Below are 55,059 nucleotides of genomic sequence, written 5' to 3'. Positions count from 1 at the left end.
ACGATCTCGGCCGCCTGGGACGTGGAGTAGCCCAGCATTTCAAGCGCAGCCGGGACCGACTGGTTGATGATCTTGAAGTAGCCGCCGCCCGCCAGTTTCTTGAACTTCACCAAGGCGAAGTCAGGCTCGATCCCGGTCGTGTCGCAGTCCATCACCAGGCCGATGGTGCCGGTGGGGGCGATCACGGTGGTCTGGGCGTTGCGGTAGCCGTGCTGCTCGCCAAGAGCCAGCGCCTCGTCCCAAGCGGATTTCGCAAGGGCGACAAGGCTTTGGTCAGGGCAGTTCGCGTGGTCAAGGGCAACGGCGGGGACGTTCAGGCCTTCGTAGCTGCCGGTCGCATGGGCGGCGGCGCGGTGGTTGCGGATCACGCGCAGCATATGGTCACGGTTGCGGGCATAGCCTGCGAAGGGGCCAAGCTCCTTGGCGATTTCCGCCGAGGTGGCGTAGCTGACGCCGGTCATGATCGCGGTCAGGGCACCGCAGAGGGCGCGGCCCTCTTTGGAGTCGTAGCCAAGACCCATGTTCATCAGGAGGCCGCCGATATTGGCATAGCCAAGGCCAAGGGTGCGGAAGTCGTAGGACAGCTGGGCGATTTCCTTGGACGGGAATTGCGCCATCATGACCGAGATTTCCAGCGTGACCGTCCAGAGGCGCGAGGCGTGGACATAGGCATCGGCGTCAAACTGGCCGTTGTGGAAGAAGGTCAGCAGGTTCATCGACGCCAGGTTGCAGGCGGTGTCGTCGAGGAACATGTATTCGGAACACGGGTTGGAGCCGCGGATCGCGCCGTCTTCGGGGCAGGTGTGCCAGGCGTTGACGGTGTCGTGGAACTGGATGCCGGGGTCGGCGCAGGCCCAGGCGGCGTGGCCGATCTGGTCCCACAGATCCCGCGCCGAGACGGTCTTGGCGACCTTGCCGTCGGTGCGGCGGATGAGTTCCCACGGCTGGTCGTTCTTGACGGCCTTGAGGAAGGCATCAGTCACGCGGACCGAGTTGTTGGAGTTCTGGCCGGAGACGGAGATATAGGCCTCCGAGTCCCAGTCGGTGTCGTAGGTCGGGAATTCGATCGAGGTGAAGCCCTGACGCGCATATTGCAGGATGCGGTTGGTGTAGGTGTCGGGGATCATCGCCTTCTTGGCGGCCTTGATCGCGGCTTTGAGGGCCGGGTTGGCGGCCGGGTCGGTGGCGCCGTCCATCGAGCCGTCGAAGGATCTGATCGCGGCGAAGATGTCGTTGAGGCGGGCGGAGTGGACCTTGGAGCCTGCGACGAGGCTGGCGACCTTCTGTTCCTCGATCACCTTCCAGTTGATGAAGTCTTCGACATCGGGGTGGTCCATGTCGATGATGACCATCTTGGCGGCGCGGCGGGTGGTGCCGCCGGACTTGATGGCGCCAGCGGCGCGGTCACCGATCTTGAGGAAACCCATCAGGCCCGAGGATTTGCCGCCGCCGGACAGTTTCTCGCCTTCGCCGCGCAGCGAGGAGAAGTTGGTGCCGGTGCCGGAGCCGTATTTGAACAGTCGCGCCTCGCGGACCCAGAGGTCCATGATGCCGCCGTCACCCACCAAGTCATCCTTGACCGACTGGATGAAGCAGGCGTGGGGCTGGGGGTGTTCATAGGCGCTGGTCGATTTGGTCAGCTTGCCCGTGGCGTGATCGACGTAGAAGTGCCCCTGCGAGGGGCCGTCGATGCCGTAGGCCCAGTGCAGGCCGGTGTTGAACCATTGCGGGCTGTTCGGGGCGGCCATCTGGCGGGCCAGCATGAAGCGCATCTCGTCGAAATAGGCGCGGGCGTCGGCTTCGGTGGTGAAATAGCCGCCCTTCCAGCCCCAATAGGCCCAAGCGCCTGCCAGACGGTCGAAGACCTGCTTGGAGGAGGTCTCGCCCACCTTCCGCTCGCCTTCCGGGAGTTGTGCCAGAGCCTCTTCATCCGGGACCGAGCGCCACAGGAATTCGGGCACGCCCTTTTCCTTGACGCGCTTCAGGCGGGCCGGGATTCCGGCTTTGCGGAAATACTTCTGGGCGAGCACGTCGGAGGCAACCTGGCTCCAGCCCTCGGGCACTTCGACCGCGTCATTGCGGAAAACGACCGTGCCGTCCGGATTGCGAATCTCGGACACCGTGGTTGCAAAGGCCAAGGCTCCGTAAGCGCCGGTGGCCTCGGTGGTGAACTTCCGCTCGATCTTCATGCCCCTGAACTCCTGTTTTTTGCGGCCGTGCTGGCCGTTCAAATTGTTAAAATGGAGGGGGGTCGCTCGGTCCGTGCGCGGCTTAGGAAAAAACTCCACTTGTCCTGCCGGTGAGCCGGCGGGAGGGTCGCACCCGATTTGGATGCACTTTGCTGTGGTGCGTCTTGCCTGTTTGCCGCGGCACTAGATTTAGTGGTGTCCCCTGCCGCTTTGTCAAACTGTCGTAATCCGCCCCCCCAATCAACGGGAAAATTTAGCACAGATGCAAATTTTGCGGCTTGACGGTTTCAAGATCACAGAGGGCGTGTTTCCGGCCCCCGCATGCAACCTTGTGGACATATCTGGGGACAGACTTCGCGCAGTCTGTGAGGAGGGGCGGATTTGCAAGTCTTCCGGCCCCTTTGCCGGACAGGGCTGTGAAATCGGCTGAGGTGGCTGCAGTCAGGCCAAGCGATTCCCTCGGGTCAACCTTGGCCGCGCGGCCCGGTTGGCCGGTTGATCAGCACGATCCCCGCAGCGACGAGTGCTGCCGCCCCGAGAATCGCCCAAGTGACGGTTTCGCCGAAAATAAGGGCACCAAGGCAGATCGCGAAGATCGGCGTCAGGAAGGAAAAGGAGGCGACCGTTGAAGAGGGGTAGACCGACATCAACCAAAGCCAGGCAATGAAGCCGCCCGCCACCACGACCGAAGCCTGAAAGACCAGACCGACCAGATGGATCGGCTGGAGGTCGCGGATCAGCGGCCCGAACAGCGGCGCTGCAAGCAACAGCAGCGGGGCCGACACCAGCACCATCCAGAACAGCTGCATCTCGGGCCCCTCGGCGCGCATCACCGGGCGGCGGGCGACAAAGGCCGTCCCCGCCCAGCCAAGGGCTGCACCAAGGGCAAGCAAATCACCCGCAAGACTGGCCTCACCGGTATCCGGGCGGCTGAAGATCGCCCAGGCGCAGCCGGCAAAGGCCAACGACAGGCCCGCGGCCTTCTGGCGACTGATCGGTTCGCCCAGACCGAAATGTGCCATGATCGCGAACCAGACCGGCATCGAATACATGATGACCGAGGCACGCCCGACGGTGGTCAAGTCCAGCGCGAGGAACAGGCACAGAAACTCGGCCGCAAAGACCGCGCCCATCAGGAGGCCGGGGCCAAGGGCCGCGCGGTGCAGGCGTGGCGGGCGGCCCTTGTAGGCCAGCCAGGCCCAGACAAAGAAGATTGCAAGCGCCGACCGCAGACCGGCGAAGAACACCGGCTGCAGACCGTCGTTCACCAGTTTCACGATGATCTGGTTGAAGGACAGAAGGAGTGTCACACCCAGAAGGACAGAGCCCCCGAAAACATCAAGCCGGTCCTTGCGGTGCATCTTGTCCCCCTCGTGCCCGTGCTTTGTGCATGGGCGGGCTGCGAAGGGCAAGCCACGGCGGTGAAACTGGCTTCCCCTGCGGACGGGGCCGGGGTAAACGGGCGGCTGAGAGCATCCTTCGGCCAAAGGGAACCACCCATGAGCACGATCATCGACATTCACGCCCGCGAAATCCTCGACAGCCGGGGCAATCCCACCGTCGAGGTGGACGTCACGCTGGAAGACGGCAGCATGGGCCGGGCGGCCGTGCCTTCGGGCGCATCGACCGGCGCGCATGAGGCGAATGAGCGGCGCGACGGTGACAAGGCCCGCTACAAGGGCAAGGGCGTTCTGGAGGCCGTCGCGGCAGTGAACGGCGAGTTGGCCGAAGAGCTCGTGGGGTTTGATGCGACCGAGCAGGTCGGCATCGACCGCACGATGATCGAGATGGACGGCACGCCCAACAAATCGCGGCTTGGGGCCAATGCGATCCTTGGGGTCAGCCTTGCGGTGGCGAAGGCAGCGGCAGAGTTCACGGCGCAGCCGCTTTATCGCTATGTCGGCGGGACCAGCGCCCGCATCCTGCCCGTGCTGATGATGAACATCATCAACGGCGGCGAACATGCCGACAACCCGATCGACATTCAGGAATTCATGATCATGCCGGTCGGCGCCCAGGACATCCGCGAGGCGGTGCGGATGGGGTCGGAGGTGTTCCACACGCTGAAGAAAGAGCTGTCAGAGGCCGGTCACAACACCAATGTCGGCGATGAGGGCGGGTTTGCGCCCAACTTGAACTCGGCCCGAGACGCGCTTGATTTCATTTTGAAATCCATCGAGAAGGCTGGCTACAAGCCGGGCGAGGATATCTATCTGGCGCTGGATTGCGCCGCGACGGAATACTTCAAGGGCGGCCGCTATGAGATGAAGGGCGAAGGCAAATCGCTGTCGATCGAGGAGAATGTCGATTTCCTGGCGGGTCTTGCGGCGGATTACCCGATCATCAGCATCGAAGACGGCTGTTCCGAGGATGACTGGGCGGGCTGGAAGCTGCTGACCGACCGGTTGGGCGCAAAGATCCAGTTGGTCGGAGATGACCTGTTCGTCACCAACCCCAAGCGGTTGGCCGAGGGGATCAAGACCGGTTGCGCGAATTCGATGCTGGTCAAGGTCAACCAGATCGGCACGCTGACCGAGACTTTGCAGGCCGTCGATATGGCGCATCGCGCGCGGTATACGAACGTGATGAGCCACCGGTCGGGCGAGACCGAGGATGCCACCATCGCCGATCTGGCGGTGGCGACGAACTGCGGGCAGATCAAGACTGGGTCGCTGTCGCGGTCGGACCGGCTGGCGAAGTACAACCAGTTGATCCGGATCGAAGAAATGCTGGGCGAGACGGCGGAGTATGCTGGTCGGTCGGTGCTGAAGGGGTAAGATCGGGCGCGCAAGGATTTTCGAAAATCCTTGCAAATCTTTTCGAAAAGATTTGCGGGCACCGGTGGTGCCCGTTTTCATTTTCCTGTCGCCGTGGCACCTATGGGCCATGCTGATCCTGCTGAACAAGCCTTACGATGTGCTTTGCCAGTTCACCGATGGTGAGGGGCGGCAGACCCTCGCGGATCTTGTGCCGGTGAAGGGCGTCTATCCGGCCGGGCGGCTGGACCGGGACAGCGAGGGGCTGGTGGTTTTGACCGATGACGGGGGGCTGCAGGCGCGGATCGCGGACCCGCGGCACAAGCTGGCGAAGGTCTATCTGGCGCAGGTGGAGGGGGTAGTGACGGACGCAGCACTGGACCGGTTGCGGGCGGGGGTGGCGTTGAAGGATGGCCCTACCCTGCCGGCGGGGGCGCAGGCGGTGGCGGAGCCAGATTGGCTTTGGCCGCGTATCCCGCCGATCCGGGTGCGGAAGACCGTGCCGGACGGGTGGATCGAGCTGACCCTGCGCGAGGGCCGGAACCGGCAGGTTCGGCGGATGTGTGCGGCGGTGGGGCTGCCTTGCCTGCGGCTGATCCGCTGGCGGGTGGGAGGCTGGACCTTGGACGGTCTGGCGCCGGGGGAATGGAGGCAGGCATGAGCGCAGAGGACATCATCCGCAAGCTGGAGCTGCAGCCCCACCCGGAGGGCGGGTGGTACCGGCAGACCTGGGTCGGGCCGGAGGTGGGCGGCCGGGCCAGCGGGACGGCGATCCTGTTCCTGCTGCGGGCCGGCGAGCGCAGCCATTGGCACCGGGTGGATGCGGACGAGATCTGGCTTTGGCATGCGGGCGCGCCGCTGGTGCTGGCGATGGGCGTGGCCGCCTCGCGGGAACAGCGGCTGGGGCCGGATGTGCTGGGCGGTGATCGGGTGCAGGCGGTGGTGCCGGCGGGCTGGTGGCAGGCGGCGCGGTCCACGGGCGCGTGGTCGCTGGTCAGTTGCACGGTCAGCCCGGGTTTCCGCTTCGAGGGCTTCGAACTGGCCCCCCCGGGCTGGACCCTGCCGGTGGAGGGCTGATGGATCACCGTGCCTTTGTCAGCGCGCTGCCCCCCGACCTGCGCGAGCGGGTGACGGCCCGGTCAGACGGGCCGGGGTTGCGGCATCTGGCGCTGCATCTGGGGGCCATTCTGGCGGTCGGCGGCCTGATTGCGTCCGGCGTGCCGGGGTGGTGGGCGCTTTTGCCCGTGCAGGGGGTGTTGATCGTGTTCCTGTTCACGCTGGAACATGAAGCCACGCATCGCACACCCTTTGCCAACGAGCGCCTGAACGACTGGGTGGGGCGGGCGGCGGGGTTTCTTCTGCTGCTTCCGTTCGAGTGGTTTCGCTACTTTCACCTTGCGCATCACCGCTGGACCAACATCGAGGGCAAGGACCCTGAACTGCTGGGAGAGAAACCAGGGACGCTGGGGGCCTGGGTCTGGCATGTCTCTGGCCTGCCCTATTGGGGGTCCCAGCTTCGGCTTCTGGCGGCACTGGTGCTTGGCCGGGCAGAGGGCGACTATCTGCCTGACGGCGCGAAGCGCCGGATCGTGGTGGAAGCGCGGGTGATGGCGCTGGGATATCTGGCGGTGGGCCTGACCGTGGTGTGGTCGCCCCTGCTGCTTTGGGTGTGGATCGTGCCGGTTCTGCTGGGACAGCCCTTCCTGCGGGTCTACCTTCTGGCTGAACATGGCGACTGCCCGCGCGTGGCGAACATGTTCCAGAACACGCGGACGACCTTCACGAACCGGCTGGTCCGGTTTCTGGCCTGGAACATGCCCTTTCATGTCGAACACCACGTCTGGCCCGCCGTGCCGTTTCACCGCCTGCCCGAGGTGCACCGCCTGATGCGTCAGGAGTTGCAGGTCACGGCTTCGGGCTATGCGGCTTTCACCAAGGCCTATCTGGAGCGGCGGCTTTAAGCCCGGACTTCGGGCGGAACGGCCCCTTGGCGGGCCGCGACCGGGGGCCAGCCCCCGGACCCCCGGAGTATTTCGACAAGAGCAAGCTGAAGCAGGCTGGTATTCCAAACGGTGATTGTGTGGGACACAAGATTGCCGTGGTCGCGGCGCGGCAGTTTGGGTACGGGGTGGGCATGAGCGATCCAGCCCCTGTTCCCGTCACCCGCAACGAAGACAGTCTTTCGGGCTTTTTGTTCGCGCTGACCGCCTATCTGCTCTGGGGTTTCCTGCCTCTTTACATGAAGGCTTTGGCGCATATTCCCCCGGTGGAGGTGATTGCGCATCGGGTGGTCTGGTCGGTGCCCGTGGCGCTGGCCGTGTTGTGGGTTCTGGGGCGGACCGGGGATTTGCGCAGCGCGGTGCGCAACCCGCGCATGCTGGCCATGGGGGCGGTGACGGCGGCGCTGATTTCGGTGAATTGGGGGATCTATGTCTGGGCCATCGGGTCCGGGCATGCGCTTGATGCCGCTTTGGGGTATTACATCAACCCGCTGTTCTCGATCTTTCTGGGCGCGGTGCTGCTGCGCGAAAGGATCGGGCGTTGGCAAGGGGCGGCGATTGCGCTGGCGGTGATTGCCGTCGCGGTCCTGACCTGGGATGCGGGGCGGCTGCCGGTGGTGGCACTGGCCCTGACGCTGACTTGGGGGTTCTATGCCTTTCTGAAGAAATGGCTGCCGATTGGCCCGAACCAGGGCTTTGCGCTGGAGGTGCTGATCCTGTTGCCGCTGGCGCTGGGGTACATGCTCTGGCTTTGGGGTGCGGGGGGCGGGCATTTCCTGCAAGGGGTGGCCTGGGACAATGCGCTGCTGATCGGCTGCGGGATTGTCACGGCCGGGCCCTTGATGATCTATGCCAACGGGGCCAAGCGGCTGCGGCTGTCAACCATCGCGATCATGCAATACATCGCGCCGACGATGATCTTTCTGACCGCGGTCTTCGTCTTTGACGAGCCGTTCAGTGGCGTCAAGCTGGCGGCCTTCGGGCTGATCTGGGGGGCGCTGGTGGTCTATTCCCTTCCGCTGGTGTCGGCGCGGTTCAGGGATCAGGTCTAGGGGCCAAGTCTAGGGATCGGGCCGGCTGATCTGTCCGCCGCCAACCAGCGCCGGAGTGCCGGTTGTGCCGGGGCTGGAGGTGGCCATCTTGCGCAGCACGCGGACGGCGAGGAAGGCGAAGGCCTGCGCCTCCAACATGTCGCCATCAAGGCCGGCGGCTTCCACCGGATCGATGGTGCTGGGGATGCGGCGGCGCAATTCAGCCATCAGGCGGGGGTTGTGACGCCCTCCCCCTGTCACTAGGATCCGGCTGACCGGGGCGGGGAAGTGGATCTGCGCGGCAGCCACCCCGGCGGCGGCAACGGCGGTCAGCGTGGCGGCGGCATCGGCATCCGACAACATCTCAAGATGATCGAGAAGCCCGTGAAAATCGTTGCGATCCAGTGACTTCGGCGGGGGGTGATCGAACCAAGGGTCCGTCATGACCATGGCAACGAAGGCTTCATCCACCTCACCCTGTGCGGCGAGGGCACCATCGGCGTCGAAGGGCAGACCAAGCCGGTCGCGCATCAGGTCGTTCAGCGGAGCGTTCGCGGGGCCGGTGTCGAAGGCCAGAAGCGCGCCCGGAGCCTCGGCCTTGTCGGCGGTTGGGTCGATCCATGTCAGGTTGCCGACACCACCGAGGTTCAGGACGGCCAGAGGTTCGGTCGCGCCGATGTGGCGGGCGCAGGCGAAGTGAAAGAACGGGGCAAGCGGCGCGCCCTGCCCGCCCATGGTCACGTCGCAGGACCGGAAATCCCAGACGGTGGGCAAGTTCAGGACCTGGGCCAGAACCGCGCCGTTGCCGCATTGGTGCGTGCCGCGACCGGCGGGGTCATGCGCCAGGGTCTGGCCGTGAAACCCAAGGAGTTCTGCACCGGTGAAGCGCGACAAAACCTCGGCATGGGCGTTTTCCACCGTCTCGGCGGCGGCGGCGACGTTGGGGTCACCCGGCCATTGGCCGAGGGCTGCGCGCAGCAGGTCCTGCTCATCGGGCGTATAGGGGCGGTAGGCGGAGGGGCCGAAGCCTTCGATCGTCACGCCATCGGTCAGGACCATCGCGGCATCGACCCCGTCAAGCGAGGTGCCGGACATCGCGCCAAGCGCCCAGAGTGCACCGTCCTTCCGCATCTTCCCTTGTGCCCCATGCGAAGCTATACCCCGGCCATCCTAGACCGAGGCGGCCATGAACTACCATCCAAAATCAGATTTCATGCGCGTGATGTTCGAGCGTGGCTTTGTCGCCGACTGCACCGACTATCAGGCGCTGGATGAAGCGCTGCGCAAGAGCGCTGTGCCGGCCTATATCGGCTATGATGCCACGGCACCGTCGCTGCATGTGGGCCATCTGATGAACATCATGGTGCTGCGCTGGTTGCAAAAGACCGGGGGCAAGCCGATCACCCTGATGGGGGGCGGTACGACCAAGGTGGGCGATCCCAGTTTCCGCAGCGAGGAGCGGCCGCTGCTGACGCCGGAGGCGATTGACGTCAATATTGCCGGGCTGAAGCAGGTGTTTGCGAAATACCTGAGCTATGGCGACGGGCCGACCGACGCCATCATGCTGAACAATGCCGAGTGGCTGGACGGGCTGAACTACCTTGATTTCCTGCGCGACATCGGGCGGCATTTCAGCGTCAACCGGATGCTGAGCTTTGAATCCGTGAAGTCCCGGCTGGACCGCGAGCAGTCGCTGTCGTTCCTTGAATTCAACTACATGATCCTGCAGGCCTATGATTTCCTTGAAATCTACCGCCGCTATGGCTGCATCCTGCAGATGGGCGGCAGTGACCAGTGGGGCAACATCATCAACGGGATCGACCTGACCCGCCGGGTGATCGACCAGGAAATCTATGGGCTGACCACGCCGCTGCTCACCACCAGCGATGGGCGGAAGATGGGCAAGTCGGCCAGCGGTGCGGTCTGGCTGAATGGCGACATGCTTTCGCCCTATGAGTTCTGGCAGTTCTGGCGGAACACGACCGATGCCGATGTGGGGCGGTTCCTGAAGATCTTCACCGAACTGCCGGTCGAGGAATGTGACCGGCTGGGCGCGCTTGGCGGGTCCGAGATCAACAGCGCGAAGATCCAGTTGGCCAATCTGGCGACGGCTCTGCTGCACGGCGAGGAAGCAGCGGCGGCGGCGGAAGCCACCGCGCGCGAGGTGTTTGAGAAGGGCGGGATCGGGGACGATCTGCCGACCGTGACCCTTGCGCCGGAGGAACTGGCCGAGGGTGTGGGGATCGTGCAATTGTTCGTGCGCGCGGGGCTGGCGGCCAGCGGCAAGGATGCCAAGCGGCTGATCGCGGAAGGTGGGGCGAAGGTGAACGACGACATCGTGACCGACGTCAGCCTGCGCTATGGCGCGAGCCACCTGAACGAGCCGCTAAAGCTGACCGCAGGCAAGAAACGGCACGCTTTGGTCGTGCTGGGCTGATTATGCGCAGGGCGGGGGAACTTCTTCCCCTGCCCCGGTGTTTCCCTGTCCTAACCGATAGGGAGACACGGCAATGCCGACACCGGAAGAGCTGGAAGCGAAACTTTGGGCGGGCTTGCGCTCGGACATGACGGTCATGCTGGAGCGTGACGGCCATGGAACCGGCGGGCGGGGTCAGATCACGGCGGACGCCGTGGGCCAGACGGGCGACGATGGCGAAGGGGCCGCGCGCCCGATGACGGCGATGATCGACGGGGACGAGGATGCCGGTCCGCTGTGGTTCTTCACCAGTCAGGACAGCCATCTGCTGCTTGCCGGAGCAGGGCCCGCGACGGCGACCTTCGTGGCCAAAGGGCATGACCTTTTTGCCCGGATCGAAGGCCAGCTGACCGAAGCGACAGATCCGGCGATGATCGAAAAGCTGTGGAACCCCTTTGTCGCCGCCTGGTATGACGGGAAGGACGATCCCGATATCGCGCTGCTTCGGATGGATCTGGAAAGCGCGCGGATCTGGGAAAACGCCTCGTCCCTTGCGGCTGGGATCAAGGCGCTGTTCGGCGTGAAGCCGCAAGAGGACTTCCGCGACAAGGTGGCGGACGTCGCACTGGACTGACGAAAAAGGGGGCCTTGCGGCCCCCTTTTGCTACGATCTGCGTGCCGTCACGGCTGGACGGTGACCTTGGTCATCACGTCCGGCGTGGCTGGCGGTTCGCCGCGCTGGATGGTATCAACCACCTCCATCCCCGAGACGACATTGCCGACGATGGTATATTGGCCATCAAGGAATTCGCCCGGCGCAAACATGATGAAGAACTGGCTGTTGGCGCTGTTGGGGTCTTGCGCCCGCGCCATGCCGACAACGCCGCGCTGGAAGCTGAGGTCGTTGGTAAACTCAGCCGGGATGTCGGGCAGGTTTGAGCCGCCCATGCCCGCCATCGACAGATCACCCCCGGCCTTGCCGTTCGACACATCGCCGGTCTGGGCCATGAAGCCGTCAATGACGCGGTGGAAGACCACGTTGTCATAAGCGCCTTCGGTGGCCAGCGCGGTGATCTGCGCGACATGCAGCGGGGCGACGTCGGGCAGAAGGTCAATGACGACGGTGCCGTTGGCAGCACCGGCGACTTCGATCACAAGGTTCGGGCCGGGGCCATCGGTCGCCTCTTGCGCCTGGGCGGACTGGCTGAGGCCATAGGCGCCGACGACGGCAAGGCCAGCGGCGAAAAGACCAGCGGCGAGGTAGGTATCAAGCCTGGACATCGGCAGCCACCCTGACAGTGATCATACGGTCCGGGTTGGCCGGAGGCTCGCCCTTCATGATCTTGTCCACATGCTCCATCCCCGAGATGACACGGCCGTAGACGGTATACTGGCCGTTCAGGAAATGGTTGTTGCTGAAGTTGATGAAGAACTGGCTGTTCGCGCTGTTGGGATTCTGCGAACGGGCAGCACCCAGCGTGCCGCGGTCATGCGGCAGCTTGGAAAACTCTGCCGGAAGGTCGGGATACTTGGACCCGCCCGTACCCGCGCGGCGCGGGTTGTAGTTCGCGCTTTCCATGTTGGCGTTTTCCACATCGCCGGTCTGGGCCATGAAGCCGTCGATCACGCGGTGGAAGGCGACGTTGTCGTATGCCTTGTCGCGGGCAAGCTGCTTCATCCGCTCGGCGTGCTTGGGGGCCACGTCGGCCAAAAGTTCGATCACCACTTCGCCGTCCTTCAGCGTCACGATGATGGTGTTTTCGGGGTCCTTGATGTCGGGCATCGGTGCCTCTCCCTTCGTTTCGGTCGGGCAGGACCGTAATGGCGGCATCCGCCCAAGGGAAGGGCAAAGCGTCCAAAGCGGTTGACGGGCGCGTGATATGGGGGCCAAAAGCGGGCAGTCTTTCATCAAGGAGAATCCGATGCCCTGGAAAACGCTGGATGACGTGGCGCTGGCCGGCAAGGTTGTGCTGGTGCGGGTGGATATCAACGTGCCGATGGAGGACGGTCGGGTGACCGACATGACCCGGATCGACAAGATCCGCCCCACGGTTGAGGACATCATCGCCAAGGGCGGCAAAGTCGTGCTGCTGGCGCATTTCGACCGGCCGAAAGGCAAGGTGGTGCCCGCGATGAGCCTGTCGCATGTCGAAAAGGCGGTGGCTTCGTCGCTGGGCCGGACGGTGGTTTTCGGGGCTGACTGTATCGGGCCGGTTGCGGCAGCGGCCATTGCGAAGGCCGGGCCGGCGGATGTGGTTTTGCTGGAAAACACCCGTTTTCAGCCGGGAGAGGAAAAGAACGATCCCGCATTGGCCGCCGAGATGGCAAAGCTGGGCGATGTGTTCGTGAATGATGCGTTTTCTGCGGCACACCGGGCCCATGCCTCGACCGAGGGGCTGGCGCGGCTCTTGCCCGCGGCGGCGGGCCGTCTGATGGAGGCGGAACTGCGCGCGCTGGAGGCGGCCTTGGGCGCACCGCAGCGGCCGGTGGTGGCGGTTGTGGGCGGGGCCAAGGTATCGACCAAGATCGAGCTACTGGCGAACCTTGTGACCAAGGTCGATCATCTGGTGATCGGCGGCGGAATGGCGAACACCTTCCTTGTGGCCGAGGGGATCGAAGTTGGCCAGTCGCTGGCCGAACGCGATTTTGCCGAAACCGCGCGGGAAATCCGGCACCGGGCGCAGAAGGCGGGCTGCCAGATCCATCTGCCGGTGGATATCGTCGTGGCGCGTGAATTCAAGGCGGGTGCGGAAAGCCAGACGCTGGGTGTGCGCGACTGCCCGCCGGATGCGATGATCCTGGACGCGGGGCCGAAGACGGTTGCCGCGCTGGAGGCGGTGTTCGCCTCGGCCAAGACGCTGATCTGGAACGGTCCGCTCGGGGCCTTCGAGATTGAGCCCTTCAACAAGGCGACCTATGCCGCAGCACAGGCGGCGGCGCGGCTGACGAAGGCGGGAAGCCTGATCTCGGTCGCGGGCGGGGGTGATACGGTGGCGGCCCTGAATGCGGCGGGGGCGGCGGCGGACTTCACCTTCATCTCGACCGCTGGCGGGGCGTTTCTGGAGTGGATGGAAGGCAAGGAATTGCCCGGTGTGCAAGCCTTGATGACTTGAGAGGCGACCCGGCCCGCGCTATGCCGGGAGGGACCAGTGGGAGATGGACATGACCAACGCGAAGATGACCGAACAGGTGAAGAACGGCCGGGGGTTCATTGCCGCCCTTGACCAGTCGGGTGGGTCCACCCCCAAGGCGCTGAAGCAATATGGCGTGGCCGAGACGGAGTATTCGGGCGAAGAGCAGATGTTCGACCTGATCCACGCGATGCGCGCGCGAATCATCAAGTCGCCCGCCTTTAGCGGTGACAAGGTGGTGGGCGCGATCCTGTTCGAGCAGACCATGGACCGCACCATCGACGGCATCCCCACCGCCACTTTCCTGTGGGAAAAGCGCGGCGTAGTGCCGTTCCTGAAGATCGACAAGGGGCTGGAGGCGGAAGCCGACGGCGTGCAGCTGATGAAGCCGATCCCGGGCTTGGGTGACCTTCTGGACCGCGCGGCGAAGGCCGGGATCTACGGCACGAAGGAGCGGTCGGTCATCAATGCCGCCAATGCCAAGGGGATCGCGGCGATCGTGGCCCAGCAGTTTGCGCTGGGGCGCGACGTGGCGGCCCATGGGCTGATGCCGATCCTTGAGCCCGAAGTCACCATCTCGATCAGCGACAAGGCTGAGGCGGAGGTGATGCTGCAGAACGAAATTCTCAAGGCGCTGGAAGGGCTTGAGGGTCAGGTCATGCTGAAGTTGAGCCTGCCGACCGTGCCCGATTTCTACCAGCCGTTGGTCAACCATCCGAAGGTGCTGAAGGTCGTGGCGCTTTCGGGCGGGCATAGCCGCGAAAAGGCGAATGAAATTCTGGCGCAGAACCATGGGGTCATCGCCAGCTTCAGCCGCGCCCTGAGCGAAGGCCTGTCGGCGCAGCAAAGCGATGCCGAATTTGATGCGGTGCTGAAGGGTGCCATCGACAGCATCCACGCCGCGTCGATCACCTGACGCAGGCAGCAGCCTGCGTCTGAAAGCCTGCCCAAGTCTTTGAGAGCTGTGCATTTTCGGGATTCACAAGTGAATTCCGATATGCAATGATTCAGCCAAGGCCCCCAGAAAAGAGGGGCATTCGGGGCAAGCATGAGCACTGCGCATTCACGATCAGGAACACGTCAGAGTCTGGGCGGATTGATCTATCTGGCGCTGGCCTTGGCGTTGGGGATCTATTTCACCTTTGCGGCTGTGCAGGGCGACTATGGCATGTTCCGCCGTGTGGCGATCAATGCCGAAGCCGCAGGCCTTGCGGTGGAGCGTGACAGGCTGGAAAGCGAACTGGCCGAGATGCAGAACCTGACGCGGCGCTTGTCGGACGGGTTCCTTGATCTTGATCTTCTGGACCAGCAGACCCGCGACGTGCTGGGCTATATGCGCGCCGACGAAATCGCCATCCGCTGACCGGTTCCTTTCCTTCTGACATTCGTTCAACGCATGCGTGCCATTCCGCACGCATGACGCTGCGGCAGGATTTTGCTTTGACCCAATAATCCCCGATGGTGTAAGGATGGTTTAACGTTGAACCATTCCAAGCCCCTGGGAGGAGCCGATGGCCAAGAAGCCGGATGCGAGACCGAATGTCTCGAAGGAAGACCTTCTGAAATATTACCGCGAGATGCTGTTGATCCGCCGGTTCGAGGAAAAGGCCGGTCAGCTTTACGGCATGGGCCTGATCGGGGGGTTCTGCCACCTGTACATCGGGCAGGAAGCCGTCGTCGTCGGTCTGGAGGCCGCGACGAAAGAGGGCGACAAGCGTGTCACCAGTTACCGCGACCATGGGCATATGCTGGCCTGCGGGATGGACCCCAAGGGCGTGATGGCCGAACTGACCGGGCGCATCGGGGGCTTTTCCAAGGGCAAGGGCGGGTCGATGCACATGTTCTCGAAAGAGAAACATTTCTACGGCGGGCACGGGATTGTTGGCGCTCAGGTACCACTGGGGGCCGGACTGGCCTTTGCCGACAAGTATCTGGGCAACGACAACGTGACCTTCACTTACTTCGGCGATGGCGCGGCGAACCAGGGCCAGGTCTACGAGACCTACAACATGGCGGAACTTTGGGCTCTGCCGGTGATTTTCGTCATTGAAAACAACGGCTATGCGATGGGGACCAGCGTGAAGCGGTCCACCAAGTCCACCACGCTTTACGGTCGCGGTCTGGCCTATGGCATCCCCGGTGAGCAGGTTGACGGCATGGACGTGCTGGCGGTCAAGGCGGCTGGCGAGAAGGCGATTGCGCACTGCCGGGCCGGGAACGGTCCGTATATCCTTGAGATGATGACCTACCGCTATCGCGGGCATTCCATGTCGGACCCGGCGAAGTACCGGACCCGCGAGGAAGTGGAGAAGATCCGCACCGAGAAGGACTGCATCGAACATGTGCGGGACCTTCTGACGCAAGGCGGCCTTGCCTCGGACGAAGAGCTGAAGGCGATCGACAAGGAGATCAAGGCCACGGTGAACGAAGCGGCCGAGTTCTCGAAAGACAGCCCGGAGCCTCCGCTGGAGGAACTCTGGACCGACATCTACGCCTGAGGGAGGGGAAACCATGGCAACCGAAATACTCATGCCCGCGCTGTCCCCCACCATGGAGGAAGGCACACTGGCCAAATGGCTGGTGAAAGAGGGTGATACGGTCAAGTCCGGCCAGATCCTGGCCGAGATCGAGACCGACAAGGCCACGATGGAATTCGAGGCAGTCGATGAAGGGGTGGTCGGCAAACTGCTGGTCGCCGAAGGCACCGCGGGCGTGAAGGTGAACACGCCGATTGCCGTCATGGTCGAGGATGGCGAGACAGTGGCCGATGCGCCGAAGCCGGCAGCCGTTGCGGCCGCTGCGGTGGCGGCCGAGGCACCCGCCACGGTGGCGGCGGCTCCGGTTGCGGCGGCCCCTGCCCCGGTGGCGGCCAAGGGTTGGCCGCACAGTGACCTGCCCGAAGGCCCGACCAAGACGATGACGGTGCGCGAGGCGTTGCGCGAGGCGATGGCCGAAGAGATGCGAGCCGATCCGACAGTGTTCCTGATGGGCGAGGAAGTTGGCGAGTATCAGGGGGCCTACAAGATTTCGCAGGGCCTGCTGGACGAGTTCGGGCCGCGCCGCGTGGTTGATACTCCGATCACCGAGATGGGCTTTGCCGGGATCGGGGTTGGCGCGTCATGGGGCGGGCTGAAGCCGATCGTGGAGTTCATGACGTTCAACTTCTCGATGCAAGCCATTGACCATATTCTGAATTCTGCGGCCAAAACCCTGTACATGTCGGGGGGCCAGATGGGCAGCCCGATGGTGTTCCGTGGCCCGAACGGGGCTGCGGCGCGAGTGGGTGCCCAGCATTCGCAGGACTATTCGGCCTGGTATGCGGCGATCCCGGGGCTGCGGGTTTGCATCCCCTATTCGGCGGCGGATGCGAAGGGGTTGCTGAAGTCGGCGATCCGCGATCCGAACCCGGTGGTCTTCCTGGAAAACGAGATCATGTATGGCCGCAGTTTCGAGGTGCCGACCGATCCGGACTTTACGGTGCCGTTTGGCAAGGCATCGATCCTGCGCGAGGGCAAGGATGTGACGATTGTCAGCTTCGGCATCGGCTGCGCGCATGCGCTGGCGGCGGCGGAGGAACTGGCCAAAGACGGGATCAGCGCCGAAGTCATCAACCTGCGCACCTTGCGTCCGATTGACTACGATACGGTGCTTGCCTCTGTGATGAAGACCAACCGCTGTGTCACGGTGGAAGAGGGCTTCCCGGTGGGGTCGATTGGCGACCATATCGCCTCGACGATCATGCAGAAGGCCTTCGATTATCTGGACGCTCCGGTCATCACCTGCACGGGCAAGGACGTGCCGATGCCTTACGCAGCAAACTTGGAGAAGTTCGCCCTGATCACGCCTGCGGAAGTCGTGACCGCCGTCAAATCCGTCTGCTACCGGTAAGGAGGGGAAAATGGCTGTTCAAATTCTGATGCCCGCGCTGTCCCCGACGATGGAGGAAGGGACGCTGGCCAAATGGCTGGTCAAGGAGGGGGATGCGGTCAAGTCAGGCCAGATCCTGGCCGAGATCGAGACCGACAAGGCCACGATGGAGTTCGAGGCGGTTGACGAGGGCGTGGTCGGGAAACTGCTGATCGCCGAAGGCACGGCTGGGGTGAAGGTCAACACGCCGATCGCGGTCCTGCTGGAAGATGGCGAGGACGCCTCATCGGCCGCTTCGCAGCCCTCTTCGGCGGCGCCACCTCCAACGCCAGCGAAGAGCGAAGCCAAAGCGAGCGATGAGCGGCCGGTTGCGGCCCCTGCCCCCGCGGCAGCCCCGGTATCAGGCGGGGTGCGGGTGTTCGCTTCGCCCTTGGCGCGGCGGATCGCGGCGGAGAAGGGGTTGGACCTGACCTCGGTCAAGGGATCGGGTCCGCATGGCCGGATCGTGCGCGCCGATGTAGAGGGGGCAAAACCGGTGGCGGCGGCCCCGGTGGCAGCGGTTGCTGCGGCGGCCCCTGCCCCGGCGGCTGCGGCTGCGGCCAAGCCAGCGGCGTCGATGCCGACCGGGATGGCGGCAGAAACCGTGCTGAAGATGTATGCCGACCGGCAGTTTGAGGAAATTCCGCTGGACGGAATGCGCCGGACCATTGCGGCGCGGCTGACCGAGGCAAAGCAGACCATCCCGCATTTCTATCTGCGGCGCGAGGTGCGGCTTGATGCGCTGATGGCATTCCGCGAAACGCTCAACAAGCAGCTCGAGGGGCGTGGGGTGAAGCTGTCGGTCAACGACTTCATCATCAAGGCCTGCGCGATGGCCTTGCAGGCGGTGCCTAATGCCAATGCCGTCTGGGCAGGCGACCGGATGCTGCGGCTGAAACCGTCGGATGTGGCGGTGGCGGTTGCCGTGGAGGGGGGCCTCTTTACCCCCGTCCTGCGCGATGCCGACAAGAAGTCGCTAAGTGCGCTGTCGGCCGAGATGAAGGATCTGGCCGTTCGGGCGAAGACAAAGAAACTGGCCCCGCAGGAGTATCAAGGCGGGAGTTTTGCGATCTCCAACCTTGGGATGATGGGAATCGAGAATTTCGATGCCGTGATCAACCCGCCGCATGGGTCGATCCTTGCGGTAGGCGCGGGGATCAAGAAGCCGGTGGTGCTGGCAGATGGGACCATTGGCGTGGCGACGGTGATGTCGATGACGCTGTCGGTCGATCACCGGGTGATCGATGGGGCGCTGGGGGCAGAGTTCCTGAAAGCGATCATCGAGGGACTGGAAAACCCGGTGGCCATGCTGGCCTGAGAGGTAGAAGCGGGGGGCTTCGCGCCCCCCGCACCCCCCGCGGGATATTTGGAGAAGAGAAAGTTGAGGGCCCTTAGCGGGGCCCTTTTCTATCGTCCCTTCAAGGCTGAGATCAGGCGAAGCGAACGGCGAAGGATTGTGGCGGCTGTCCCGACGGCGATGATCCAGAGTGTCAGCGAAAGCACCGATTCCGTTGCAGTGAAGGCGCCGATGGCGGTACCGAGGGTCAGGGCAGCCATGCGATGCGGCTTGGCCATGGGACCGGAGAAGTCGGGCGCAAAGCCCTCGGCCCGGCCAAGTTCGCGGATATAGGCGGTGGCGATGGCAAGAGCGGCGGCGAACGCGCCGAGAGCGGGATCACCTGCGGCAATGCCGGCTCCGAGGAGCAGGAGGAGGTCGGAAGCGCGGTCCGGGGCTTCGTTCCAGAAAGGGCCGTCCTTCGTGCCCTGCCCGCCTTCGACTGCGACCATGCCGTCGATCAGGTTACAGACGAGCCGCGCCTGGATCGTTGCGGCGGCGATGATCAGGAGGAGCCACTGGATCAGTCCGGGACTTAAGGGGACCAGCGCATAGGCGGCAAATCCAATCGCGGCAAAGCCGGTCGAGGCTTGCGAGATCTGGTTCGGCGTGATGCCGCGCTGCACGGCGCGGGTAGCAAGTTTGCCAGCCCAGGCCGACTGGCGCGAGGCAAGGGGGCGGCGGTTGGCAGCGTCCGTCATGTGAGCGACCAGAAGTAGCGGGTGACGTGGAAGAAGATCGGGGCAGCGAAGATCACCGAGTCGAGCCGGTCGATAAACCCACCGTGGCCCGCGATGAGGTGGCCCCAGTCCTTGACCCCCCGGTCGCGCTTGATCGCCGACATGACGAGGCCGCCGAAAAAGCCCATCAGCGTCAGGATCAGACACATGGCCGCGGCTTGCGCCATGGTGAAGGGCGTCATCCACCACAGCGAGGTGCCGATCAGGGTTGCCGTCAGGGCGCCGCCGATGAACCCCTCCCACGTCTTGGAGGGCGAGAGGGTGGGCGCGATCCTGGTGCGGCCCAGAAGCTTGCCCCAGACGTACTGCATCACGTCGGAAAGCTGGACGACGAAGATGAGGTAGGCGATCAGGATGACATTCCGCCCCTCAAACCCCGGGATCTGCAGATAGAGAAGCGCTGGCACATGGCTGACGCAATAGACGCAGATCATCAGTGCCCATTGGGTTTCCGAGACGCGGACGAGGAAATCCTGCGTACTGCCGCGCAGGGCGGAAAGGACAGGCAGCAGGAGGAAAACATACACCGGCACGAAAACCGCATACATCCCGTACCAGTCGATCAGGACAAAGTAGTATTGCAGCGGCAGGACGACGAAGAAGCAGGCCACCAGCGACCAGTGGTCCGCGCGGTTGTGGGTGGTAAGGGTCAGAAACTCCCGCAGCGCGGCAAAGGAGCAGAGCGCGAAGAGAAGGACCACCCCGGTCTTGCCGGCAAGGAACGCGATGGCGAGGAGGATCACCATCACCCACCACGCCGTAATCCGGGCGTTCAGGTTTTCAATAACCGGGTTGCCACCGCCCGGCGACAGGCGCTGGCGAAGGATCTCACCCACAATAGAGGCGAGGATCAGGATCCCCGCCACCCCCGCAAGGAGCCATAGAAGGTGCGGGCTGGTCATCGCTGCAGCTGTCCAAGCGCCAGAAGGGCTGAGGACGCGCGGGCGAGGAAGGCGTCTTTCGCCTCTTCGGGGGATAGGTGCAAGGCGGCTCCGAAGGTCAATGTGCAGATCAGGGGGACGGGGATGATCTCGCCCTTGGGCATGACCTTGTTGAGGTTGGCGATCCAGACAGGAACAAGGTCAACCTCGGGGCGGGCCTTGGCAAGGTGGTAAAGCCCGGACTTGAAAGGAAGCAGGACGGCGTCAGAGCTGTTGCGCTGGCCTTCGGGGAAAAGGATCAGGGAGGAGCCTTGGTCCAGCGCCTCGACCATTTGGGCGACCGGGTCGGTCGTCCGGGCCTCGGGGCGGCGGTCGATCAGGACGGCGTTGAACACGTCGCGGCCGATGAAGGCGCGGAGGGGCGATTTCAGCCAGTAGTCCAGCGCCGCCACCGGCCGGGTCTGGCGGCGGAGGGGCGGGGGCAGGACGGTCCACAAAAGCACGAAGTCGCCGTTCGAGCTGTGGTTGGCAAAGTAGACCCGCTGGCGCGCGACCGGTTCGATGCCTTGCCAAATTGCCCTTGGCGCAGTCATGAAGCGGGCAAACAAGGAAATTGCCTGCCCCACAGCCCGGGCCGCGAAGGATCGTAGGACCGGGGTCATGCTAATGGGGTCACTCGGTCTTGAGGATCTGGTCCATCGTCAGCGCCGGCTGCGCACAGCCAGCCTTGCCGACGACCCGCGCCGGCACCCCTGCAACGGTTGTGTTGCGCGGAACGTCCTCAAGGACAACCGAACCGGCAGCAATCCGGGAGCATTGGCCAACGCTGATGTTGCCCAGCACCTTAGCCCCCGCTCCGATCAGCACACCGTCGCCAATCTTGGGATGGCGGTCACCGTCTTCCTTGCCCGTGCCACCAAGCGTGACGGAATGCAGCATCGAAACGTTGTCACCAACGACTGCAGTTTCGCCAATGACGATCGAATGGGCGTGGTCGATCATGATGCCCTTGCCGATCTTCGCGGCAGGGTGGATATCGACGCCAAAGACTTCCGACACCCGCATCTGAACGAAATAGGCAAGATCAATCCGACCAGCCTGCCAAAGCCAATGACCGACGCGATAGGCCTGAACTGCCTGATACCCCTTGAAGAACAGGATCGGCTGCAGGAAGCGATGGCATGCCGGATCACGTTCAAACACGGCCATAAGGTCTGACCGTGCCGCAGCACCAAGTTCGCTGTCGGAATCGAACGCCTCGTCGGCGATCTCTCGCAGAATCTGCTCGCTCATCTCGCCTGACGCAAGCTTGAGGGAGAAGCGATATGCCAGCGCCCGTTCCATTGTGGCGTGGTGCAGAAGTCCAGAGTGAATCAGGCCGCCCAGCAACGGTTCAAGCCGGATTGCATCGACGGCCTCCTCGCAGACGCGGCGCCACACGGGATCGACGGCAGTCACTTTCGCTTTTGTTTCTAGCATGGCGAAGCCTCCAGTTCAGACAATTCATACCATATGAAATCGGTCAGGCCACCGGCAAAGTTGTGGGGTGATCCATCAAGATCTGGAATGGTCGAGCAGCGCGTTGCACGCGACGACCATGGCGGACAGAAATTCTTCATCATGGGCAAGGGGTTCGGGTCGCAGCGGGAACAGGGCGCAGCGCGACATCAGACTTCCGTCGCCAAAGACCGGATGGCATCTGCCGGACACATGGAGAAGACGATGACCAGCCTCAACCTCTGCAAGGACCAAAGATGCCACCGCAACGCGTTCTTCACGGGGAAACAAGGTCAATGCACGCGCAAAGAGAACAAGCTCCGCTCCGACAGGGTCCCGCATATCAAACGGGCGCGACAATGGCCCTGAAAGGTCCAGGCCCATATTGCGCCGAAAGCTGCGCCACCTCGATCTGATATTGACCTGTGACCCCGTCTGCGGACTGCTTGGCCAAAGTGTAAACGAACTGGGGCTGCGCCAAGGTGTAGTTTGCCTTGACTTCTCCAGCCTGAACCACCCGCAGCGAATAGGACTCCCCTTCCTCGCCAAGCGGGACTTCGATGGTTTGCCAGCTGTCGCCATCAATCCGCGTTCGGCGTTTCCAAGTCACAAGGACGTCGCCTGACGGGGTGGCCACAGTGCGAAGATGGGCAACGGGATAGGGCCGCAACCCGGCACCATCAAAGGACTCGACCCGAAGAACGACGTTCGGATCATCAAGGCCCCGTCCGGCAAGGCCAACCCTGTAGTGGCGCGCAAGCCCACGGGCGGACAGGGGCAGATCAATCTGGGTAAGTGCAAGATCCATAAGCACGACCGTGCTACCAACCGGCCAGATGTCGGGCATCAGTCCATCCGTGCCCAGCTGCCCCCGCAGACGTAGAGACAGTTCATAGGTGTCTGGGGCCACGATCATGGCTTGCACGAACTGAAACACCTCCCAATTGGCGCTGCTGCCGTCGCCGATCGCCATGGCGTTTGCACCGTTCAGCACAGCCAGCATGTCAGCTGAGGCCAAATCGCCGGAAGTCAGCTTGATCCGCAGCGGTGCCCCCCGGTCCCACACGCCAGGACTTGCCTTGACCAAGGGCGTTTCAGTGACGCCGATGATCGCCGCCGCAGCGACCAACCGATTGATCTCGTATCCCGAGTCCTGGCTTGCGGACCAAAGTGCGACGGATCCGGGCCAAGGCTCTCCTGCGACAGCCAGATAGGGAGCATGCGGAACCTCGTCACCGGTCAGCAGCGGAAGATCAAGGAAGATGGGAAGAACTGGTACAGGCGCCTGGAAATAACGCGTGGCGACCGCCTCGCCGTCGTTGTCCGCGCCGACATAAACGCCAGACTCCACCCGAACCGCGTCCAGCACCTGCGCTTCGGCCTGCTCAACCCGGTCGATGCGGTAGCGCCGACCGGACAGATTGACAACGTCCCCGGCCCCAATCCGAAGCTTCGATTTCGGCAGGGCAAACCGCGCTCCATCCCGGGCGATGCGTGCCTCTGCAAGCCAGCGTTGGGCCGTTGCCTGCCCTTCCGACAGGGTCAAAGCCAAGGGCAGATCGGTTTGTGAAACCCCCCGCGCCTCCTCATCCGGAAAGCGGGCTTCGACCGAACGCACTTCATAGTTTGACTGGGCATCGACAAAGCCAAGCCGGATTTGGCCTGCAGACTCCGCCTCTGGCGCGCGGCTGGTTTCAATCCTGCCTTCAAGATCGCTGAGCACGGCCAGATCTTCAGCATCAATCGCAGCCGTTACCCGCCCATCACGACTGCGGAAGACCAATCGCGCTTCGCGTTCAGTCGAATCAAATCCGAAAGCCAGTGCCAGCGGCTGCAACACGCCCCGCGCAGAAGAAATGTCCGACTGTTGAAACCCTCGCACCAAGCCGAACAATCCTTTAGTATCAGTTGCCTGCTCGCCGGACTTCGCGCAAATCTCGGCGACCACGGCCGCAAGCGCCTGATTGGTCGCACGTCCGTTCAGCCAATGACCTCGGACATAGCTTTCGCCATCGTTCCAGACCGCACTCTGGCCCGGAAACTCGGGAAACGGGCGCGCGTCCCATGCCCATGCGTGGGCGTGGTCCAGATCGACCATAAAGCCACCGTATGCCGGTGAAACCGGGTTCACAGCAGGATCAGACCAATAGGACGTCACAGCCAGCAGGTATTGCATCTGCATCAAGTCATCGCGTCTCCCGTTTGACCAGGCCGGCAGTCCGGATTCCGAGGATTTGGGATCGGTGAACTTGTTTGGCTGATTGCTGCCCTTGTCCACGGCCGGGCACCCATACTCGGTGAACCAGATTGGCTTGGAACCAGGAACCCAAGCAGTTGGACTGGCGGAACGCACTCCTCCAATCCGGTCATGGTGCGGCTCTGACCACCACGACTTCAGGTCCTTGTAGCGAAACACCCAAGGTTCATCGAAGGCACCGTCGCTGATCGGCAACCGCTTTTGCGCAAGGGCACCTTCGGGGCTGTCATAGTACCAATCAAACCCTTCGCCGCCGGACACATTGGACCTGAGGTAGTCCAGATCATACACCGATCCCCAAGCGGCATCGGCGTGATCCTCACCATCGCGCCAATCGGAAATCGGCATGTAATTGTCGATCCCGACGAAGTCGACGTTTTCATCCGACCACAGAGGATCAAGGTTGAAGTACAGGTTCCCGTCGGCCTGCAGGCCAAAGTATTCAGACCAGTCCGCTGCGTAGCCTATCTTGGTTGTCGGCCCAAGGATCGACCGGACATCCGCCGCAAGGGCGCGCATCGCTTCAACGGCAGGAAAGCTGTCCCCCGCCCCGCGAACTTGCGTCAACGACCGCATTTCTGATCCGATGCAGAACGCATCGACCCCACCCGCAGCGGCGCAAAGGCTGGCGTAGTGCAGGATGAACCGCCGATAGCCCCATGCTGCGGGTCCAGAGTAGGTAACGGTCTCTCCAGAGACACCAAAGTGGAACGGCTGGGCCGCACCAAAGAAGGCGGCGACCTCTGCCGCCGCAGCCGCCGTCCTGTCGGGCGACCCGTCCCGTCCAGGCGCGACCGAAAGGGTTATGCGGCCACGCCATGGCAGCTTTGGCTGGCCTTCCATCCCGGTCCAGGGATCAGTCAGGCTGTTTCCGTCAAGCTGATCCATCAGGATGAATGGGTAGAACACCACGTCCTTTCCCGCAGCGCGGATCGCACGGATCGCTTCGACCACCGATGCATCGGATGGCGTGCCACCATAGATCGGCGCCCCGTCAACTTTCGGCACCTCCTGCGCGGCAGAGCGGGTGATCCCCCCTGCCCGCCACGGCATCCCGACACCATCGAACTGTTTCTGCTCGACCTTGGGCTGCACGTCGCAGCTGCCGCAGCGCAGATCGTTCCCGAACCACGACACGACCATCGACACCGAACGCACCGCGGGCAGTTCTTCGTTCAGTTGCTCCAGGCTGGTGGAAAGATCAGTCAGCCCAGAGGGCGAATGCATATTCGCCGTGCGGTTTCGGCCCCGGCCTTCTGTGTAGTGCACCGGCGTTGTCGCAAGCCCGTATTCCCCGGTTCCCGGGATCAGCGCCACCCCACGGATCGCTCCGCTCAGCTTCTTGGTCTGGTCAACCGCCGGTCCCTGCGCTGCGCGGGCAACTTCGAAACTGAACTGCGGCACCCTGTTGCCAAACTGGCCCAGGTCCAGATCCTCGATCACGACATAGGCCAGACCGCGATAGGCGGGTACTCTGCCAGCCCCCTCGACCGCCTCCATCTTCGGATCGGGCAGTTGGTCTTCGCTGCCGCTATAGACGCGCATGTCCAGATCCCGGGGCGAGATCTCGTTGCCATCGGCCCAGACACGCCCGACACGCAGGATTTCGCCTTCGCAAAGCCCGATCGCCAGACTGACGGAATAGCTGTAGTCGTTCACCTTTGGCGGGGGTGCCCCTTTGCCAGCTCTGCGGCGTCGAACGGTTTCCTTGAAGTCGGTCGCCCAGATAACCTGCCCTCCAACCCGCATCCGACCCCAGACCTGACCGATCGCAGCGCCCTCGCCCGCGCCCGTCAGGCGCAATCGGTCGATCCGACCGACGTCAACCGGGTCAGTCCCCGCGCCAAGCAGCCGCTGGTCGATCACGCGCCCCAGCGTCGCACCAATGGCCCGGCCGATCACCGCACCCGACAGCCCAAGTACCGTACCGCCAAAACCGGCACCGACTGCGGCCCCGGCGGCAGAAAGAAGAAGCGTCGCCATCTATTTGAAACCTTCCGGAAAAGCAAAACGCGCCGCGATCCGGCGCTGCCAGGGTTGCGACAGGGGGCTTTCGATCACACCATGCCCGGTGTAGGCATGGACAAAGCGTGGTGCAGCACCGGCGTCGGACTGGATGCCCAGATGCTTGGCGATGTTGCCGTCTCGCATCCGGAACAGCAGCACGTCGCCCGCCTCCGCCGCACCAATTGCCTTTGGAACTAGCCAGCGTTCGGCGGCCTCCATCAACACCTCGCGGCGGGATGGTTCGGCCCAATCCTCCGTGTAGGCTGGAACCGCCTCGGGCTCGGCTCCCAAAACGGTGCGCCAGATGCCGCGCAACAGCCCCAGACAATCGGTCCCCGCCCCCATTGCCGAAGCCTGATGCAGATAGGGCGTCCCGATCCAGCGCCGCGCCTCGGCAACAATCAGCACCGAACGGGTCAAGACCCAGCTGCCGAGTTTCGCGCGCGCCCGGTGTTTGGGCGGTCGGACACCGGATAGGACGCGAGCCAATCTTCCCCGGGAATGTGCGGAAACCCCCTGAAATTCAGCGTGTTGGCGAACTTGTTTCGACAGGTCGCGGCAGACTTGCTGCATCCGGCGAACACCCGGAACCTGTCACCGGGAAGGACAACTGCACCGATGGACTGCCAAAGCTCGATCTGCCGTCCGTCCGCAGTCAGGCGATCATTCTTCACAACGCCAACAAGACCCGCCGCTTCCCCGGTCATCACTTCGAAACGGCCATGCTCGAACCAGCGGTCTTCAAAACCGCCAAAACTGGCGAAGTCAAAAACCCGGCAATCATCGACCACTTCTACAGCGTTCTCGGCAAAGTAGCCGGTCGTATCCGTTTGAAACTTGCAGCGGCTGTCACCCAGAACGGCTGAACACCCCGGCTGATAGGCAAAGCCCTGCGGCCGGTTCAGGGCCTCGGTCAGGCCGCGCAATTCGGCGCGAAAGGCCCCGCCAGCGCGCACGATCTCACCGAAGGTGCCCCGGAACTGCTCAATCCAGACCCCCGGCATTGCCCAGTTCACCAGATAGGACCGAACGTCCGCCGCATCAAACCGCCCGGCCAGCAAGTCCGCTTCCCGGATCGAGCCATCGCTCAGCGCCCCGACAGCCTCGGTATTGTCCACCGACAGCCCGGTCGTTTGCTGGAGCGCCCTTGCCGTAAGACCGGTATCAGCCCGGCAGGTAATTCCATCCACCACCAGATCCCGGTCATGGTCGGTAAAGCCTAACAGCGTTCCATCCGTGCGGCGCACCGTCCATGCCCGGCAAACCGTGGTGGCCCCGCTTTGCAGATGCAGGTAAAGCGCGTCACTGCTCATAGCCGGATCTCCACAATCGGGACCGTCGGCACGTCACCCGCCTGGAACGACGCGACCGAGGTCTGCACGATGTCCGTGTCAAAGCGCACCGGCACATCGAATTCGAATCCTGCCGTCACCTGCGTCCCCAGATCAGGCGGCAGGGCGAAGGTCACCGCGCCGGTTGCAACCTCGACCGTGTACTCCAAACCTTCGATCTTCTGGTCACCTGCCACGGCAACCAGAACAGTCCCGGCCACCGGCTTGCAGATCGGCCGGCGATAGTCTTGCGCACCCGACACATAGGTTTTCTGCAGGCGAAATACGGTCGTAACCCCGTCCCCTGTCCCGAGAAACTGGTCATCCGATGCCGGGCTGCCCGTGGGCGAACAGGACTTGAAGTCCGACCAGTCCTTCCACCGAAAGCCGTGCAACTGGCCCATCCTCGCCTCGAAGAACGCAATCAGCGTGGCGACATCATCCAAAGACCGCAGCCCCAGCCCCGCATCATACCGCCGGCGCGAATGGGCCCAGGGCGTGTTTCTTTCCTCGAACCCGTTTGCCAGCGTGACAATCTCGGTGCGCCGTTCCGGCCCACCGACGGACCCGAAGCTCAGGTTTGCCGGAAAGCGTATCTCGTGAAAGGCCATGTTCTCTCCTCACCGGTTGCGCTGGCCACGCGCCAAGGCGCGGCTGACCTGAGCGGCCACTTGCGATTGACTGCGCTGGAATCCCTGAACATCCGGCGTCGTGATGTTCATCACCACATTCACCGCCCTGCCCCCTGCCGACTGCACCCCAAGCCGACCGTCCGGCCCCCGTGCCAGCGGCATGATCGCCTCGGGACCGGCCTCACCCATCAGGCCGCGCCCGCCGCGCATCGGGAAAGCGGTCGGGGACGACACGACGCCACCCTTTGCGAATGGCATGACACGTCCTTGGGAAAAGGCACCGCCCGCGGCAAAGGGCATCCCCGCGCCCATCACCGACGACAGCCCCTGCGCCAGAAACCCGCCCAGCGCATTCGTCACCGGTTTCATCGCGATGGCATAGACGCTGTCGACAATCGTGGTCGCCACCGTCTTCAGCGCGTCATTCAACTTCATCCCGTCAAAGACCAGGCCGTTGAACGCCTTGCTCAAACCGCTGCTGATCCCGCTGGACAGGGTGTTCACCTCGCGCCCCGTGAACACCATCGTCTCCCGCATCCGGGCCAGCTCGCCGTCAAACGTCGCCACCATCGACACGGATGACCCCAGCTGCGCCTCCAGCGCCTTCAGCTGCTCCTGCATCGTTCCGATATCCGCCATCGCCCTGATCCTTCCGTGCATCGGGAAACGCCGCGGCAAGCTCTGCCAGCCGCGCGCGCGTCAGGGGCGGGACCATCTGTTCCCGCCCCAGCATCATCCGCAATTCGACCGGCGTCAGCCGCCAGAAGGCCGCCGGCTCCAGCCCCAACCCGTGCAGGCCCGCCTGCATCAGCCCGCGCCAGTCGATCCCGGTCGCAGGCTTGGTCATGGCTCACCCGGCAGCGAAAACGCCCGCGCCAGCAGTTCCGCCGCCGCCCGCGCCGCCTCGACCGGCCCACCGCCAATATCGACCCGCAAAAGGTCGGTCGCCGTGCCCTGCCAGCCGCCGCCCCGCAAGCCCGCCACGATCAGCGCCAGCACATCCCGCGTGCTGAAGCGCCGCGCCTCGAACCGCTCCACCAGATCGACCAGCGACCCCGTCGCCAGCGCCTCTTCCAGCTCTGCCAATGCGCCCAGAGTCAGTTTTGCCACATGACGCTGACCATCCAGCCAGATCACCACTTCACCCGTCCAGGGGTTCGCCATCACAGCGCCGTAAAGGTCAGCGCGCCGGCTGAGGCCATCGACATCTCATAGGTCGCCTCGTCATTGTGGCTGCCCGCATATTCGATGGCGGTGATCTGGAACGGCCCCTCGATCACCCCAAAACTGGGGATCACCACCTGAAACCCCGGGATCAGCCCATCAAAGAAGATCTGCCGCGCGCGCTCGTCGGTGTTTTCATCCCGAAACACCCCCGAGCCAGAGATCGAGGCCGACTTGACCCCCGCCCCGGCCAACAACTCACGCCAGCCACCCTGGCTTTCCAGGCTGGTGACATCCACCGACTCCGTATTGAAGCTGATCCGCGTCGCGCGCAGCCCGGCGACGGTCACGAACTGCCCGTCTCCCGTCTGGTCGATCTTGATCAGCAGATCCTTGCCGCTTTGCACAGCCATGTCCGTTCTCCGTCAAAAAATGAAAGCAGGCGTCATGCGCCTCCCCTCCCCCCGGTGGGGAGGGGATGGGGGTGGGGGGCACCAAACCTAAAGCTGAACCCGCGCCCGAAAGGTCAGGTCGATCCGCCGCGTCTCGCCCTCTTCGATCCGCCGGGCCGAGGCGCGCAGGAACAACAGGTTCACCAGCAGCCCCCGCGTCAGCGCCAAAGGCGCACCGATCAGCGCATCCGAAATGTCCGCGGCGATGGTCTTGATCGACAGGAAACCGGTCGCATCGGTGATCACGCTGATCACCAGCTGATGCTCGGCCCCCGCACCCGACTTGTCGGACTGATCCCGCGCCTCCTCCGGCCCGATCAGCACGAAAGTCCCCGTCGCCGTCGGCGGAACCGCGTCATGGATCGCGACAGCCGCCAGCGCCGGAAAGCCGGTCAGCCGCTGAAAGACCGCCTGCTGCAAGGCAGGCGCTGCACCATAGCTCATTTCGGCACCTCCTCACGGGCAAAGCAGGTCAGATAGCGGCCATCGGGGTCACGCTCGGTCACCGCCTGGATCAGGAACAGCCGCAAACCCTCGCGGAACCGCTGCCCGGCCTTCGGGCGTGAGGCGGCCCCGAAAGGCGCGCCCCGCACCGTCACCCGGTAAGGCACCGCCGACAGCATCCGCTCTTCACCCAGAACATCGCTGCCAGACCCCGGCAGCACTTCGGCCCAAAGCGTGCCCAGCGCCGACCAGGCCTCGGCAAAACCGCCCGCCCCGTCCGCCGTGCGGACCACGCCCTCCAGCACCAGCGCCCGGCTCAACTGTGGGGCCTTCATGTCCGCCCCCCGCCAAGGATCCGCACCGTTCGCCAGCGCTCGATCAGCGTCACCACGCCGAACGGCAGCCCCGCAGACTGGGTGCCGTCATCCTGGCGATGCTCGTGATACTCGCTGGTCAACAGCAACACCGCCTGCCGCAGGTCCACGGGAATATCGGTCCAGTCCGGCCCGAAACCGGCCTCGAAGATGACCTTCACCAGCCCGCCACTCGGCACGCTGGGCAAGCTGCCCCCGCTTCCTGCGATCCTCGGTCGGTGCAGGTCTTGCACCAGCCGATAGGTTGCCTCCGGCACCAGAACCTCACCGCCTTGCATGTCGACCAAAGTCACGCTGGCAATCGCCGCGACTGGGGCTACCGGCAACGCCTGCTCATCACTCTCGCGCCAGCAGTCCAACACCCACAGGAAACTGCGGCGGTACAGCATCTTGCCGATGCGCCCTTCGATCACAGCCATGGCGGCCCGCAGATAGCTTTCGATCAGCCCATCCTGCAGGCCATCGTCGGCAAACCCGCTGCCCAGCCGCAGGTGATCCTTCAACTCCGCCAGCGGCAATACCGCCGACAGCACCGGGGCTTGTTCAGTCAACATCATGGCCATGTCTCCACTCACTGCGGGGCCCAAGATCGGCAGGGGCGCGCGCCGTCGCACGCCCCCGGAACCCGGCCCCAGTCAGGGGCCGGGCAAGAGCCAAGGATCAGGACACCGCGATCCGCAAAAGCTTGATCGCCGCAAAGTCGGTGATGTCGCCGCCCACCCGCTTGTTGGCGTAGAACAGCACGTTCGGCTTGGCGCTGAACGGGTCGCGCAGGATGCGCAGGTCGGGGCGTTCCGCAATCGTATAGGCCGCGCGGAAATCACCAAAGGCGACCGCGAAAGCGTTGGCCGCGATGTCCGGCATGTCCTCGCAGACCAGCACCGGATAGCCCATCAGGCGCGACGGCTCCCCCGCCGCTAGACCGTCCGACCACAGGAAGCGGCCATCCGCATCCTTCATCTTGCGCACCGCGCCCACGGTCTTGGAGTTCATCACGAAGCTCGCGTTTGCCCGGTAATCCGCGCCCAGCGCATAGACAAGGTTGATGATGCAATCCGCCGGGTTCACCGCCGCGAAATCCGCCGCCGCCCCCGTGGGCACATAGCCGATGCTGCCCCAGGTCCAGGACGCGTTCGCCACCTTGGCGGGCAACAGGATGCCGCGCGGCTTGTCCACCCCGTCGCCGTTGATGAAGGCCGCCGCCTCGGCGCGGATGAAACGGGTGGCGATCTTCTCGGCCAGCCAGCCCTCGACATCAAAGGCGCTGTCATCCAGCAGCCGTTGCGAGGCTTTGGGCATCGCCGCCAGCTCATGCAGCTTGATCGAGATGCGCTCGATCACCGGCGTCGCCGTCTCGGTCGTCGCCGCGACCTCGGTCGCCCAGCCCGACCCCACTTCGGACCGGTCAACCAGCACATCGAACGAGGTCGCCTCGACCTGCACGATATTGGCAATCGACCGCAGGGAGGAGGTCGCAAACAGCATCGACCGGATCCGCTCCGCCGTCTGCGGATCGACCAGATAGCCACCATCGGCCGCCACGGCGGTCGACATCGCCTTGCCTTCCAGCGTCAGGCCGCGCAGGCCGTCATCATCGCCCGACCGCAGATAGGCGTTGAACGCCTTCTGATGCGGGGCCTCACCCTCTGCGCGGGCCGAAAGTGCGGGGCGGCCATAGGCCATCGTCTTTGCGTTCAGCATGGTCAGTCGCTCTTCCTGATGTTTCAGCGTTGATTTCACGTCGTCCTGAAAGCGATTGAACTCGTTCAGGAAACCGGCCATGGCGGCCTTCGCCTCTGCAGCCGGCGTTTGGGCGGGGGACAAACCTTCCCCGGCCCGAGACTTCATCTCGGTCATCGTCATTCCCTTTTCGTTGCAACCAAAGCCCGCGCGGCAGAACACGCGCCTCCCCTCCCCCTCGTGGGGAGGGGATGGGGGTGGGGGGCTACCCTGCGGCCAAACTGCGGCGCGCGTCCTCGAAGACCGCCGCCATGTCGCGCCAGTCGTTGTCCAAGGCATCCGACTTCGCCGCGACACGCGCCTCGGGAAGCATCGGAAAGGTCACCAGAGACACTTCCCAAAGCTCCAGCTCCGACAACAGGCGCTGCCCTTTGCCGTCACGTTCCGCCCGGACCGTGCGATAGCCGATGGACAGCCCGTCAATGGCCCCCGCGGCGACCAGCGCCGCCACTTCGCGGCCCTTCTCGACCTCGGTCAGGATGCGCCCCTTGACCCACAGTCCCGTGGCATCTTCCCGCACCTCATCCCACACGCCAATCGGCTGGCCCGGATCGTGCTGCCACAGCATCTTGACCCTGCCCTGCCGCGCCGCCAGCCGCTTCAGGCTGGCCGCATAGGCACCCTTCTGGACCACGTCCCCGCCTTGGTCAGCCTTGCCGAACAGCGAGGCATAGCCCGCAACCACCTGCCCCTCGGTCACCACCAGCCCGGCCTCGGGGCGGTGGAACTTGCGCTCAGGGGCGCCGAAATCATTGCTCATCGCCTCACCTCATTGCTGCCTGGATGACCGTCTCGGCCATCTGTGCCATCAGGAACGCCGCCACGCCGTAGACGCCGATCCAGATCCGTTTCTCCAGCCGCTCCAGCGTCGCCTCGATCAGCCCCAGCCGGTATTCCAGCCCCGACCAACGCTCATTTGCGACCCGCTCATTCGCCTCGATCCGCGCGGCTGCGGCGTCAAAGCTTTCATACAGAAACCGCGAGCCGCCCTCGCTCCGCCTTACGGTCATTCCTCATCCGCCAGTCTGGGCAGCCCCAGCAGCATCCGCTTTTCGGCGACCGTCAGGAAATCGGCCCCACCCACGCGCGCCCACTGCTGATCCCGCTCACCAGCCAGCGCCGGCACCTGGTCAAGGTCCGGCCGCAGGTCCACCTCGACCCCGCCAAAGACCGAAAGCCAATGCGCAAGGTCCGCCAGCACCTTCGTCGCCAAAGGCAGCACCGTCAGCCGGTAGAAGGCCCGGTTCGCCTCTTGATAATTCGCGTAGGTCGCATCCCCGGGGATCCCCATCAGCATCGGCGGAATGCCGAAGGCGATGGCAATCTCCCGCGCTGCCGCTTCCTTGGTCTTCTGGAACTCCATATCGGAAGGGCTGAACCCCATCGGCTTCCAGTCGAGGCCCCCTTCCAGCAGCATCGGCCGCCCGGCGTTGCGCGCGCCTTGGTGGTGGGTCTCCATCTCGCTCACCAGCCGGTCATACTGGTCCGACGACAGCGCCGATTGCCCATCCGCCCCCTTGTAAACTATCGCGCCCGAGGGCCTTGCCGCATTGTCCAGCAGCGCTTTCGACCAGGCGCTGGCGCTGGTGTGCACGTCAATCGCCGTCGCCGCCGCCTGCAGTGGCGACAGGCCATAGTGGTCGTCCTGCGGATGGAAACTGCGCAGATGGCAAATCGGGCTCGCGGGCCCGTTCATCGCATAGCGATGCGTCCGCCCGCTGACCGTGTAGTCATAGGCCACAGGCCAGCCATCCGTGCCCGGCACCAGGCTCATCCGGTCGGCCCGCAGCACATGCAGCTCGCCCGGCAGGGCTGTCACACCGGGCACCGCCTCGACATAGGCGTTCCCGGCCAGCAGCAGGTACCCATAGACCGCCTCCAGAAACTCCGCCCGGCCCTGCGCGCCGTTCGGCCGTTTCATCAGGTCCAGCAGCGGATGCGTCTCATAACGCCGCTCGCTGTCCTGGCAGACCATGGGCAAGGCCGCCGCCGCCTCGGCGATCAGCCGCACCGCACGGAACCCGATCGGGTTGCCCTGATACCCCGTCCGCGCCAGCGACACCGCGTCGCGCGGGCTCCAGACCACTCGCCCCCCGGTCCCCCAGGCCACCACCCGGCCTACCGCGCTGGCCTTGCGCTCCGGCACCCCTGCCAGCGGCGCTTTCCGCAGAAAATCGAACACCATCTCGCCGCTCCTTCATGCCCCTCGGGCAAACCTCACCCGGACCCTGCCGACCCCGGCAAGGCAACGGCCCCGAAGGGCTTTCATCTTTGTGCAGTATTCCCGCAGGAGGCTCAAAACCCCTAAAGCGACCGTACGGTGGGTCGCCCGCCCCGCCCGACCGGGTTCACCATCACCTCGGTCAGCGCCCAGACCAGCGCGTCCAGCCGGTCGGGCGATCCCCTGCCTTTCCAGCCCGTCACCGCCATCTGGCACATCTGCTCCTCCAGCCGGGCCAGCCCCCGGACATGCGCCACCCGGCCCTGCTCGTACAAGGCCGCCACGGGTTCTGCCCGCAGCATCTTCGACCGCGTCGCATGCACCGCCCGGAACGGCACGGCGGGGTCGATCATCCGCACCACCCGCTCCACGAGGTCCCCGCCCTGGTTCACCTCGGCCACCAGCCGGTCCGCCCCGTGCCGATCCATCGCCGCCAGCGCCGCCCGCGCCCACCCCTCGGGCGAGGCGCCCTTCACCGATGCATCCTCCAGCACCACCGCGCGCCAGTCCTTCGGATCCCCCGCGTATCGGCACCTACGACCACAATCCCGCATTCGTCGCTCTGCTTGGTCGCGGTCACTGGCGGGTCAACCGCCACCACCACCCGGTTGAACACCGGCATCTCCGCCACCTGCGCCCGCTCCAGCAGGGCCGGCGTCCACAGTGCGCCCTCCTCATCCTCGACCAGCACACCTTCCAGCTCCTGCCGGCCGATCCGCGTGCCGCCATAGCGCGCCTGCACTTCCGTCAGGAAGCTTTCCGCCAGATACGCCCGGTTCGCCTCGGTCGGCGCATGGGTCACGACCGTGGAGGGGTTCTTCAAGATCGCCTTCAGCACCGCCACGTTGCGCGGCGTGGTCGTCACGACCGACCGGGGCGTTTTCCCCAGCCGCAGCGCAAACTGCAGCTGGTCCCAGGCCTCATGCCCCTTCTTCCACTTGCCCAGCTCATCCGCCCAGGCCGCGTCGAACTGCGGGCCCCGCATCGCCTCGGGCTCATGCGCCGAAAAGACCTGCGCCACCGCGCCGTTCGGCCAGACCAGCTGCTGGCGCGACGCCTGCCAGACCGGTCGGCGGTCAGGGGGCGAGCATGCAACGATCCCGCTTTCGCCCAGCACCATCACCTCGCGCACCTGGTCCACCGTCTCGCCGACCAGCGCCACCCGCTTGGCCAACCCCGGATCGCCCGGCCCGGAGCCTTCAACCTGCGCACGCACCCATTCCGCCCCGGCGCGGGTCTTGCCCGCCCCACGCCCGCCCATGATGACCCAGGTCTTCCAGTCGCCGCGCGGCGGCAGCTGATGCGGCAAGGCCCAGAACTCGAACAGCCAAGGCAGCGACAGCAGCGCATTCTCGCTCAGCCCGCCCAGAAATTCATCAACCTCCTCCGGCGTCGCGGAGGCAAGCCAGCCTGCGCCCGATTTCAGCTCGGGCACCCTCGAAATCAAGGTCCCCCCCGGCACCGACCTCGCCGGCAATCTGCTTGCGGAGTTTGTCAACTTTGCCCCTCTCGTCCAGAACATGCAGCGCCGTCGCCCGCAGATCGCGGATCACGGCCTGCGCGGCCTTGACCTCGCCAAACTCGCCCGACCGCAGCGCCTCGATCACGCGGTGCAACTCCACCGCCGCTTCCCGATAAAGCCCTTCCGCAACGGCAAGCACGTCCTCGGGAACCGCGCCGCCGCCACTCATCGCTATTGTCATTCAGGTCCGCCCACCCCTCATGCTGCCCACCGCACGAGCAAAATGGAAAAGCGGCCAGCGGGGTCACCCCCGGGCCGCTTCGACACTTCTTCTAGCATGCCAAATGTCTACATTCGACCGCGCGCAAAGTCAAGCCTAAAATGCAGCCATATCAATGGCTTGACGTACGCAGACTTAACCTTTTGTTAAGCCTCACTCGCCCTGCACGCCCGTCTGGCCTTCGGTGCCCTGCTCAGCTTCGATCGCACGCCAGCGGGCCACATTTTCATTGTGCTCCTCCAGCGTTTCAGCAAAGGCATGGCCGCCGGTCCCATCCGCTACGAAGAAGATATAGTCGGTCGTGTCCGGGTTCACCGCCGCCTCAATCGCCAGTTGGCCGGGGTTGGCAATCGGCGTTGGTGGCAGACCGTCGATCACATAGGTGTTCCACGGCGTTTCGCGGCGCAGCTCACTCTGCCGCAGGCCACGGCCAAGCACACCCTCGCCTTTGGTGATGCCGTAGATCACCGTCGGGTCGGTCTGCAGCCGCATGCCCTGCCGCATGCGGTTGACAAAGACACTGGCAACCTGCCGCCGTTCATCGGGGACAGCGGTTTCCTTCTCGATGATGGAGGCCATGATCAGCGCCTCTTCCGGCGTGTCATAGGGCAGGTCCGCCACCCGGTTGGCCCAGGCCTCCGCCAGCCGCACCTCTTGCCTGCGGCTCATCTCCGCCACTACAGCGCCACGCTCCGTGCCGCGCTCAATCTCATAGCTGTCCGGGGCAAGCGTGCCCTCTGGCGGAACCGTCTCAAGTGACCCGGTCAGGAAATCGGCCTTCTTCAACGCGTCCACCACCTGCCAGCTGGTGACCCCTTCGGCCACCGTGATGCGGAACCGCAGGTCCGCGTCATCGGCAACCTCAAGATACTCCATCGGAACAGGTTCCGCGCCAGCGTCGAAGCGGACGACTTCCACAAAGGTGTTGGTGCCAAGGTCCAACTCGCTCAGAACCACGTCGCTGCGCGTCACGCCAATCCGGAAATTGACATCCCGCCCGCAGGTCGACCGTCCGCCCGCCGTGATCGCCTCCAGCACCTCCACCATCGAGGCATTGGCGGGGATCATGTAGCTGCCGAATTTAAGGTCATCCGACCGGTCGGAATAATCCGCCCCGATCCGGAAGATGCGGGCGTCGGTGACGGCGCCACGCTCTTCCAGAACCCGGCTGACCGCACTGAACGACGCCCCGCGCTCCACCTGCAGGCAGATCGGCTGGGCCAGCGGTCCCGGCGCCACAAACTCGTTGCGCCCCCAGGCCACCAGCGCCGCGATCGCGACCAGAATGACGATGAAGAACGTCAGCGCGTTCGAGGCGATGCCCTTCCACATCGTCAGCGCACCTTGCCGACGATCAGGCTGGCGTTGGTCCCGCCAAAGCCAAAGCTGTTCGACAGGGCCACATCAATCTTGCGATGCACGGCCTTGTTCGCGGCAAGGTCCAGCTTTGGCGTGACGGCCGGGTTGTCGAGGTTGATCGTCGGCGGGGCGACCTGATCGCGCAGGGCGAGGATGCAGAAGATCGCCTCCACCGCGCCTGCCGCGCCCAGAAGGTGCCCGATGCTCGACTTGGTCGAGGACATCACCGCCCCAGCCGCCGCGTCGCCCATCAACCGCTCCACCGCGCCCAGTTCGATCGTGTCGGCCATGGTGCTGGTGCCATGCGCATTGATATAGTCGATGTCCGCAGGCGTCAGGCCCGCCCGCGCCAGCGCTGCGGCCATAGAGCGATAGCCGCCTTCGCCATCCTCGGACGGGGCGGTGATGTGGTAGGCGTCGCCCGACAGACCATAGCCCAGCACCTCGGCATAGATCCGGGCCCCCCGCGCGCGGGCGTGTTCCAGTTCCTCCAGCACGACCACGCCCGCGCCTTCGCCCATGACAAACCCGTCACGGTCGGCGTCATAGGGACGGCTGGCCTTGGTCGGATCATCGGCGCGCTTCGTCGACAGGGCCTTGCAGGCGTTGAACCCCGCGATCCCGATTTCCGAGATCGGGCTTTCCGCCCCCCCGGCCACCATCACATCCGCGTCGCCCCACTGGATCAGCCGCGCCGCGTCGCCGATGGCATGCGCGCCGGTCGAGCACGCCGTGACCACCGCATGGTTCGGACCCTTGAAGCCGAAACGGATGCTGACCTGCCCTGAAATCAGGTTGATCAGCGCGCCGGGGATGAAGAACGGGGACACCCGCTTTGGCCCCTTTTCCTTGATGAGGACGGCCGTCTCGGCAATCGAGGAAAGCCCGCCGATCCCCGAGCCGATCATCACCCCGGTCCGCAGGCGGTCATCCTCGGACGGGGCTTCCCAGCCGGCGTCGCGGACGGCCTGCACGGCGGCGGCCATGCCGTAGAGGATGAAGTCATCGACCTTGCGCTGGTCTTTCGGTTCCATCCAGTCGTCGGGGTTGAAGGTCCCGTCAGACCCGTCACCGCGCGGGATTTCGCAGGCGTATTGCGTCACCACGTTCGAGGCGTCAAAGCGGGTGATCGGACCCGCGCCGGATTGGCCGGCGAGGAGGCGGCTCCAGGTCTCTTCCACCCCGCAGGCCAAGGGGGTGACCATTCCAAGACCGGTGACCACGACACGACGCATGCTGCTCTCTCCCTCAAGGTCAGGCTTTTCTGGGGTGATACACGGCCCCCAAAGGCCGCGCAACCTTGGGGGTGGGGGGTCGGCGGCCCGAGGTCGTGTCCCTTGCAGGGACATCCCGTCGGACCCAGCAAGATCAAGCCCTTGGCGGAGGTCATTCAGAAAATCTTAACGCCTGCCCTATCGGCTGCCCTATCGGCCACCCTGCCGGGCGATGATGCCCATGACGGCAGCCAGAAGCTGGGCGGCCACGGCGGCGCCCTGACCGTCCACGTCACGCGCCGGCATGAATTCCACCATGTCAAAGCCCGCGATGCGGGCCTTTTCGGCCACGCCCGCAATCAGTTCCAGCACATGCCAATAACCAAGGCCCCCTGCGGTGCGACCGATCACGGCGGGCATGACCGCCGGATCCAGCGCGTCAAGGTCGAGGCAGATGATCACCTCGGCCTCCGGCGGCACAAGGTCGATGGCGCGGCCAAGGCCGCTGCGGGCGACCTCACCCGCCGGAACGAAGTGGACGCCCCAGGCTTCCGCATCGGCCACGTCCTGCATCCGGGCCGAGCCGATGCCGCGCTGGCCAACCTGAATGATGCGGTCGACATGCGCCATTTCAGAGGCGCGGCGCATGGTGGAGGACAGGCCAAGGCGTTCGCCGCCCACCTCATCCCGCCAGTCGATATGGGCGTCGATCTGCAGGATGGTGAAGCTGCGGCGGCGGGCGGCATAAGCTTCGAGCATCGGGATCGGCAGGCTGTCATCGCCGCCGATCAGGATCGGCACCGCGCCACGGTCAAGGATCTGCCCCACCGCGCCGAAGATGCGGGCGCGGTTGCCCGGCGCATCGGAGTCGTCCTGCGGCAGATCGCCGGCATCGACTGCCGAGACGCCGGAGGGGAAGACCGGGCCGCCGAGGTCAAAGTTCATGTGCGAGAGGTTCGCGGCATAGGCGGCCCCGGCAGCGCGGATCGCTGCCGGGCCACCGGCACAGTAGAAGCCGACGCTGGGGTATGGGGTACAGCCGTCAGCCCCGATCAGGACCATCTGGGCGGTTGTGCGCGCAAGGTCACGGATGCGCGGCAGGCCGAGGAAGGTGTCAACCGGAGCAGCACCGAACATGGTGCCAAGGGCGGTGTTGCCGGACATGGGATGCGCCTTTCGTTGGCGGCAAGAGTGGCGCGGTCAGCCGTCGGTTGGCAAGCGGGGTGTGGCGGAGGTGGCGAGGGATCGCCGTGGGGGATTTTCCTGAGAAGGGAGCCGCCTCGGGGGGCATCGAGCCCCCGCTTGGCGGCGTTGCCACGGAAGTTCGGGGCAAGGGCCGGCCGGTGGCAGGCGGTGGACGCCTCCGGCGGGAGTATTTGGAAAAGAGCAAATGAAGGGTCATTTCTTGGGCTGGGGTGCAAGCCTGACGACCGAAGAGTCCGGACCAGGGGAACGGATACAGCATGGCGCCCTGCACATCGCGCATCAGTGCAGCGTTCCGTTTTCCCTGAGTGGAACACAGTGCAAAACGCAAAAGGCACCCTGAGGGGGTGCCTTTACGGTCCACACAGGGACAAAAGACCTTAGGCGGCTTCGGAGATGAATTTCACTGCATCGCCGAAGGTCTGGATGGTTTCGGCGGCGTCATCGGGAATCTCGATCCCGAATTCTTCCTCGAAGGCCATGACCAGTTCGACGGTGTCCAGCGAGTCCGCGCCCAGATCGTCGATGAACGAGGCAGATTCGGTCACCTTGTCCTCTTCGACGCCCAGATGCTCGACGACGATCTTCTTCACGCGGTCAGCGATGTCGCTCATGTCCGTTCCTCTATCTTGGCGGGACTGTCCCGGCCGCTTTTAAGTTCTGCCCGACTTGGGGCGGCTGCCAGCCAGGCGATTGCCCGGTCGGAATCCTGCGCGCCTATAGCAAGGCGATGCGCGCAAGGCAAACCCTTTAACCTTGGGTGCGCGACGGTTCGTCACACCATCGCCATACCGCCGTTGACGTGCAGGGTGGCGCCGGTGACATAACCCGCCTCGGCTGACGCGAGGTAAAGCACGGCGGCGGCGATTTCGGCGGGGGTGCCCATGCGGCCAGCGGGGACCGCCGTCAGGATGCCGGCGCGCTGCTGGTCGTTCAGCTTGTCGGTCATCGCGGTTTCGATGAAGCCGGGGGCGACGCAGTTCACGGTGATGCCACGGCTGGCAACTTCGGCCGCGAGGGATTTCGACAGACCCACCATCCCGGCCTTGGAGGCGGCGTAGTTGACCTGCCCCGCATTGCCGGTGGTGCCGACGACGGAGGAGATGTTGATGATCCGGCCATAGCGGGCCTTCATCATCCCCCGGATCGCCGCGCGGCAGAGGCGGAAGGTGGCGGTCAGGTTGACGTCGATCACCGACTGCCAGTCATCATCGGACATGCGCATGGCAAGGCCGTCCTTGGTGATGCCGGCGTTGTTGACGAGGATGTCGACCGCGCCCATCGCCTCGACCGCGCGTTTGACGAGGGATTCGACGTCTTCGGGATTGGAGAGGTTGCAGGGCAGGACATGGGCGCGGCTGCCCAGTTCGGCGGCGAGGGCTTCCAGCGGGCCGGTCCGGGTGCCGGAGAGGCCTACGGTGGCACCCGCGGCGTGGAGCGCGCGGGCGATGTCGGCACCGATGCCACCCGATGCGCCGGTGACAAGGGCGGATTTGCCGGTAAGGTCGAACATGGGTGGCTCCTTCAGGCTTTGTCAGGCTTTGGCGGCGGCGATGTCATCGGGGGTGCCGATGGCGCGGGTGGAGGCTTCGGGGGCGATGCGGCGGATCATGCCGGACAGGGCCTTGCCGGCACCAAGCTCCCAATACTCGGTCACGCCGGCGCGGTCCATGAACTGGACGGATTCGCGCCAACGGACGGATCCGGTGACTTGCGCGATCAGCAGGTCAAGGATGCGGTCGGGTTCTGTGACCGCCTCGGCGCGGACGTTGACGACGATCGGGACCTTTGGCGCAAGGATCGGGGTGGCGGCGAGGGCTTCGGCCATCACATGGGCTGCGGGCTGCATCAGGGCGCAGTGGAAGGGGGCGGAGACCGGCAGGATCATCGCGCGCTTGGCGCCGCGGGCCTTGGCGATGTCGACGGCGCGTTCGACGGCGGCCTTGTGGCCCGAGACGACCACCTGCGCGGGGTCGTTGTCGTTGGCGGCCTGGCACACCTCGCCCTGGGCGGCTTCGGCGGCGACGGCAATGGCGGCGTCGAAGTCGAGGCCAAGGAGGACGGCCATGGCGCCGATGCCGACGGGGACGGCTTCCTGCATGGCGCGGCCCCGGATGCGCAGCAGGCGGGCGGTGTCGGACAGGGTGAGCGAGCCCGCGGCGCAGAGGGCGGAGTATTCGCCAAGCGAGTGGCCGGCGACGAAGCTCGCCTGGTCAAGGCCGAGGCCTTCGGTTTCCAGCGCGCGGAGCGCGGCGATGGAGGTGGCCATGAGGGCGGGCTGGGCGTTCTGGGTCAGGGTCAGTTCGGCGATGTCACCTTCCCAGATCAGGGTGGAGAGGTTTTCGCCCAGGGCGCTGTCGACTTCGTCAAACACGGCCTTGGCGGCGGGATAGGCGTCGGCCAAGGCGCGGCCCATGCCGATGGTCTGGGCGCCCTGCCCCGGAAAGACGAATGCGCGGCTCATGGTTTTTCCCCTTTGCTTTGGCTTGGGGATAGCCTGCGGCGGGCTGCCATGCAATCGCCCCGGGGTCATGTTGCACAGGGTCTGTGCATGGGCTGGGCTGTCGGGCGGGGATGGGACTGCTAGATTGGCGTCCGCACATCAGGAGTTTTCCATGCCCGCCCGTAACAGCGACACCCGCTTTGGCACTGTCACCCGCGTCTTTCACTGGCTTACGGCGCTGTTGATCCTGACGGCGATTCCCCTTGGGGTGATCGCCAACCAGCTGCCCTATGACACGGCCGAGGCGCTGGCGATCAAGGCGCAGCTCTTCTCGCTGCACAAGACGCTGGGGGTGGCGGCGTTTCTTCTGGGGCTTGGGCGTATCCTTTGGGCGTTGGTCGAGCGCCATCCGGCGCCCCTGCACCCTGAACGCAAGGCTGAGCTGACGCTGGCGGGGGCGGTGCACTGGCTGTTGTATATCTCGCTGGTGGCCGTGCCGCTGTCGGGCTGGGTGCATCATGCCGCCGTCACCGGCTTTGCGCCGATCCTGTGGCCGTTCGGGCAGACCCTGCCCTTTGTGCCGCAGTCCGAGGCGGTGGGCACCGCCGCCGGTGCCGCGCATTGGGTGTTCACCAAGCTTCTGGGTCTGGCGATTCTGTTGCACATCGCCGGGGCGTTGAAGCACCACCTGATCGACAAGGACGCCACCCTGCTGCGGATGCTGCGCGGCGTTCCGGCGCCTGCGCGGCCAGAGCCGGTGCGCAAGGGCAGTGTCCCGGTGCTGGTTGCCTTTCTGCTTTATGCCGTCGGCGCGGGGATCGCGGCGCTGCTGGTCCCGAATGGCGAGGCGGTCGCAGCAGGTGCGCCGGTAGAGGCCGAGGCATCCGGCAACTGGCGGGTGGTCGAGGGGACCCTTGGGATTTCCGTCCGGCAGATGGGGGCTGATGTCGGTGGCAGCTTTGCGAACTGGACCGCAGACATTCGGTTTGACGAGGCTGTGGTCGACGGTAAGCATGGCAACGTCTCTGTCACCATCGACACCGCCAGCCTGACGCTTGGCAGCGTGACGAAGCAGGCGCTGGAGCCCGAGTTCTTTGATGTGGCCACGCATCCAACGGCCGTCTTTGCCGCCGACATGTTGCCGGGAACGGCGGGCTATGTCGCCGAAGGCACGTTGACCCTGCGCGGGGTGGAGCAGCCGATCAGCCTGCCCTTCACCCTTGAGATCACGGGCGATCAGGCCCGTATGCTGGGTGAGGTGACCCTTGACCGCCGTGATTTCGGGATGGGGGCAAGCTACGGTGACGAAGCGTCGGTCGGGTTTGGGGTGGTCGTGGCGGTGGACCTGCTGGCAGAGCGGGTGGAGTGACGCAGCGCCCTGCGGTGCGTTTCTTCGCTTCAGAAACGGACCTAATTCTTGGCTCGACGCATCTACTTTTGCCAGGGCATTGGTTCAATACCCAGCAACCAGTTGATCCAGCCAAAGAGTTCGAAGTCCAGAGTTCGCATTGCGAGCACGAGGACGACAGTTACCAAAAGCACACGCCCGGGGTGCTCTTGCAAATTGGTATTCTTGTTTATCGAGCCTATGCCACTTGATATGGAGCGAAGCACATCTTTCATAGATTTCATGCGTCAATTCTCGCAAAAGCAGTCGCAGTGCGCGCCCACACGTAGCCAACGCCATAGACGCAGTCTAGGACATATCGGGGTCGCAACCTTGGGTGCAAAGCTGAGCATGACAAAAGCCGCCCGGTTGACCGGGCGGCCTCTTCTTCAGGGTCGGGTTTGCGTGCTCCGGGTATTAAAACCGATCACTCGGTCGCCATTGCCTCGAAGCTGATCTGGATCTGCACTTCGTCGCTGATGAAGGGCACATAGTTGCCAAGGCCGAAGTCCGACCGCAGCACGGTGGTCGTGGCGGTGAAGCCGACTGCCGGTTTGCCCTCGAACGGGGGCAGCGGGTAGGGTTCGGACTTGTTCAGCGTGGCGTCCAGCACAACCGGCTTGGTCACGCCGTTCAGCGTCAGGTCGCCGGTGATCTTGCCGGTGGTGTCGCCGGTCACCTCGATGGCGGTGGAGGTGAAGCTGACAGCCTCATCTTCCGCGGCATCGAAGAAGTCGGGCGACATGAAGTGCTCGAACCGGGCTTCCCAGCCGGTGAGCATCGAACGCACCGGGAAGGTGACCGACACGGTCGAAGCAGCGGGATTTTCAGCGTCATAGACAACTTCGCCGCCGAAGCCCGAGAACATGCCATAGCCGGTCGAATAGCCGACGTGGTTGTACGAGAAGATGATCTGAGCGTGGCTTTGGTCGATCGTATAGGTCACTGGCGCGGCAAGGGCCGGGGCGGCAGCAAGGGCAGCAACGGCTGCAAGGGTGGCAAAACGGGTCATTCTTCACCTTGGGTTACGGGGGCACGGCGGCCCGGTTGACAAGGCGGAAGATGCGCGGGGATGCCGCAGCGCGGCAATCCGGCACAAGGGAAGGTTGAGTGTTCGCCAGCGAACAGAAAGCGGAACGGCCCGGGCCTTGCGCGGGGCAGGCCGGGAACAGGGGGTACGCTGGAACGGCCATTCCGCTTGCGCCTGCAAGAAAGGTCTGTATAAGGCCGCATCTTCCCTGCATTTCCATGAACCGGCGATGCCTCTCGTGGACGGGCCGCAGGGAAGTTTGCCCGTCCTTTGAAGCCGCCCCGAGACGAAGGATACCCGCATGCCTCTTTACGAGCATGTCTTCATTTCGCGTCAGGACCTGTCCAACGCGCAAGCCGAAGGCCTTATCGAACACTTCTCGACCGTCCTTGCGGACAACGGCGGCAAAGTCGTTGAAAACGAGTACTGGGGCGTCAAGACGATGGCCTACAAGATCAACAAGAACCGCAAGGGCCACTATGCCTTTCTGAAATCGGACGCGCCCGCCGCTGCCGTGCAGGAAATGGAACGCCTGATGCGCCTGCATGACGACGTGATGCGCGTGCTGACCATCAAGGTCGACAAGCATGCCGAAGGCGTGTCGGTCCAGATGCAGAAGCGCGAAGAGCGTGACGGCGACCGGGGTGACCGCGGTGATCGCGGCGGCTTTGGTGGCGAACGCCGCGAACGGCCGAGCTTTGGCGGGGACCGTCCCGACCGTGGCGGCGACCGTGGCGAGCGCCCGTCGTTCGGCGCTCCGCGTCGTTGATCATCAGCTTGAAGAAAGGTTCATAAACCATGGCGAACAAACCATTTTTCCGCCGCCGCAAGGTTTGCCCCTTCTCGGGCGACAATGCACCGGCGATCGACTACAAAGACACGCGTCTGCTGCAGCGCTACATCTCGGAGCGTGGCAAGATCGTGCCGTCCCGTATCACCGCAGTGTCGGCAAAGAAGCAGCGCGAACTGGCCACGGCCATCAAGCGCGCCCGCTTCCTCGCCCTCCTGCCCTATGCCGTGAAATAAGGAGCACATGACATGCAAGTGATCCTTCTGGAACGCGTGGCCAAGCTTGGCCAGATGGGCGAAGTCGTCAACGTCAAGGACGGCTTTGCGCGGAACTACCTTCTGCCCCAGGGCAAGGCGCTGCGCGCCAACGAATCGAACATCAAGTCGTTCGAAGCGAAGAAAGCCCAGCTGGAAGCCACCAACCTGGAAACCCGCAAGGAAGCCGAAGCTGTCGGCGCCAAGCTGGATGGCCAGACCTTCGTGGTGATCCGCTCGGCCTCCGACGCCGGGGCGCTTTACGGTTCGGTCACGCCGCGCGATGCGGCGGATGCGGCGACGGAAGCGGGCTTTACCGTGCATCGCGGCCAGATCGTGCTGGACAAGCCGATCAAGGAACTTGGCATCCACACTGTCACGGTGCAGCTGCACCCGGAAGTGGTGTCGAAGGTCAAGCTGAACGTGGCCCGGTCGGTGGAAGAAGCCGAACTGCAGGCTTCGGGCAAGTCGATCCAGGATCTGGCGGCAGAAGCCGAAGCGGCGGCAGATTTCGAGATTGCCGAGCTGTTCGACGAAATGGGCGCTGCGGCGTCGGAAGAATAAGCGTTTCCCCTTTCGGGGACTGAAGCCGCGCCGGGGAAACCCGGCGCGGTTTGCGTTTGCGGTGCGGCGCGGATTTGACATTCCGCTGTCGGCGGCAGGACAGATATGGCCAAGGCGGCGCGTAGCGTGCCGGGCATGCGCATGTCAGCCACCAGTGTGGGCATCCTTGCCCTTGTTGTCGGAATCGCCGTCTTTTCGGTGCAGGACCTGATCCTGAAGCAGTTGTCCGGCGACTATCCCTTGCATCAGGCGATGGTGCTGCGCAGCTGTGTGGCCCTGCCCTTTCATCTGGCGATTGTCTGGTGGTTCGATGGCCGTCTGACCACGATCACCACCCCGGGCTGGTGGAAGATGCTGGCGCGGGGGCTTCTGGGGTTTGTCGCCTATACCGCCTATTATCTGGGGCTTGCGACGATGCCGATGGCCGACACGGTGGCGCTGTTCTTCACCGGGCCGTTGTTCATCACCATCGCGGCGGCGGTGTTGCTGGGCGAACGCGTCAGCCCGGTGGCGGCCGTTGCAGTGGCGGCGGGGTTTGCCGGGGTGCTGCTGATCGTCAAGCCCGGCACTGCGGGGTTCGAGGTGGCCGCGCTGCTGCCGATCCTTGGGGCGCTTGGCTACGGCCTGTCCATGGTGGCGGCACGCCCCCTTGGGCGGACCGAGACGGCGGCGGCGATGGCCTTTTGGGGCAACCTTTGCTTTCTTCTGTGCGCGCTGGCCCTGTCGGCGGTCTATGGCTCGGGCCAACTGGCGGATGCATCGCACCCGTCGCTGGCCTTTCTGACACGCGGTTGGGTGACGCCGGGACTGACTGACCTTGCCCTTATGGCCGCCTGTGGCGTCATCGCGGCGGTGGGTCTGACCCTGTTGACCAACGCCTATCGGGTAGCGCCGTCCTCGACCATCGCGCCGTTTGAATACAGCTTCATGTTCTGGGCCGTGCTGTGGGGCTGGCTGATCTGGGGCGAACTTCCTGATCCCGTCGGCTGGCTGGGCATCGCCGTCATCATCGGCGCCGGGCTGGTGGTGATCCGCCGAAGCTGACGCGGGTCAGGCAAGCCGCCATGGCCGGGACCTTGCCTGTCTGTGCCCGGGCCCGAAAGGCAGGTTCAAGCCGGGCGGCGATCTGCAGGCTTGTCATGCAACCATTGCGGGTAGTTGATAGACGCAGGAGTCATCAAGGAGTGAACGTCATGCCCATTCACCTGACCCGCCGGGGTTTCATTGCCGGTTCGACCGGACTTCTGGTCCTGCACCCGTTTTCGGCCCGCGCGCAGGCCAATCAGGCCCATCTGCGGCTGATGGAAACGACCGACCTGCATGTGCATGTCTTTCCTTACGACTACTACGCCGACAAGCCCATCGACACGGTCGGTCTGTCACGCACGGCCAGCCTGATTGCGGCGATCCGGGCGGAAGCGACGAACTCCATCCTTCTCGACAATGGCGATTTCCTGCAGGGCAACCCGATGGGCGACTATATCGCCTATGAGCGGGGCATGGATCAGGGACAGATGCACCCGATCATCGCGGCGATGAACACGCTGGGATTTGACGGATCCACGCTGGGCAATCATGAGTTCAACTATGGCCTGACTTTCCTGATGAACGCGGTCGCGGGGGCGAATTTCCCCATCGTCTCGGCCAATGTGGCCAAGTCTGCCGGGGCCACCCCGCGCGAGGATGAGACGCTGGTGCCGCCTTATGTAATCCTGGACCGGACGCTGACCGATGGCGCGGGGGCGACGCATCCGATCCGCATCGGGATCATCGGCTTTGTGCCGCCGCAGATCATGAACTGGGACGCCAAGCACCTTGAAGGCAACGTGACCGCGCGGGACATCGTGGCGACGGCCAAGGCCTGGGTGCCACAGATCCGCGAGGATGGCGCAGATATCGTCGTGGCGCTGTGCCATTCGGGCATGGGTGACCCGAACGCGGTCGAGGGGGCCGAGAATGCGGCGATTGCCCTTGCCGGTATCGAGGGGATCGACGCCATCCTGACCGGGCACAGCCATCTGGTCTTCCCCGGCCCGGATTTTGACGGGATGGCGGGCGTCGACCTTGCCGCCGGCACGATCAACGGCAAACCGGGGGTGATGGCTGGCTTCTGGGGCAGCCATATGGGTCTGGTTGACCTGTTGCTGGAGCGGGATGGCACCAGCTGGCGCATCGTATCGCATACCTCGGAGGCGCGGCCGATTTCGCAGCGGAATGAAGACCGCAGCGTTTCAGCGCTGGTCGAGGATGCGCCAGAGGTGCTGGCAGCGGCGCAGGCCGAACATGACGCCACGCTGGATTATGTCCGCCGCGCGGTGGGCAAGACCAAGGCGCCCTTGCACAGCTATTTCGCCTTGGTGGCTGACGATCCTTCGGTGCAGATCGTGTCGATTGCGCAAAGCTGGTACATCACGCAGATGCTGGCGGGAACGGAATATGCTGACCTGCCCCTGTTGTCGGCTGCAGCCCCGTTCAAGGCGGGTGGTCGGGGCGGGCCGGAGTATTATACCGACGTGCCGGTCGGCGATGTGGCGATCAAGAACGTGGCGGACCTGTACCTTTATCCCAACACGGTGCGCGCCGTGGTTGTCACGGGGGCCGAGGTGAAGGACTGGCTGGAACGGTCGGCCGGGATCTTCAACCAGATCACGCCGGGCGGGGCAGATCAGACGCTGATCAACCCGGACTTCCCCAGCTACAACTTCGACGTGATGGATGGGGTGACTTACCGGATCGACCTGTCGCAACCGTCGAAGTTCGACAAGGACGGTGCGGTGGTCGATGCTACGGCTAGCCGGATCGTGGACCTTGCGTGGAACGGGGCACCGGTCGATCCGGCGCAGCGGTTCGTGGTGGCCACCAACAACTATCGCGCGGGCGGTGGCGGGGCGTTTCCGGGGGCGGATGGCACGACGGTGATCTTCGAGGCCCCCGACACCAACCGCGACGTGATCGTCCGCTATATCGTGGAGCAGGGCACGATCAACCCGGCGGCAGACGCGAACTGGGGTTTTGCGGCACTGCCGGGGACAACGGTGCTGTTCGACACCGGGCCGGGTGGCGCGAAATATCTGAGCGATGTCAAGGGCGTGCAGATCGAAGCTGCGGGGGATGGGGCCGACGGCTTTGCCCGGTTCCGCATCACGCTGTAGCAAAACAAAAGGGCCGCCCGGTCAGGGCGGCCCTTCGTTACGCGGTCCCTTGCGGGACTACATTTCGTCCAGCGCCTCGACAGCCTTTTGCAGGTCTTCCTTCGAGACGTCCTTGTCCTTCACCTTGGCCAAAGCCACGATGTGATCGACAACCTTGTCTTCAAAGATCGGCGCGCGGAGTTGCTGTTGCATCTGCGGGTTCTTCTGCACGAATTCGAAGAACTGACGTTCCTGCCCCGGGTACTGGCGGGCGGCGGCAAGGACGGCCTGGGTCATCTCGGCATCGGAGACGGTGACTTCGGCTTTGCGGCCGATTTCAGCGAGGAGAAGGCCAAGGCGGACGCGGCGTTCGGCAAGGGCCTTGTGTTCATCCGTCGTTTCAATCTCACCGTGGTTGTGGCCGTGATCTTCCGGGTGCTCTTCGTGGTACAGCTGGTGGGCGATCTGGGCGGCCTCAGCCTCGACCAGATTGGCGGGCAGGTCGAATTTCACCATGCCATCCAGCTGGTCCAGCAGCGACCGCTTGAGGACTGCGCGGGCAGCGCCCTTGTATTCCGCTTCAAGCCGTTCGGCGATCTGGGCCTTGAGCGCGGCAAGGTCTTCGGCGCCGTATTTCTTGGCCAGTTCGTCATCGACTTCGGCTGGCTTCGGTTCCTTCACGGCCTTGATCGTGCAGGCGAAGACGGCGGCCTTGCCGGCGAGATGCTTGGCGCCATAGGCTTCCGGGAAGGTCACGTTGACCGACACTTCGTCACCGACCTTGGCTCCGACAAGCTGCGCTTCGAACCCCGGGATGAAGGAGTTCGAGCCCAGCACCAGCGGGTAATCGTCGCCCGAGCCACCTTCGAACAGTTCCCCATCGACGGAACCCTTGAAGTCGATCACGACCTGATCGCCGTCCTTGGCCTTGGCACCCTTCTTGCGGTCGTCGAACGACTGCGCGGTGGCGGCAAGGTTGGCCAACGCTTCGTCCACGGCGGCGGCTTCGGCTTTCACGATCAGACGGTCGAGCTTGATCTTGCCAGCGTCGATCTCCGGGATCGGGGGCAGCGCGTCATAGGTCATTTCAACCACGACGTCCTGACCTTCTTTCCAGGTCTCACCGCCAACCATCTTCACTTCGGGCTGCAGCGCCGGACGGTCGCCGGATTTGTCGAAGTGGTCCTTCATCGCGCCGTCGATGGCTTCCTGCATCGCGTCGCCCATCATGCGCTGGCCGAACTGCTTTTTCAGGATCGCCAGTGGGACCTTGCCCTTGCGAAAGCCCTTGATTTCAACCTCGGGCTGGGCTTCGAGCAGCTTTTCCTGCACCTTGGCGTCCAGCTCGGCCGAGGTGACGGTGATGGTGTAGCCGCGCTTGAGGCCTTCGTTCAGGGTCTCGGTGACCTGCATGCTGGATGTCCTTCCTGACGTCATCTGGGGTGCGATTGCACAATAGAACTGGATCGCCGGGCGATGGCCCGGCGCAACTTTCCGGGCCTTCTAGCAAAGCTTTGGCGGCGACGTAAGGGGTATTTCGACAGGGCTATCGGACGGCCCGGACATCGCCCAACCGTGGTGCGGGTGGAGGGACTTGAACCCCCACGCCTTGCGGCGCCAGAACCTAAATCTGGTGCGTCTGCCAATTTCGCCACACCCGCACGCCGCCCTTCTAGCAAAGCCTGATTGCGGGGGCGAGAGGCAATCGCCCGCCATTATCCTGCCGCAACCACAGCGTGAAGCGGCCACAACTGCCCCGAAAACAACGAAAGCGGACCGAACGGCGGTCACAAACCCGTGTGAGCCTGCTTGAACCGGACAGCTACCAGAAGGGGCACGCCATGGACATCGGGACGGAGCTTGCCACGCGGACGGACATGGCGGCAGAACCGTCAGTACTTGGCCTGATGGCAGGTACGCAGGTGCGGACGTTGGACGGTGTGCTGCCTGTGGAGTTTCTGGAGCCGGGCGACAGGATCGTGACCCGCGCCGGGGCGCGGCGGTTGGTGGCGGTGTCAGTCAAGCAGCGCCGGATGGCGGCCGTGGTGCGGATCCGCGCTACCACACTGGGCCATGACCGGCCTGAGCAGGACCTGCTTCTGGCCCCAGGCCAGCCCGTGATGATCCGCGACTGGCGCGCGCGTGCGCTTTATGGTGTCGAGGCTGCGGCCATTCCAGCGTCACGCCTGGCCGATGGCGAATTCATCGTGACCGAGGTTCTGCGTCAGGTGCGGCTGTTCACGCTGCGGTTTGACGAGGACGAAGTGATTTATGCCGAAGGGCTGGAGGTCGCCTGCCCTGCGGTTGATGTCCCTGCTATGGCGTAGACCGCCTGCTTTTGAACTGACCTACCACTTTACATGACGGGGCCAGATGAACACCTCATCCGGGTCGATGTCCCTTGATCCTGCCAGCGCCATTGTCTGGCGGCGCAGGTAATTGGCGATATCGCTGCGGGCGAGCCGGTCAAGATCCGAGGTCAAGATCGGCGCTCCGACGGTCAGGCGCAGCGGGCAACCCATGCGGCGGCGGGTTTCGTGAAAGATCAGCGCGACACGCAGCGGGTAGGACAGGTGGCTGGCAATCTGGAACAGACGCGAGTTCTGGCCCGAGAAATGCACCGGCAGTGTTGTCACGCCAGGGATGGTCGCCAGTCGCCCGACGAAGGGGTGCCATTCGGCATCGCAAGCCCGGCCCTTGACCGGCTTGTTCGCGGTGGCCACCCCTCCGGCGGGAAAGATGGCGACAACCTGACCCTCGGCCAGAAGTTCGGCCGCGCGGCGGCGGGTGGCGCTGGTCAGACGCCGCGCCTCGGGCGTGCCGGAGAAATCGACGGGCAAAAGGTGCGGCGCAATCTCGGGCACCTGGCACAGCAGGCTGTTGGTCAGGATCCGCACATTGCCACGCAGGCGCATGGCAAGCTGGCCGATGGTCAGCCCGTCCAAGATGCCGAAGGGATGGTTCGCCACGATCAAAAGGCCACCGGTCGCGGGAATATGCGCCAGATGAGCTTCGTTCTCGATCTGCAGGCGCACGTCCAGAAGGCGCAGGGCGGCGTCGAAGACCGGCTCGCCTGACCGCTTCCCGCGTTCCTGCCAGTCGCAGTAAAGCCGGTGCAACCGGGGCCGCCCGCTGAGCCGTTCGACAGTGCGGATCAGGCCGCGACGAAACCGGGATTGGCCGGGATGCGAGTAGGTGAAGCTGGAGGGGCGCTGTGGTAGGTCGGCGGGAAAGCTGGTGTCGGTCATCTGACTGTCCGTGAGAGCCTCGATCCCACTGAGGTACGACGCATTGGTGACAATGCCGTGTCAGTCTGGTTGCGTTTCGGTGCAACAGCAGGCGGTGGAATGGCCCCTTGCCCCATAGCCGGGGTGGCGTAGTGTTCCGGGAAGGACGGAAGGGCGGCCCGACTCCAAAGGGGGTTACGATGGCAAAGGCGCCGACTGCCAAGGCGGGGGATCATGTCGAACGGGTGATCGGGACGCTGAACTCCGGTTCGGCGGCGGCGCGGTCGCGGCTTGCCGCGTCGTGGCAGCGGTCCTGGCTTAAACATGGGCTGGACCCCGGCCTTGGGGCTGCGGCGCCCGAAGTTGATGGTGACCGGCTGCGCGTGGGGCGCGAGGAGCTTGCAGAGGTGCTGGCGGTGGCCGCGCCAAAGCTGGACGACCTGTTTGCCATGATCGGCCATTGTGGCTGCGGGATCCTGTTGACCGATGCCAAGGGGCTGGTGATCGACGCCCGTGCCGGAGCCGCGGATGCCGATGTGTTCCGCGCCTGGGGTCTGGCCCCGGGGGCGGATTGGTCCGAAGCGGCGCAGGGCACCAACGGGATCGGCACCAGCCTGGCCGAGGAACGTGCGCTGACCATTCACCGCGACCAGCACTATCTTGCGCAGAACATCGGGATGAGCTGCATCGATGCGCCGGTCTTTGGCCCCGATGGCGGGCTGATCGCGGCGCTGGATGTCAGCTCGGCCCGCGCGGACCAGACCGAGGGCTTCAACCGGCTGATCGAGGCGATGGTGACCCGGGTGGCGCAGGCGATCGAGGCGGACCTGTTCCGCAATGCCTTTCCAAAGCACCGGATCGTGCTGGCCAGCGGGGCAGATCCGGCAAGTGCCGCCTTTCTGGCGGTGGATGGCGACGATGTGGTCGTCGGTGCCACGCGCGAGGCGCGAAGGCGGCACGGGTTGGAGCCGACGGGGTTGATCCGGCCGCGTCCGGTGGTCGATCTTCTGGGGCGTGAGGGCGGGCCGACGGGTCTTGAAGGGGCCGAACGCGCCGCAGTGATTCGCGCCCTGACCCGCGCGGGGGGCAATGTGTCGGAAGCCGCGCGCGCCCTTGGCCTTGGTCGCGCCACGCTTTACCGGCGGATGAAGCGGCTGGGGATCGATGAGCGCGGCTGATGTGTCTCAGCCCTGAGACACATGGGGCTGCAGGGCTGCCCTGCCCCGGCTGACAGCGTCCCGCGACTGCCCGAAGGTCGCCCCAGAGCCGCGCCAGGGAGGGTGCGGTGATGGGAGGAGACCCAGATGAACCAGATGACACAGGTGGCGGGCCAGTCGGCCTCGCCCTTCAAGACCCGCTATGACAATTTCATCGGTGGCGCGTTCGTGCCGCCCGTGAACGGTCGCTACATGGACAATGTCACGCCGATCACCGGCGTAAAGGTGTGTGAGGTGGCCCGTTCCGATGCCGCCGACATGGCGCTGGCGCTGGATGCCGCGCATGCCGCAAAGGAGGCCTGGGGAAAGACCAGTGCAGCGTTGCGATCGAATGTCCTGCTTAAAATCGCGGACGTGATGGAGGCAAACCTGCAGCTTTTGGCCGAGGCCGAGACCTGGGACAACGGCAAGCCGATCCGCGAGACGGTGAATGCCGACATTCCGCTGTCGATCGACCATTTCCGCTACTTCGCGGGCGTGCTGCGGTCGCAGGAAGGCACGATGAGCGAGATCGACCACGATACGGTGGCCTATCATTTCCATGAACCGCTTGGCGTTGTCGGCCAGATCATCCCGTGGAACTTCTCGATCCTGATGGCGGCCTGGAAGCTTGCCCCGGCGCTGGCGGCGGGCAATTGCATCGTGATGAAGCCGGCCGAGCAGACCCCGGCGGCCATCATGGTGCTGATGGAACTGATCGGGGACCTGCTGCCCCCCGGCGTGTTGAACGTGGTCAACGGCACGGGTGCCGAGGCGGGGGATGCGTTGGTGCGGTCGGGCCGGATTGCCAAGATCGCCTTTACGGGGTCCACCGCCACCGGGCGCAAGATCATGGAAGCCGCGACCGTGAACCTGATCCCGGTCACGCTGGAACTGGGGGGCAAGTCGCCCAACATCTTCTTTTCCGACGTGATGGCCGAAGATGACGCTTTCCTTGACAAGGCGGTTGAAGGTTTTGTCCTGTTCGCCTTCAACCAGGGTGAGGTTTGCACC

At 64.4% G+C, this 55,059-nt stretch carries 57 protein-coding genes, 1 tRNA gene and 1 pseudogene (2 of these 59 running past the window's edge); 22 read left to right on the top strand and 37 right to left on the bottom strand.

Going from position 1 to position 55,059, the window contains the following annotated elements; translation table 11 throughout:
• Positions 1-2,189, bottom strand: the 5' portion of a protein-coding gene (locus EI545_RS19665; protein WP_125327057.1) for a vitamin B12-dependent ribonucleotide reductase. 1,510 nt of this gene lie to the left of the window's left edge; 2,189 of the gene's 3,699 nt are visible here — the first part of the coding sequence; its start codon is at positions 2,187-2,189; its stop codon lies beyond the left edge, outside the window.
• A gap of 464 nt (positions 2,190-2,653) precedes the next feature.
• Positions 2,654-3,550, bottom strand: coding sequence for a DMT family transporter (locus tag EI545_RS19660; protein WP_125327056.1), 897 nt, complete (start codon positions 3,548-3,550; stop codon positions 2,654-2,656).
• A 138-nt stretch (positions 3,551-3,688) separates the two neighbouring features.
• Here EI545_RS19660 and eno point away from each other — a divergent pair, with 138 nt between their 5' ends.
• The 5 genes from eno to rarD all read left to right on the top strand — a co-directional run bounded on the left by eno (position 3,689) and on the right by rarD (position 7,997).
• Positions 3,689-4,966 carry a phosphopyruvate hydratase gene (gene eno, locus EI545_RS19655; protein WP_125327055.1) on the top strand — a complete coding sequence of 426 codons (1,278 nt, stop codon included), beginning with the start codon at positions 3,689-3,691 and terminating at the stop codon, positions 4,964-4,966.
• A gap of 109 nt (positions 4,967-5,075) precedes the next feature.
• A complete protein-coding gene (locus tag EI545_RS19650) occupies positions 5,076-5,606 on the top strand; it encodes a pseudouridine synthase (RefSeq protein ID WP_125327735.1) in 531 nt (176 codons plus the stop codon).
• Positions 5,603-6,022 (top strand): cupin domain-containing protein, encoded by a 420-nt coding sequence (locus EI545_RS19645; RefSeq protein ID WP_125327054.1) that lies wholly within the window; start codon positions 5,603-5,605, stop codon positions 6,020-6,022. Before EI545_RS19650 ends, EI545_RS19645 begins: the two co-directional genes overlap by 4 nt.
• On the top strand, positions 6,022-6,906 hold the full coding sequence (locus tag EI545_RS19640; protein WP_125327053.1) for a fatty acid desaturase: 885 nt from the start codon (positions 6,022-6,024) through the stop codon (positions 6,904-6,906). The genes EI545_RS19645 and EI545_RS19640 overlap by 1 nt, the downstream gene beginning before the upstream one ends.
• A 173-nt stretch (positions 6,907-7,079) precedes the next feature.
• Positions 7,080-7,997: an EamA family transporter RarD gene (rarD, locus tag EI545_RS19635; protein WP_125327052.1), complete on the top strand. Its 918-nt coding sequence runs from the start codon at positions 7,080-7,082 to the stop codon at positions 7,995-7,997.
• 9 nt (positions 7,998-8,006) lie between these two features.
• Here rarD and EI545_RS19630 read toward each other — a convergent pair whose 3' ends face one another.
• Entirely contained in the window at positions 8,007-9,107 is a 1,101-nt protein-coding gene (locus EI545_RS19630) for an anhydro-N-acetylmuramic acid kinase (RefSeq protein ID WP_125327051.1), read from the bottom strand.
• Positions 9,108-9,162: 55 nt separating this feature from the next.
• Between EI545_RS19630 and tyrS the strand changes: the two genes are divergently transcribed.
• Positions 9,163-10,413, top strand: coding sequence for a tyrosine--tRNA ligase (gene tyrS / locus EI545_RS19625; RefSeq protein WP_125327050.1), 1,251 nt, complete (start codon positions 9,163-9,165; stop codon positions 10,411-10,413).
• Between the two features lie 73 nt (positions 10,414-10,486).
• On the top strand, positions 10,487-11,026 hold the full coding sequence (locus EI545_RS19620) for a pyridoxamine 5'-phosphate oxidase family protein (protein ID WP_125327049.1): 540 nt from the start codon (positions 10,487-10,489) through the stop codon (positions 11,024-11,026).
• A gap of 47 nt (positions 11,027-11,073) precedes the next feature.
• Here the strand turns inward: EI545_RS19620 and EI545_RS19615 are convergent, their stop codons facing one another.
• Both EI545_RS19615 and EI545_RS19610 read right to left on the bottom strand, forming a co-directional pair.
• Positions 11,074-11,673 (bottom strand): peptidylprolyl isomerase, encoded by a 600-nt coding sequence (locus EI545_RS19615; protein WP_125327048.1) that lies wholly within the window; start codon positions 11,671-11,673, stop codon positions 11,074-11,076.
• Positions 11,660-12,175: a peptidylprolyl isomerase gene (locus EI545_RS19610; protein ID WP_125327047.1), complete on the bottom strand. Its 516-nt coding sequence runs from the start codon at positions 12,173-12,175 to the stop codon at positions 11,660-11,662. Before EI545_RS19610 ends, EI545_RS19615 begins: the two co-directional genes overlap by 14 nt.
• A gap of 139 nt (positions 12,176-12,314) precedes the next feature.
• Between EI545_RS19610 and EI545_RS19605 the strand changes: the two genes are divergently transcribed.
• The 6 genes from EI545_RS19605 (at position 12,315) to EI545_RS19580 (ending at position 18,747) form a co-directional block, all read left to right on the top strand.
• Positions 12,315-13,505, top strand: a complete 1,191-nt coding sequence (locus EI545_RS19605; protein ID WP_125327046.1) for a phosphoglycerate kinase — start codon at positions 12,315-12,317, stop codon at positions 13,503-13,505.
• Between the two features lie 49 nt (positions 13,506-13,554).
• Positions 13,555-14,439, top strand: a complete 885-nt coding sequence (locus EI545_RS19600; protein WP_125327045.1) for a fructose bisphosphate aldolase — start codon at positions 13,555-13,557, stop codon at positions 14,437-14,439.
• Between the two features lie 132 nt (positions 14,440-14,571).
• Positions 14,572-14,886, top strand: coding sequence for an FtsB family cell division protein (locus EI545_RS19595; protein ID WP_125327044.1), 315 nt, complete (start codon positions 14,572-14,574; stop codon positions 14,884-14,886).
• A gap of 148 nt (positions 14,887-15,034) precedes the next feature.
• Positions 15,035-16,021 carry a pyruvate dehydrogenase (acetyl-transferring) E1 component subunit alpha gene (gene pdhA, locus EI545_RS19590; protein ID WP_125327043.1) on the top strand — a complete coding sequence of 329 codons (987 nt, stop codon included), beginning with the start codon at positions 15,035-15,037 and terminating at the stop codon, positions 16,019-16,021.
• A 13-nt stretch (positions 16,022-16,034) separates the two neighbouring features.
• Positions 16,035-17,411, top strand: coding sequence for a pyruvate dehydrogenase complex E1 component subunit beta (locus EI545_RS19585; protein WP_125327042.1), 1,377 nt, complete (start codon positions 16,035-16,037; stop codon positions 17,409-17,411).
• 10 nt (positions 17,412-17,421) lie between these two features.
• Positions 17,422-18,747, top strand: a complete 1,326-nt coding sequence (locus EI545_RS19580; protein ID WP_125327041.1) for a pyruvate dehydrogenase complex dihydrolipoamide acetyltransferase — start codon at positions 17,422-17,424, stop codon at positions 18,745-18,747.
• An 89-nt stretch (positions 18,748-18,836) separates the two neighbouring features.
• Here the strand turns inward: EI545_RS19580 and EI545_RS19575 are convergent, their stop codons facing one another.
• From EI545_RS19575 to fabD, 28 genes and pseudogenes are all read right to left on the bottom strand, one after another.
• The gene (locus tag EI545_RS19575) at positions 18,837-19,466 is read right to left on the bottom strand and encodes a CDP-alcohol phosphatidyltransferase family protein (RefSeq protein ID WP_125327040.1); all 630 of its coding nucleotides are present in this window, start codon (positions 19,464-19,466) and stop codon (positions 18,837-18,839) included.
• The gene (locus EI545_RS19570; RefSeq protein WP_125327039.1) at positions 19,463-20,407 is read right to left on the bottom strand and encodes a phosphatidate cytidylyltransferase; all 945 of its coding nucleotides are present in this window, start codon (positions 20,405-20,407) and stop codon (positions 19,463-19,465) included. The genes EI545_RS19575 and EI545_RS19570 overlap by 4 nt, the downstream gene beginning before the upstream one ends.
• Positions 20,404-20,979 (bottom strand): lysophospholipid acyltransferase family protein, encoded by a 576-nt coding sequence (locus EI545_RS19565; protein ID WP_245990203.1) that lies wholly within the window; start codon positions 20,977-20,979, stop codon positions 20,404-20,406. The genes EI545_RS19570 and EI545_RS19565 overlap by 4 nt, the downstream gene beginning before the upstream one ends.
• A 79-nt stretch (positions 20,980-21,058) precedes the next feature.
• Positions 21,059-21,865, bottom strand: a complete 807-nt coding sequence (gene cysE / locus EI545_RS19560; protein WP_125327037.1) for a serine O-acetyltransferase — start codon at positions 21,863-21,865, stop codon at positions 21,059-21,061.
• Between the two features lie 75 nt (positions 21,866-21,940).
• Positions 21,941-22,225, bottom strand: coding sequence for a DUF7742 family protein (locus tag EI545_RS21865; protein WP_484421913.1), 285 nt, complete (start codon positions 22,223-22,225; stop codon positions 21,941-21,943).
• Position 22,226: 1 nt separating this feature from the next.
• Positions 22,227-26,123, bottom strand: coding sequence for a baseplate multidomain protein megatron (locus EI545_RS19550; protein WP_125327035.1), 3,897 nt, complete (start codon positions 26,121-26,123; stop codon positions 22,227-22,229).
• The gene (locus tag EI545_RS19545) at positions 26,124-26,555 is read right to left on the bottom strand and encodes an NlpC/P60 family protein (RefSeq protein WP_245990202.1); all 432 of its coding nucleotides are present in this window, start codon (positions 26,553-26,555) and stop codon (positions 26,124-26,126) included. It abuts the gene before it with no gap.
• Positions 26,556-26,563: 8 nt separating this feature from the next.
• Positions 26,564-27,460, bottom strand: a complete 897-nt coding sequence (locus tag EI545_RS19540; RefSeq protein WP_125327033.1) for a DUF2163 domain-containing protein — start codon at positions 27,458-27,460, stop codon at positions 26,564-26,566.
• A complete protein-coding gene (locus tag EI545_RS19535) occupies positions 27,457-28,089 on the bottom strand; it encodes a DUF2460 domain-containing protein (protein WP_125327032.1) in 633 nt (210 codons plus the stop codon). The genes EI545_RS19540 and EI545_RS19535 overlap by 4 nt, the downstream gene beginning before the upstream one ends.
• A gap of 9 nt (positions 28,090-28,098) precedes the next feature.
• Positions 28,099-28,749, bottom strand: a complete 651-nt coding sequence (locus EI545_RS19530; RefSeq protein ID WP_125327031.1) for a phage tail tape measure protein — start codon at positions 28,747-28,749, stop codon at positions 28,099-28,101.
• Positions 28,664-28,957, bottom strand: coding sequence for a rcc01693 family protein (locus EI545_RS19525; protein ID WP_125327030.1), 294 nt, complete (start codon positions 28,955-28,957; stop codon positions 28,664-28,666). The genes EI545_RS19530 and EI545_RS19525 overlap by 86 nt, the downstream gene beginning before the upstream one ends.
• On the bottom strand, positions 28,954-29,274 hold the full coding sequence (locus EI545_RS19520; RefSeq protein WP_125327029.1) for a gene transfer agent family protein: 321 nt from the start codon (positions 29,272-29,274) through the stop codon (positions 28,954-28,956). Before EI545_RS19520 ends, EI545_RS19525 begins: the two co-directional genes overlap by 4 nt.
• The gene (locus tag EI545_RS19515) at positions 29,274-29,687 is read right to left on the bottom strand and encodes a phage major tail protein, TP901-1 family (protein ID WP_125327028.1); all 414 of its coding nucleotides are present in this window, start codon (positions 29,685-29,687) and stop codon (positions 29,274-29,276) included. The genes EI545_RS19520 and EI545_RS19515 overlap by 1 nt, the downstream gene beginning before the upstream one ends.
• An 87-nt stretch (positions 29,688-29,774) precedes the next feature.
• The gene (locus EI545_RS19510) at positions 29,775-30,170 is read right to left on the bottom strand and encodes a DUF3168 domain-containing protein (protein ID WP_125327027.1); all 396 of its coding nucleotides are present in this window, start codon (positions 30,168-30,170) and stop codon (positions 29,775-29,777) included.
• The gene (locus tag EI545_RS19505; protein WP_125327026.1) at positions 30,167-30,505 is read right to left on the bottom strand and encodes a head-tail adaptor protein; all 339 of its coding nucleotides are present in this window, start codon (positions 30,503-30,505) and stop codon (positions 30,167-30,169) included. The genes EI545_RS19510 and EI545_RS19505 overlap by 4 nt, the downstream gene beginning before the upstream one ends.
• The gene (locus EI545_RS19500; RefSeq protein WP_125327025.1) at positions 30,502-31,101 is read right to left on the bottom strand and encodes a head-tail connector protein; all 600 of its coding nucleotides are present in this window, start codon (positions 31,099-31,101) and stop codon (positions 30,502-30,504) included. Before EI545_RS19500 ends, EI545_RS19505 begins: the two co-directional genes overlap by 4 nt.
• A gap of 103 nt (positions 31,102-31,204) precedes the next feature.
• Complete coding sequence (locus EI545_RS19495; RefSeq protein ID WP_125327024.1) at positions 31,205-32,401, bottom strand: phage major capsid protein; 1,197 nt, start codon at positions 32,399-32,401, stop codon at positions 31,205-31,207.
• Positions 32,402-32,489: 88 nt separating this feature from the next.
• Positions 32,490-33,044: an HK97 family phage prohead protease gene (locus EI545_RS19490; protein ID WP_125327023.1), complete on the bottom strand. Its 555-nt coding sequence runs from the start codon at positions 33,042-33,044 to the stop codon at positions 32,490-32,492.
• Between the two features lie 4 nt (positions 33,045-33,048).
• The gene (locus tag EI545_RS19485) at positions 33,049-33,294 is read right to left on the bottom strand and encodes a GTA head formation protein, RCAP_rcc01685 family (protein ID WP_125327022.1); all 246 of its coding nucleotides are present in this window, start codon (positions 33,292-33,294) and stop codon (positions 33,049-33,051) included.
• A complete protein-coding gene (locus EI545_RS19480; protein WP_125327021.1) occupies positions 33,291-34,469 on the bottom strand; it encodes a phage portal protein in 1,179 nt (392 codons plus the stop codon). The genes EI545_RS19485 and EI545_RS19480 overlap by 4 nt, the downstream gene beginning before the upstream one ends.
• A 119-nt stretch (positions 34,470-34,588) precedes the next feature.
• Positions 34,589-35,931 (bottom strand): annotated as a pseudogene (locus EI545_RS19475) (DNA-packaging protein).
• Positions 35,882-36,208, bottom strand: a complete 327-nt coding sequence (locus tag EI545_RS21695) for a hypothetical protein (protein ID WP_245990201.1) — start codon at positions 36,206-36,208, stop codon at positions 35,882-35,884. Before EI545_RS21695 ends, EI545_RS19475 begins: the two are co-directional and overlap by 50 nt.
• 192 nt (positions 36,209-36,400) lie before the next feature.
• Entirely contained in the window at positions 36,401-37,579 is a 1,179-nt protein-coding gene (mltG, locus tag EI545_RS19470; protein ID WP_125327020.1) for an endolytic transglycosylase MltG, read from the bottom strand.
• 2 nt (positions 37,580-37,581) lie between these two features.
• Positions 37,582-38,841: a beta-ketoacyl-ACP synthase II gene (gene fabF, locus EI545_RS19465; protein ID WP_125327019.1), complete on the bottom strand. Its 1,260-nt coding sequence runs from the start codon at positions 38,839-38,841 to the stop codon at positions 37,582-37,584.
• A gap of 189 nt (positions 38,842-39,030) precedes the next feature.
• The gene (locus EI545_RS19460; RefSeq protein WP_125327018.1) at positions 39,031-39,984 is read right to left on the bottom strand and encodes an arginase family protein; all 954 of its coding nucleotides are present in this window, start codon (positions 39,982-39,984) and stop codon (positions 39,031-39,033) included.
• 419 nt (positions 39,985-40,403) lie between these two features.
• A complete protein-coding gene (locus tag EI545_RS19455) occupies positions 40,404-40,637 on the bottom strand; it encodes an acyl carrier protein (protein WP_103256210.1) in 234 nt (77 codons plus the stop codon).
• Between the two features lie 161 nt (positions 40,638-40,798).
• Positions 40,799-41,536 (bottom strand): 3-oxoacyl-[acyl-carrier-protein] reductase, encoded by a 738-nt coding sequence (gene fabG, locus EI545_RS19450; RefSeq protein WP_125327017.1) that lies wholly within the window; start codon positions 41,534-41,536, stop codon positions 40,799-40,801.
• Between the two features lie 21 nt (positions 41,537-41,557).
• Positions 41,558-42,487, bottom strand: a complete 930-nt coding sequence (gene fabD, locus EI545_RS19445) for an ACP S-malonyltransferase (RefSeq protein WP_125327016.1) — start codon at positions 42,485-42,487, stop codon at positions 41,558-41,560.
• A gap of 151 nt (positions 42,488-42,638) precedes the next feature.
• Between fabD and EI545_RS19440 the strand changes: the two genes are divergently transcribed.
• Entirely contained in the window at positions 42,639-43,835 is a 1,197-nt protein-coding gene (locus EI545_RS19440) for a cytochrome b/b6 domain-containing protein (RefSeq protein ID WP_125327015.1), read from the top strand.
• 445 nt (positions 43,836-44,280) lie between these two features.
• On the opposite strand, the gene EI545_RS19435 is transcribed toward EI545_RS19440, so the two are convergent.
• Positions 44,281-44,865: a YceI family protein gene (locus tag EI545_RS19435; RefSeq protein WP_125327014.1), complete on the bottom strand. Its 585-nt coding sequence runs from the start codon at positions 44,863-44,865 to the stop codon at positions 44,281-44,283.
• A 319-nt stretch (positions 44,866-45,184) separates the two neighbouring features.
• Between EI545_RS19435 and rpsF the strand changes: the two genes are divergently transcribed.
• The 5 genes from rpsF (at position 45,185) to EI545_RS19410 (ending at position 49,643) form a co-directional block, all read left to right on the top strand.
• On the top strand, positions 45,185-45,652 hold the full coding sequence (gene rpsF / locus EI545_RS19430; RefSeq protein ID WP_125327013.1) for a 30S ribosomal protein S6: 468 nt from the start codon (positions 45,185-45,187) through the stop codon (positions 45,650-45,652).
• Between the two features lie 29 nt (positions 45,653-45,681).
• Positions 45,682-45,909: a 30S ribosomal protein S18 gene (rpsR, locus tag EI545_RS19425; protein ID WP_125327012.1), complete on the top strand. Its 228-nt coding sequence runs from the start codon at positions 45,682-45,684 to the stop codon at positions 45,907-45,909.
• A gap of 12 nt (positions 45,910-45,921) precedes the next feature.
• Entirely contained in the window at positions 45,922-46,491 is a 570-nt protein-coding gene (rplI, locus tag EI545_RS19420; RefSeq protein WP_125327011.1) for a 50S ribosomal protein L9, read from the top strand.
• 141 nt (positions 46,492-46,632) lie between these two features.
• The gene (locus tag EI545_RS19415; protein ID WP_164517351.1) at positions 46,633-47,535 is read left to right on the top strand and encodes a DMT family transporter; all 903 of its coding nucleotides are present in this window, start codon (positions 46,633-46,635) and stop codon (positions 47,533-47,535) included.
• A gap of 149 nt (positions 47,536-47,684) precedes the next feature.
• Positions 47,685-49,643 carry a bifunctional 2',3'-cyclic-nucleotide 2'-phosphodiesterase/3'-nucleotidase gene (locus EI545_RS19410; RefSeq protein ID WP_125327009.1) on the top strand — a complete coding sequence of 653 codons (1,959 nt, stop codon included), beginning with the start codon at positions 47,685-47,687 and terminating at the stop codon, positions 49,641-49,643.
• 57 nt (positions 49,644-49,700) lie between these two features.
• Here the strand turns inward: EI545_RS19410 and tig are convergent, their stop codons facing one another.
• Together tig and EI545_RS19400 are read right to left on the bottom strand one after the other, a co-directional pair.
• Complete coding sequence (tig, locus tag EI545_RS19405) at positions 49,701-51,035, bottom strand: trigger factor (RefSeq protein WP_125327008.1); 1,335 nt, start codon at positions 51,033-51,035, stop codon at positions 49,701-49,703.
• 163 nt (positions 51,036-51,198) lie between these two features.
• A tRNA-Leu gene (locus EI545_RS19400) sits at positions 51,199-51,283 on the bottom strand.
• A 180-nt stretch (positions 51,284-51,463) separates the two neighbouring features.
• Here EI545_RS19400 and EI545_RS19395 point away from each other — a divergent pair.
• On the top strand, positions 51,464-51,949 hold the full coding sequence (locus EI545_RS19395) for a Hint domain-containing protein (RefSeq protein ID WP_245990200.1): 486 nt from the start codon (positions 51,464-51,466) through the stop codon (positions 51,947-51,949).
• Between the two features lie 21 nt (positions 51,950-51,970).
• Here the strand turns inward: EI545_RS19395 and EI545_RS19390 are convergent, their stop codons facing one another.
• On the bottom strand, positions 51,971-52,870 hold the full coding sequence (locus EI545_RS19390; protein ID WP_125327007.1) for a lysophospholipid acyltransferase family protein: 900 nt from the start codon (positions 52,868-52,870) through the stop codon (positions 51,971-51,973).
• A 179-nt stretch (positions 52,871-53,049) separates the two neighbouring features.
• Here EI545_RS19390 and EI545_RS19385 point away from each other — a divergent pair, with 179 nt between their 5' ends.
• Together EI545_RS19385 and exaC are read left to right on the top strand one after the other, a co-directional pair.
• Complete coding sequence (locus EI545_RS19385) at positions 53,050-54,027, top strand: helix-turn-helix domain-containing protein (RefSeq protein WP_125327006.1); 978 nt, start codon at positions 53,050-53,052, stop codon at positions 54,025-54,027.
• Positions 54,028-54,153: 126 nt separating this feature from the next.
• On the top strand, positions 54,154-55,059 hold the 5' portion of the coding sequence (gene exaC / locus EI545_RS19380) for an acetaldehyde dehydrogenase ExaC (RefSeq protein WP_125327005.1). The gene runs 615 nt beyond the window's last position; 906 of the gene's 1,521 nt are visible here — the first part of the coding sequence; it begins with the start codon at positions 54,154-54,156; the stop codon falls past the right edge of the window.

The sequence above is a fragment of the Tabrizicola piscis genome (assembly GCF_003940805.1).
Classification (GTDB): Bacteria; Pseudomonadota; Alphaproteobacteria; order Rhodobacterales; family Rhodobacteraceae; genus Tabrizicola; species Tabrizicola piscis.
This window is presented reverse-complemented; position numbering and strand designations above follow the sequence as displayed.

Excerpts from the sequence above, each read along its gene's own strand:
- EI545_RS19660 (WP_125327056.1), bottom strand. The coding sequence starts at position 3,550 with ATGCACCGCAAGGACCGGCTTGATGTTTTCGGGGGCTCTGTCCTTCTG.
- eno (WP_125327055.1), top strand. The coding sequence starts at position 3,689 with ATGAGCACGATCATCGACATTCACGCCCGCGAAATCCTCGACAGCCGG.
- EI545_RS19650 (WP_125327735.1), top strand. The coding sequence starts at position 5,076 with ATGCTGATCCTGCTGAACAAGCCTTACGATGTGCTTTGCCAGTTCACC.
- EI545_RS19645 (WP_125327054.1), top strand. The coding sequence starts at position 5,603 with ATGAGCGCAGAGGACATCATCCGCAAGCTGGAGCTGCAGCCCCACCCG.
- EI545_RS19640 (WP_125327053.1), top strand. The coding sequence starts at position 6,022 with ATGGATCACCGTGCCTTTGTCAGCGCGCTGCCCCCCGACCTGCGCGAG.
- rarD (WP_125327052.1), top strand. The coding sequence starts at position 7,080 with ATGAGCGATCCAGCCCCTGTTCCCGTCACCCGCAACGAAGACAGTCTT.
- EI545_RS19630 (WP_125327051.1), bottom strand. The coding sequence starts at position 9,107 with ATGCGGAAGGACGGTGCACTCTGGGCGCTTGGCGCGATGTCCGGCACC.
- tyrS (WP_125327050.1), top strand. The coding sequence starts at position 9,163 with ATGAACTACCATCCAAAATCAGATTTCATGCGCGTGATGTTCGAGCGT.
- EI545_RS19620 (WP_125327049.1), top strand. The coding sequence starts at position 10,487 with ATGCCGACACCGGAAGAGCTGGAAGCGAAACTTTGGGCGGGCTTGCGC.
- EI545_RS19615 (WP_125327048.1), bottom strand. The coding sequence starts at position 11,673 with ATGTCCAGGCTTGATACCTACCTCGCCGCTGGTCTTTTCGCCGCTGGC.
- EI545_RS19610 (WP_125327047.1), bottom strand. The coding sequence starts at position 12,175 with ATGCCCGACATCAAGGACCCCGAAAACACCATCATCGTGACGCTGAAG.
- EI545_RS19605 (WP_125327046.1), top strand. The coding sequence starts at position 12,315 with ATGCCCTGGAAAACGCTGGATGACGTGGCGCTGGCCGGCAAGGTTGTG.
- EI545_RS19600 (WP_125327045.1), top strand. The coding sequence starts at position 13,555 with ATGACCAACGCGAAGATGACCGAACAGGTGAAGAACGGCCGGGGGTTC.
- EI545_RS19595 (WP_125327044.1), top strand. The coding sequence starts at position 14,572 with ATGAGCACTGCGCATTCACGATCAGGAACACGTCAGAGTCTGGGCGGA.
- pdhA (WP_125327043.1), top strand. The coding sequence starts at position 15,035 with ATGGCCAAGAAGCCGGATGCGAGACCGAATGTCTCGAAGGAAGACCTT.
- EI545_RS19585 (WP_125327042.1), top strand. The coding sequence starts at position 16,035 with ATGGCAACCGAAATACTCATGCCCGCGCTGTCCCCCACCATGGAGGAA.
- EI545_RS19580 (WP_125327041.1), top strand. The coding sequence starts at position 17,422 with ATGGCTGTTCAAATTCTGATGCCCGCGCTGTCCCCGACGATGGAGGAA.
- EI545_RS19575 (WP_125327040.1), bottom strand. The coding sequence starts at position 19,466 with ATGACGGACGCTGCCAACCGCCGCCCCCTTGCCTCGCGCCAGTCGGCC.
- EI545_RS19570 (WP_125327039.1), bottom strand. The coding sequence starts at position 20,407 with ATGACCAGCCCGCACCTTCTATGGCTCCTTGCGGGGGTGGCGGGGATC.
- EI545_RS19565 (WP_245990203.1), bottom strand. The coding sequence starts at position 20,979 with ATGACTGCGCCAAGGGCAATTTGGCAAGGCATCGAACCGGTCGCGCGC.
- cysE (WP_125327037.1), bottom strand. The coding sequence starts at position 21,865 with ATGCTAGAAACAAAAGCGAAAGTGACTGCCGTCGATCCCGTGTGGCGC.
- EI545_RS21865 (WP_484421913.1), bottom strand. The coding sequence starts at position 22,225 with ATGCGGGACCCTGTCGGAGCGGAGCTTGTTCTCTTTGCGCGTGCATTG.
- EI545_RS19550 (WP_125327035.1), bottom strand. The coding sequence starts at position 26,123 with ATGGCGACGCTTCTTCTTTCTGCCGCCGGGGCCGCAGTCGGTGCCGGT.
- EI545_RS19540 (WP_125327033.1), bottom strand. The coding sequence starts at position 27,460 with ATGAGCAGTGACGCGCTTTACCTGCATCTGCAAAGCGGGGCCACCACG.
- EI545_RS19535 (WP_125327032.1), bottom strand. The coding sequence starts at position 28,089 with ATGGCCTTTCACGAGATACGCTTTCCGGCAAACCTGAGCTTCGGGTCC.
- EI545_RS19530 (WP_125327031.1), bottom strand. The coding sequence starts at position 28,749 with ATGGCGGATATCGGAACGATGCAGGAGCAGCTGAAGGCGCTGGAGGCG.
- EI545_RS19525 (WP_125327030.1), bottom strand. The coding sequence starts at position 28,957 with ATGACCAAGCCTGCGACCGGGATCGACTGGCGCGGGCTGATGCAGGCG.
- EI545_RS19520 (WP_125327029.1), bottom strand. The coding sequence starts at position 29,274 with ATGGCGAACCCCTGGACGGGTGAAGTGGTGATCTGGCTGGATGGTCAG.
- EI545_RS19515 (WP_125327028.1), bottom strand. The coding sequence starts at position 29,687 with ATGGCTGTGCAAAGCGGCAAGGATCTGCTGATCAAGATCGACCAGACG.
- EI545_RS19510 (WP_125327027.1), bottom strand. The coding sequence starts at position 30,170 with ATGAGCTATGGTGCAGCGCCTGCCTTGCAGCAGGCGGTCTTTCAGCGG.
- EI545_RS19505 (WP_125327026.1), bottom strand. The coding sequence starts at position 30,505 with ATGAAGGCCCCACAGTTGAGCCGGGCGCTGGTGCTGGAGGGCGTGGTC.
- EI545_RS19500 (WP_125327025.1), bottom strand. The coding sequence starts at position 31,101 with ATGATGTTGACTGAACAAGCCCCGGTGCTGTCGGCGGTATTGCCGCTG.
- EI545_RS19495 (WP_125327024.1), bottom strand. The coding sequence starts at position 32,401 with ATGACCGAGATGAAGTCTCGGGCCGGGGAAGGTTTGTCCCCCGCCCAA.
- EI545_RS19490 (WP_125327023.1), bottom strand. The coding sequence starts at position 33,044 with ATGAGCAATGATTTCGGCGCCCCTGAGCGCAAGTTCCACCGCCCCGAG.
- EI545_RS19485 (WP_125327022.1), bottom strand. The coding sequence starts at position 33,294 with ATGACCGTAAGGCGGAGCGAGGGCGGCTCGCGGTTTCTGTATGAAAGC.
- EI545_RS19480 (WP_125327021.1), bottom strand. The coding sequence starts at position 34,469 with ATGGTGTTCGATTTTCTGCGGAAAGCGCCGCTGGCAGGGGTGCCGGAG.
- EI545_RS21695 (WP_245990201.1), bottom strand. The coding sequence starts at position 36,208 with ATGACAATAGCGATGAGTGGCGGCGGCGCGGTTCCCGAGGACGTGCTT.
- mltG (WP_125327020.1), bottom strand. The coding sequence starts at position 37,579 with ATGTGGAAGGGCATCGCCTCGAACGCGCTGACGTTCTTCATCGTCATT.
- fabF (WP_125327019.1), bottom strand. The coding sequence starts at position 38,841 with ATGCGTCGTGTCGTGGTCACCGGTCTTGGAATGGTCACCCCCTTGGCC.
- EI545_RS19460 (WP_125327018.1), bottom strand. The coding sequence starts at position 39,984 with ATGTCCGGCAACACCGCCCTTGGCACCATGTTCGGTGCTGCTCCGGTT.
- EI545_RS19455 (WP_103256210.1), bottom strand. The coding sequence starts at position 40,637 with ATGAGCGACATCGCTGACCGCGTGAAGAAGATCGTCGTCGAGCATCTG.
- fabG (WP_125327017.1), bottom strand. The coding sequence starts at position 41,536 with ATGTTCGACCTTACCGGCAAATCCGCCCTTGTCACCGGCGCATCGGGT.
- fabD (WP_125327016.1), bottom strand. The coding sequence starts at position 42,487 with ATGAGCCGCGCATTCGTCTTTCCGGGGCAGGGCGCCCAGACCATCGGC.
- EI545_RS19440 (WP_125327015.1), top strand. The coding sequence starts at position 42,639 with ATGCCCGCCCGTAACAGCGACACCCGCTTTGGCACTGTCACCCGCGTC.
- EI545_RS19435 (WP_125327014.1), bottom strand. The coding sequence starts at position 44,865 with ATGACCCGTTTTGCCACCCTTGCAGCCGTTGCTGCCCTTGCTGCCGCC.
- rpsF (WP_125327013.1), top strand. The coding sequence starts at position 45,185 with ATGCCTCTTTACGAGCATGTCTTCATTTCGCGTCAGGACCTGTCCAAC.
- rpsR (WP_125327012.1), top strand. The coding sequence starts at position 45,682 with ATGGCGAACAAACCATTTTTCCGCCGCCGCAAGGTTTGCCCCTTCTCG.
- rplI (WP_125327011.1), top strand. The coding sequence starts at position 45,922 with ATGCAAGTGATCCTTCTGGAACGCGTGGCCAAGCTTGGCCAGATGGGC.
- EI545_RS19415 (WP_164517351.1), top strand. The coding sequence starts at position 46,633 with ATGTCAGCCACCAGTGTGGGCATCCTTGCCCTTGTTGTCGGAATCGCC.
- EI545_RS19410 (WP_125327009.1), top strand. The coding sequence starts at position 47,685 with ATGCCCATTCACCTGACCCGCCGGGGTTTCATTGCCGGTTCGACCGGA.
- tig (WP_125327008.1), bottom strand. The coding sequence starts at position 51,035 with ATGCAGGTCACCGAGACCCTGAACGAAGGCCTCAAGCGCGGCTACACC.
- EI545_RS19395 (WP_245990200.1), top strand. The coding sequence starts at position 51,464 with ATGGACATCGGGACGGAGCTTGCCACGCGGACGGACATGGCGGCAGAA.
- EI545_RS19390 (WP_125327007.1), bottom strand. The coding sequence starts at position 52,870 with ATGACCGACACCAGCTTTCCCGCCGACCTACCACAGCGCCCCTCCAGC.
- EI545_RS19385 (WP_125327006.1), top strand. The coding sequence starts at position 53,050 with ATGGCAAAGGCGCCGACTGCCAAGGCGGGGGATCATGTCGAACGGGTG.